Source organism: Mycobacterium sp. GA-0227b (genome assembly GCF_001499855.1).
Classification (GTDB): Bacteria; Actinomycetota; Actinomycetes; order Mycobacteriales; family Mycobacteriaceae; genus Mycobacterium.
The window spans coordinates 1-43,176 of sequence record NZ_LQIK01000011.1 but is presented as its reverse complement, the minus strand read 5'-3'; the positions used below and the strand labels follow the sequence as shown (position 1 = coordinate 43,176).

Sequence of the window (43,176 nt, the reverse complement as noted above, 5' to 3'; positions counted from 1 at the left end):
TTTCATCGTCCCTTCTGGCCCGACATCGGGCCACAGGACTCTAAAACTGGTTGGACTCATTCACTGGGAACACGCCATGCCCACGTGTCCATCGCAGCGCGGAACGCTAACGTCCCAATCGCGACCGATTCACCTTCTTGAACTGCCGTCACCCCGCGCGTTGACGCCGCGCGTCCGTCGTAGAGGCGCTCCACTGCGAAGTCGCATAACTGTCCGCCATCGGCCGGCCTGAGGAAGTGCACCGTGAGACTACTCGCGCGGAGGCTTGATGCGCTGTCAATGGCCAAGTAGAAGTCGCCGCTGGTGGCCAGGGAAAGTCCCCACTCCGTTGCGGGTAGTTGGCTAACTCGTCTTGGCGGCTCCCTTCTTGTGGTCGGCGTGGCGCATCCGGTAGGACTCGCCGGAGGTGACGACGATGGTGGCGTGGTGCAACAAGCGGTCGAGGATGCTGGCGGCGGTGGTGTGTTCGGGCAGGAAGCGTCCCCATTGCTCAAAGGGCCAATGTGAGGCGACAGCCAAAGAGCGACGCTCATAGCCGGCGGCCACGAGCCGGAACAACAGTTGGGTGCCGGTGTCATCGAGCGGGGCGAAGCCGATTTCGTCCAGTATGACGAGGTCGGCGCGGAGCAGGGTGTCGATGATTTTGCCGACGGTGTTGTCGGCCAGCCCGCGGTAGAGCACCTCGATGAGGTCAGCCGCGGTGAAGTAGCGGACTTTGAATCCGGCGTGCACGGCGGCGTGCCCGCAGCCGATGAGCAGGTGACTCTTGCCCGTCCCGGGCGGACCGACCACAGCTAGATTATGTTGCGCCCGAACCCATTCCAGACTCGACAGGTAGTCGAACGTTGCTTGGGTGACCGAGGACCCTGACACGTCGAACCCGTCGAGGGTCTTGGCGACCGGGAACGCCGCGGCCTTGAGGCGGTTGGCTGTGTTGGAGGCATCGCGGGCGGCGATCTCGGCCTCGACCAAGGTCCGCAGGATCTCTTCGGGGGTCCAGCGTTGGGTCTTGGCCACCTGCAACACCTCGGCGGCGTTGCGGCGCACGGTGGCCAACTTCAGCCGCCGCAGCGCAGCGTCGAGATCAGCGGCCAGCGGCGCCACCGAGGCCGGAGCCACCGGTTTGGTGGCGGTCACGACGCCGTTCCGTTGGTCGACGTGCCAACGATCTTGTAGGCGTCCAGGGATCGTGTCTCGGCGGTGGGCAGGTCGAGGACCAGGGCGTCGCCGGCGGGGCGGGGTTGTGGAGTGCCGGTGCCGGCGGCCAGGATGGAGCGCACGTCGGCAGCGCGGAACCGCCGAAACGCCACCGCTCGGCGCAGGGCGTCGACCAAGACTTGTTCGCCGTGGGCGGCGCCGAGTCCGAGCAGGGTGTCGATCTCGGATTTCAGTCGGGTGTTGCCGATCGCGGCGGCGCCGACGAGGAACTGCTGCGCTTCGACACCGAGAGCGCAGAACTGTTTCTCTGCTTGGGTTTTCGGGCGTGGCCCACGCGAGGGTGCGGGGCGGGGTCCGTCGTAGTGTTCATCGAGAATCGAGGTCTCGCCCGGGCTGACCAGTTCGTGCTCGGCGACGATCACCCCGGTCGCCGGTTCCAGCAGGATCAACGCGCCGTGATCCACGACGACGGCCACGGTGGTGCCGACGAGGCGTTTGGGCACCGAGTAGCGAGCTGAGCCGTAGCGGATACATGACAGGCTGTCGACCTTGCGGCGCACTGACCCGGCGCCGATCGCGGGCCGCAGCGACGGCAGAGCCGTCAGCACCGTGCGTTCCTCCACCAGCCGCACATTGGGCACTGCGCAGATCTCGGCATGCACCGCGGCGTTGACTTCGGTGCACCACGATGCGGCATGGCTGTTAAGGGCACGCAGATCAACCGTTTCGCCGGCCAGGGCGGTTTCGGTGAGCAGCGGGATGGCCAGGTCGTCTTGGGCGTAGCCGCACAGATGCTCGACGATGCCCTTCGATTGGGGATCGGCACCGTGGCAGAAGTCTGGGTCGAACCCGTAATGGGAGGCGAACCGCACGTAATCCGGGTGTCGGGACAACGACATTGGCGACCACGCCGCCTTTGAGGCAGCCCATCCGGTCGGCCAGGATCTTGGCCGGCACCCCGCCGATCGCCTCGAGGGCCTCGGCGATCATCGCCAGCGTGGTGGAGGCCTTCTCGTCAGCGGCGAAGCGCACGAACCGCCACCGTGAATACGCCAGCACCGCGCAGAACACCATCAAGCCCGGTGCGGCTTGGGCCCAGTCCATCACCAGATACTCACCCGGTGACCACACCGCCGGACGGCGCTGATGCCGGTTAGCGTTGCGCCACAACACTTTCTGCTCGGCCACCAACCGGCGAAAGTTGCGTGCCGAGCCCTGATAGCCGGCCGCCCGGGCAATCGGCAACATCCGCTTCGCCGACATCTTGCCCTTCGACTTCTCCACCCGAGTCGCGACCAGGTCGGTGAACGCATCGACATTGCGTGGTCGTGGTTCGCGCGGCGGCGGCCCGCCGGCCTCGGCCCGCTCGATGACCCGCTTGACCGTCTTATGGGTGGTGCCGCACAGCTCAGCCGCGCCGCGATACGACCCGACCTGGCGATACGCAGAAATGATGTTCATACGCTCCCTTGCAGACTTCAATAGAGCTCCCTGGGCGGTGTGGTGACAGTTGGCGCTATCACCGTCACCGCCCAGGCCCACAGCTCCCGGAAATGACACGCGAGCCCGCAAAGGAGTGGGGACTTCTACATGGCCACCAGTGGGGACTTCCTACTGGCCACAAACGGGGACTTTCTCATGGCCATGGGCATGCGCCGACGGTTTCGCGCGCCGCCGCAAGGGTCAATGCCAAGGTCGTTCCGCCGAACATCCGGCCGCGGCGCGGGTCGGTGTTTCGTGAACGCCATGAGCGTTCGGAACCGACGCGGTCGAGCTCGAATATGCCCAGTATCTGGGCGGCGAGCTGACTAGCCTTTGATATCGGGGTCAATCGCGCCGTGGCCTAACATTTTCGGGCCCGCGTATCCGCGGACTAGGCCGAGGGCTTTATATCGAGGTCGCCGTCGTATTCGACGATTGCTAACGCAATGCGCAAGTACCGGGACACGAGCATGTCTACAGTTATGTTCCCGGCTGGGCGGTACCACTCGGCGATCGCATTCAACGCGGCGATGAGCGTCCGGCGCGCGTCGTCGGGATACGGTGTCTTGAACGCGCCGGTCTTTACTCCTTGCGCAATAACCTCATCGAGCAATCCCGCGACGGCGGCCCGTCGATCCGATAGCCGCTCGGCATATTCAGGCTCGAGATTGCGGATCTCTCGAATAAACAACAGGCTGTCAACACGGCGGTTTGCGCGGTATTCGACCAAGCTCTCGATGAGAATCAAGAACCTATCGACCGGATCGTCCCCTGCCCTTTCATCGGATGCCGAATGACGAGCCAAAATGTCGTGGAAACTGTCGATCGCCTCATTCAACACGCCATAGAGCAGCTCTTGCTTACTCGCGTAGTAGTGGTATAGCACAGAAAAGCTGAGCGCAGCTTCTCTGGCGATGTCGCGGATTGAGACAGCGTGATAGCCACGCTCCACGAACTCGCGACGAGCAACATCCCGTAAGGTGCCAAGCCCAGCGGGATTGTTCTTGAGCGCTCGCGCCGTGGTACGCGAGCCTCCAAAGCCGTCGGCCGCCGCGTCGCGCTGTTTCATCGCTTTCCCTGGTCGTCGACGTGGCGAGACTGCGGCCCCTCCGCGATATGCGTCTTGTGACGAAGTTGCGCCATCGCAACATCATCTCATCCCAGAACGAACGATCGTCCTATAAATCATGAGATTACAGAGTTCACGGCGACGGTCGCCGCCGCGCTGGGCCATTCGGGTGCGCGTCGTTCGTGGAAAGCCGCCATCCCCTCGACTACGTCAGGTTCCTTCATCGTCTGCGCCTCCAACGACGCGGACAACATCACGTTGAGCACTGCGTCCCTCGCTTGAGCAGCGTTGATGGCCCGCTTGGTGTACGCAATCGCTTGGCGCGGGCCAGCCGATAGGCGCGCGGCTAGGGAGCGGGCCTCGGCAAGGACAGAGGCTGTGGGAACGACTCGATTGACCAGTCCAATTCGCTCTGCCGTCGACGCATCGACCGGATCACCCGTCAGTAGGAATTCCTTGGCCCGTGCTGGTCCGATCAGCGCAGGCCATATCGCGGTGCCGCCGTCTCCTGCAGCGATGCCCATCCGGACGTGAGGGTCGGACATAGTTGCGGTATCGGCCATGATGACGACATCGCTTAGCAATGCCAGGGTGGCACCGAGGCCGACGGCCGCACCATTGACGGCCGCGATGACCGGCTGTGGAACTTCCAGGAATTCGCGCACGATCTTGCTCACATCACCCATCGCTCGCGCTGTCGACCATGGGTCCGCATCACGGGTTTGCTGAATGAGCTCGGTGTCCCCGCCTGCGCAGAAAAAGCGGCCTGACCCGGTGATCACGACTGCACCAATGTCACGCTGTTCTGGTATCCAGCGCAAGAAGGCAAGGATTTCGTTGTGCATGGCGCTGTTGACCGCGTTCGCCCGTTCGGGTCTGTCGAAGGTGAGTGTCATCACTCCGTCGGAAGCGGTTTCCATGCTAAGTGTGCTGAACATGCGCGACATCGTCTACACCCTCACTTCTGGTCGATTGCTGCCACCGAGGCGTCTGGGCGAACGCGATCTCTTCGCTCCCGCGAGGAGGCTGCGGGCGATCGTCCGCACCTGGATTTCATCGGTCCCGCCGAAGATCTGCAGAACCTTGGCGTCACGACAGAGCTGCTCGACGTTGTTCTCGGCCATGTAACCGTTGCCCCCGAATATCTGAACCGCTTCGAGGGCGACCTCCATCGCCGCCTGCGCTGTGTGCAGCTTGATGGCGGACGCCTCTGCGAGCGTGGGGCGAATCCCCGCATCCGACATCGCGATGTACTGCAGCAGCATGTGTTCGGTATTGAGACGCGCAACTTCCATTTGGCCAACTTCAGTTGGATCAGCTGGTAGTCACCGATCGGCGTGCCGAACTGAACGCGGGTCCGCACGTACTCGGTGCACAATTCAAGGCAGCGCTCGATTATCCCCAGCGCGTTGGCAGCCATGCTTGCCCGCTCCATCGCAAAGGTTGCCTTGGGTCCGGAGTCCGATGACTCCCCGGACTTGCCGGAATGGCCATCCTTGCCCGTCCCCCGCAGCAATCTATCCAGGGTGACGAAGACGTCATTCAGCTGGAGTTCACCGGTCGGCGAGGAGTGCAATCCCATCTTGCGCAGGGGTCCGCTCTGCCAAAGCCCAGGCATCCCCTTGTCGAGCACGAACGTCATGATCTTGCGCTTAGCCGGCGGCGTCTCATCGTCGAGCTTGCAGATGAACACAATAGTGTCGACGTTCGGCGCGTTGCTGATGAATGTCTTGCTCCCACTGAGCAACCACCCGCCGTCGGTCGGTCGGGCGGTAGCGCGCATCGCACCGAACGCATCTGAGCCCGATTCCGGCTCGGTGATTGCCCAGGCGCCAACCTTAGTCAGTGTCAGTAGATCTGGAACCCAGCGGCGCTTCTGTTCGTCGTTACCTGTCCGCAGGATGGCTCCTGCCGTCAAGTCGATGCTGGCACCAAGCGCGGTCACCAGGCCGGGTGAGTGCCGGGAGAACTCCAGAAGCGGAATGAGCTTCTCGCTCGCGTTGCGCGGCGGCCTCTCACCAGCCAGCGTCGCCTCGAAGCGTTCCATCGCGCTCTCGCCAACACCGAAGTCTGCGTAGAACTTTCGGAGGATATCGAAAGGTGGAACGCCGTCGAATTCGATCGCCTCCCGCTGCGGGGCGACCACCGTTTCCACGAAGCGGCGGACCGCAGCGCGGTACATCAATTGTTCATCTGACCAACAAAGCATCGCGAGTCCCTTCTCGGCTGCGAATGATGCCTTGGTTCCGCGGCCGACTGTGCGCCGCTGCACTGCGGTCCACACGTCTCGGCGACGGCACGTGGCCCTCCTGGGCGTCCGCCGACCTGAGCACCTCCTTGATCAGAGGCGCTTGATACGAGTAGAAGTCGTCTCCGCGACCATGGGCATAGCGCACGAATTGACGCGACGCGCTCACGCCAAGCGGTGCTTTCTGTGTTCCGGCGGTCAACGGCAGCGAGCAGACCATTGCTGAGCGCAGTGTCGATCGCTTTCCGCGCGGATTGACCATCGATGGTGATCAGCAGCGTGCCGTCACTGTATTCGACCATTACCTCATCTGTCATTCTCCCTCCCCTGATTCGCGATTCATCGAGGCGGAAGACGAACGGCACCGTCGAGACGGACCACCTCGCCGTTCAGGTAGCTGTTGGTGATCAGTTCCATCGCCATGGAGGCGAACTCGTGATCGAAGCCGAGTCGTGGCGGAAAGCCAACACTTGCGCCAAGTCTGGCCTTGAATGCGTCGGCCTTCTCCCCTTGACCGTAGATGGGGGTGTCAATAAGGCCTGGCGCTATGGTGTTCACCCGAATGCCGTGTAGAGCCAGGTCACGGGCCATCGGCAGAGTCATCGCAACCACTCCACCCTTGGCGGCCGAGTACGGTGTCTGACCGATCTGTCCGTCGAATGCCGCGACCGACGCCGTGTACAAGATTACCCCCCTGGCACCGTCGTCGAGCGGTTCCGAACGCGTCATGGCGGCGGCAGCAAGGCGAGCGCAGTTGTAGCTACCGATCAGGTTGACTCGGACGACGAACTCGAACTTCTTGAGCGGAATCGGGGTCCCCTCGCGGTCCACGATTCTGGCCGCCGGACCGAGACCGGCACAGTTGACCAGCACGCATAGCGGGCCGAGTTCGACCGCTGCGTCGACTGCGGCCTGTACCTGCGCTTCATCGCTGACATCGGCGTGAGCGAAGCTTCCGCCCAACTCGGCGGCCACCTTGCGGCCTAGGTCTTCCTGTCGGTCGAGATCACGACCCTGGCGCCGTGCTCTGCGAGCGCTTTGGCGGTGGCCGCACCGAGGCCGGAGGCGCCACCGGTGACGATCGCGGCTACACCGTCGATATTCATGTCTCAGATCCGTTCGATGATCGTGGCGTTGGCGAGACCGCCGCCTTCGCACATGGTTTGCAAGCCGTAGCGACCGCCGCTGCGCTTGAGCTCGTTCAGCATGGTGGCCATCAGCTTCGCGCCCGATGCACCTAGCGGATGGCCCAGCGCGATGGCGCCGCCGTTGACGTTGACCCGATCCATGTCGGGATGCACTTCCTTCTCCCAGGCGAGCACTACTGACGCGAATGCTTCATTCACCTCGAAGACGTCGATGTCGGCAGCCGTCAAACCGGCCTTCTTCAAGGCCTTTTCGGTGGCAGGGATGGGTCCAGTCAGCATGGACACCGGATCCACACCGGCGAGAGCAAAGGTGTGGACCCGCGCCAGTGCCTCGAGGTTAAGCCGCTCCGCCGCTTCTTCGCTGGCGATGAGTACCGCCGCTGCGCCGTCACAGATTTGGCTGGATGTGCCTGCGGTGATCTTGCCGCCCTCCTTGAACGACGGCTTGAGCGTTGCCAGGGATTCAACCGTGGTTTCCGGTCGTATGCCTTCGTCGGAATCGACGACGTCACCTTCGGTCACCTCGCCGGTTTCCTTGTGGCGCCGCTTGGCCGGCAGCGGCAGGATCTCGTTGTCGAACCGTCCTTCGTCGCGCGCACGCGCCGCTCGCTGCTGACTGCGTGCCCCGTACTCGTCGAGTTGCTCACGAGAGAGATTCCACCTGTCGGCGATGATCTCCGCCGAGATTCCCTGCGGAACAAGTCCGCCGGCAGGCTTGTAGCGCTTGCGCACCGCTGGCCCGTACACATATCCCCCAGGCGTGTTCGAGGCACCCATCGGGGTCGTACTCATGACCTCCACTCCGGCGGCTACCGCGATGTCGTAAGCGCCGGCCATCACCCCTTGCGCCGCGAAGTGCACGGCCTGCTGCGACGATCCACACTGACGATCGATCGTGGTGGCTGGAATGCTCTCCGGCAGTCCTGCAGCCAGAACACTGCTGCGACCGATGTTGAAGGCCTGATGCCCTACCTGCGTTACGCAGCCCATGATGACGTCGTCAATCAGCTCCGGATCCAATCGATTCCGCACGACGAGCCCATTGAGCACCTCTGCTGCGAGGTCGACGGGATGCCAGCCCGACAGATTTCCGTGGCGCCTCCCGCCTGGCGTGCGGATCGCGTCAACGATCACCGCTGATGAACTTCTCATTGATTGCTTCCTTCCTTGGATTACCAGTCACCAGCGGTTCCGCTGCTTCGGTCCGGTGAGAAGCGGCTTCCAGTTCGCTAACCATGCGCACAGCCCACTTGTAGTCGGGCTTGCCGGTATCGCTGTGGACGATGCTGGGAACCACGTGGACAACTTTGGGAGCTTTGTAGCGGGCCAGCCGGCGACGGCAGAAGCCAATGAGCTCAGTCTCATCGATGCCATTTGGAGCCACCACGACGGCAGCGACCTCGGATCCCCATCGCTCGCTCGGTCGACCGCAGACCAGTGCGTCGACGACGTCGGGATGGTCCTTGAGCACGGCCTCGACCTCTTCGACGAAGACCTTTTCTCCACCTGTGTTGATGGTCAACGAGTCTCGCCCGAGGAGTTGAACTTGGCCGTCGGCGAGTAGTCGCGCGCGATCGCCTGGAATGGTCAATCGGATACCGTCGACGACGGGGAACGTGCGCGCGGTCTTGTCAGCGTCGCCGAGATATCCCAGCGGGATTCGACCGGAGCGTGCAAGCCACCCAACGCCCTGATGCCCCGCTTCGAGGAAGCGGGTGCGGTCTTCGGCGACCACTCTCATCGACTCGTCGGGGGTGAAGGTGACGTCCGCGGCTGAGGCGTCGTCGACACTTAGCCGACTACCGAGGATGCCGGATTCGGAGGACCCGATGTTCTCGATCACGCGAACGCCGGGCATGAGCTCGATCAGGCGCCGCTTGCAGTTTGCGTGCAGCGCAGCGCCGCCCGAGACGATTACGCGGAGCGACGACACATCGTAGTGCGTGTGCTCCAGTTCCTGCACGAGCGGCCATCCGAATGCGTCGCCCACGAACGTGATCACGCCGACGCGGTGTTTCTCTACCGTTGTCAACACGTCCGCGGCGGCGAAGTTTTGTGCGCGCTGTGGGAATACAACCGTGTTGCCTTCGCAAATGGCCTGCAGCGCCGCCCACTGCGCTGCGCCGTGCATCATCGGCGCACACGGCAATACGCGGATCGGCTCGCTACGAATCGCCTCGAGGCTTTCATTGAGATCAATCCATTCGCGCCCCGTGCGCCGGTTTCGCAATCCGAGCGTGGCGACCGCCACGTCGCCCTGGCGCCACAGCACACCCTTCGGCATTCCCGTGGTGCCTCCGGTGTAGATGACGTAAAGGTCATCGGGCGAGAGCTCGTCGTGTGCCACCGGTGACACTGATGCCAGCGCCTCTTCGTAGTCGATCGCTCCGGGCAGCAGAGGATGACCGCTTCCGTCAGCTACTTGCAGCAGCGTCTTGATACCTGTCAGGTCAGGCAGGACCTTACTCAGCGCCGGGGCGAAAGCAGCATGAAACTGAATCACGGAAGGAGATGCATCAAGCAGCAGATAACGCAACTCATCAGCCGTGTACCGATAGTTGACGTTGAACGGCGCAGCTCTTCCGAGAAATGAGCCCACCAGGCCCTCGACGAAGTGCGCTCCGTTGTGAAGATACTGCGCCAGGAGGTGTTGTCCCGCCTCGTGACCGCTCAACGCCGAGCGGTCTACGAAGTGACCGATGCCGCGCTCGTTGAGGAATGCTGCCAACCTCGAAGATCTGTCGATGAGCTTTGCGTACGTCAACGATTTGCCGCCCTGGAGCACGGCGGTTCTATCCGGAACCTTAGCTGCGACAGCCCGGATCAGTGCACCGATGTTCAGGTCATTGGTCATCGGCGCAAGATCTGGTTCGACACGATTCCGTTCATTCGGCACATCGGAACTTGTTCGGTTCGGGTGAGCCGGAATGACTTTGGTGGTTGCACAACGATCGGCGGGTGCCGGTGTGCCGAAGTCGGAGGGCAACACCGGCCACTGGTCGACGTCGCCTGGGCTTCACATGGGGACGGCTTCCAGCGGGTGGTTGATGCATGAGACGACATAGCCTGTGACGACCGGCTAATCCTGTGAATGACCGGCTAAGGCGATCATCTTGTCGTGGTCCTCGGCCGGGTAGAACTGAGCAGCCCAACGACGCATCGCCGAGTAAGCCTTGGCTTCTTCTGCAGCGAAGTGTGGGCGTTGAAGGTAGGTCATGTTCGCCCAGATAGGGAAGTCTTGCTCAATGACCGTCTGCTGCACCTTGATGAATGTGACCCCGGGCCCTTCGGGCTTCGTCCGGTCGGCGCCTTCCGGTTGCTGCGAACACTGACCGAAGTAGTAGTCGATGTACTCGCCGTCCACTGTGGTGAAGCCAGTGAACTGAATGGTCGGAATCGGCTCGGTCCAGCGGATGAGCGAGAGCCCGATGCCGTACGTGTTCATCTCGACCAAAGCCTCGACCGGACCGTCAGGCGTGAACTCCGTGCGTTCCTTGCCGGCACCGTAGACGACCGAGACGATCGATTGGAACCAATGCCCCTCGGAACGGAAGCTGACCTGCTTCGGGATCTCTCCGGCACCGTGGATGTAAGCGATGTGCGCGGGATCGACGGCGTTCTCGATCGGCATCTGAACGTGAGTCTTCGTGCGGTGCACGATGGAACTCCCGGATGCATGTCGAAGAAGTCGGCGCGCCCGTACTCCGGTATCACCGGCGGCTCCCAGGTCGGTTGCTTCTCCGGGTCCTCTGAATACCAGACGACGATCGCGCCGCAGAATTCACGCACCGGATAGGTGCGGATTTTCAGGTTCGGCTTGCATCCTTCAGCGGAATACGGGATTCGGCTGTTGTGCCCGTCGCCCCGCCATTCCCAGCCATGCCATGGGCATGCGAGATCGTCGCCGACGACCCATCCACCAACGCCGCGGTGCGCCCCGAGGTGGAGGCAGTACGCATCTTGCACGTAAGCCTGGCCACCGGCTCCACGCCAGAGCACCAGCTCACGATCGAAATAGGTTAGGCGCCTGACGTCACCTGGCGCCAGGTCGTGGCTCCATGACACGGGGAACCATCCCTCGGGAAACTTGGAACTTGGAAACCCGTTGCGGTTTCTTGCTCCTGTGCCCATCGCTTCACTTCCTTCAGTTCGTATCTTGGAGTAGGTTTCGGCGACCGCACCGACGGCCAGCAGGCCGGCCCACCAATCGCGCAAGAGAGCTGAGCGAACGTTCGATTATCTAGCTATGGTATCAGACTTCTGTCGACGGAACAGCCTTAAAGTCGGATGCCGGTCCGCATGGGTGATCCCCGCCGGACAGGCTGGCGATACGATCAGCGCCCCAAGAAGGATGGTGGCCGTTTCTCTCTAAGCGCCGCAACGCCTTCACGGAAGTCGTGGCTTCGCACCAGTCGCTTCTGGCCCGCCGTCTCGCGGTCCATGGCGCCTGCGATGTCGTCGATCGTCGCAGAGTTGATGGCGCGCTTGGTTTCTGCGTAAGCCAGCGGCGGACCGGCCGACAAACGGTCGATCAACCCGTCGACATCGGTTTGAAATGTCTCGGCTTTGCTGACGTGGCTTACCAGGCCCCATTCGGCAGCTTCCGTGGCGCCAATACGCTCCGTTAGCAAAGCCATGCGAAGGGCCCTCGCACGGCCCACTGCCGCAGGAAGTAACACCGTGGCGCCGCCATCCGGCATGAGCCCGATGTTTGTCAAGGCCAGAAGGAAGTATGCGCCTTCCGCGGCCACCCCCACGTCACATGCTGCGGCGAGTGACACGCCGACACCGGCAGCTAACCCGTTTACTGCCGCCACGACCGGCTTGGCGATCTCCCTGATCGCCAGGATGGCTCGGTTGGCAGCTGTGAGCGTGTCGCCGCCGCTGGAATCTCCCGTCCGCAGCATGTCCGCATTCGCGGAATTCAGCGCCGCGGGACGATTTAGCGTGATCCACAATGCGGCGCCGTTGCGTTCGACGAGCACGTTCGGTTCGGCTTCACCGTTTGTCATGACAATTTTCCTCACATTCGGTTGAGTCGGCCGGCCGCAGGCTGCATTGCGGGCGCTCCTGTCGATTCAAAACCGTCGAGCGCGAACGACGCCCTACCGAGGTCGAGGGCGATTCGTTCCGCCCGCCCGCCTTGAACTAGCCTGCGTCGACAGCTAGGCTAGCCGCCCGAACGTTCGATCACTATGCGCTCGTTGGTGGCTACCCGCAACGTTGTCGCCGTGATTGCGGCCCGACCGCACGCTTGTCCGCCTGCTCATAGCGCGAGGGAGTCAGTTTTGATGGATCACGTGACCGTCGAACACAGCCGGCTCGGTGCGCGTACGTAGAAAGCCATGGGCAATGACCGCTGGCCAGATTCCTGCCACTGTCGATGCCCTGCTTCGCCGTGGCGCGGCGCTTTGGCCTGATCGCGATTTCATTGTCCTGGAAGACGGCGCCCGCTGGACTTGGCAACGCTGTCTGAAGGAAGCATCCGGGGCCGCAACGGCATTCGCCGCCCGAGGTGTCGGTCGAGGAGATGTAGTGATGCTCCTCGTGCCTAATGGCGGAGCCTGGCTGCGCGCCTGGTGGGGTACGGCCCTTCTTGGCGGCATCATGGCCGCGGTTAATCCTGCCTACAAAGGCCAATTGCTCACAGACGTATGCAACACGATCAGGCCGAAGGTCATCGTAGCCGAGGCAAACGTGGCTGAACGACTTAACGACAGCGAACACGAGCTGGTGTTGGACCCCTCCGAACTGTGTGAGCTCGTGGCTTCCATCGACGAACTGGACCCCCCGGCGAAGCCGTCCGACACGCATTGCTTGCTTATGACCTCAGGCACCACCGGCCCATCCAAGGCGTCGATCACCACCCACGCTTACGTGTGCAACCTTGCTGCCTGGCTCGTCGATGGTTGCGGACTCAATTGTGACGACGTGTTCCTCGCGGACATGCCGTGGTTTCATCTGTCCGCGTTCGCACCGGCAGTACAGATGATGCGAGTTGGCGGGAAGGTCGCAGTGCGCGCTGCGCCCGCACTGACCGAATACTGGCCAACAGCGCAAGCTCTCGGCGTTACCTTCGCGATTGCGCCCGGTACGGTGGCGCAGTTCCTGCAGTCGCAACCTCGGTCGGGAGCGGAACGCGAGCATTCGATACGGTTCATGTTGTGCGCCCCACTACCGCCCGATCCTGCCTGCTTCGTTGAGCGATTCGGTCTCGACGGACTATGTACCGCCTACGGCTCCACGGAAGCCAACCTAGTGCTCGTCAGCACCTTATCGGCCCCACCGCGGCCCGGAAGCTGCGGCCAAGCCCGGCTGGGATTCGAGGTCCGCATCGTCGACGATCAGGACTGTCAAGTGCCAAGAGGCGAGGTCGGAGAGTTGATCGCACGCGCCGATGCACGGTGGGTGCAGTCCCAAGGCTACTGGGGGGATCCGGAAGCCACAATCCGAACGGCACGCAACGGCTGGATTCACACCGGCGACGCGCTGCGCGTCGATGAGGACGGCCACTACTTCTTCCATGACCGGTACAAGGACGTGCTGCGTCGGCGTGGCGAGAACATCTCGAGTTGCGAAGTTGAACGCGAGGTGCTCGCATACCCCGGCGTTTCCGAAGTGGCATGCGTAGCCCAGCCCGGCGAGTACGGCGGTGACGATGAGGTGAAGGTGTTTGTCGTTCCGGTCGGCCACACCGAGATGGACTTTGCCGCATTGCTCAAGTTCCTGACAGATCGGATGACGTACTTCATGGTGCCGCGGTTTTTCGAAGTCATCGATGAGCTACCCAAGACCCCGACCCAGCGGGTACAGAAGTACCTGCTGAGAGCTCGCGGCAACGGTCCGACGACATGGGATAGGAAAGCAGAGGGTTACCGGGTGACCCGGACCGGACTCGAGCGGACCCACCGCGATCAACCGGCGCACAGCCGCGACTGTCGCTGATGGAGGACATCGAGGGTAGGACGCTCGCGCCTAACGTCACTCAGCGGTTGCTCCGCTTCACGGGGGTGCGGCACTGGGTCTTGCATCCCGCGATGCTCGAGCGCTGGGCTGCGCACCCACGACCGCCTTACTCGGGCTGGCCGTCCAAACGGGTGCTGAAGAAAATCCATGTCGAGCGCTCGGATCTCGACGGTCGCCCGGTGTACGAGGTCAGCCCGCGCCGGGCGGAACCGGGACCGCTCAATGGTCACCTGCTGTATCTGCACGGCGGTGCCTACGTACGCGACCTGTTTCCGCATATCCACTGGCCGGCGATCGCCGACTTGGCCAACATCCTGCGCCGCACGATGACTGTGCCGATCTACCCGCTCGCGCCCGAGTACACCTACCGCGAAGTTTTCCCGTTTCTTATGCAGGTGTACCGCCGGCTGCTGGAAGACCGTGACCCGAGTTCGATTGCGTTTATGGGTGATTCGGCCGGCGGCGCGATGGCGTTGGCCCTGTGTCATGCAATTCGCGACGCCGATCTACCGCAGCCAAGTGATGCTGTGCTGCTCTGCCCGTGGATGCACATCGCACTCCCCCACCCCGACGTACCGGCGGTCGCCAAGATCGATCCGTTGCTCAACGTCGACCACCTGCGTGCCGCGGGAATTCGCTATGCCGGCGGTGATCCCCTCGACATGCCCTTGGTCAGCCCGGGTGCCGGACCGCTGACCGGACTGCCGCGGCTGACGGTGTTCACCGGGACACATGACGTGCTCAACCCCGATGCCCGGGACTTCCATAAACGCGCGATCGCCGAGGGACTCGACATCGGCTGGTACGAAACCCAGGGTGCTATGCACGTGTGGATGTTCCTGCCCGGTCGCCGCGCCGCCGAGGCGTTGGCCCAGATCCGTCAGGTGCTGAACGGGTAACCCGAGTCGTTCTACCGAGCCGGTCGGGCCAGTCGGCCCGGCCGGGCACCTGTATCGCGATCGTCTTCGCGCGTCAGCTCACCTGCCACGAAGGTAGCCACATAGCCGCTGGATGACTGCAGGTAGCGAGAGCCCCCTGCCGGAAGGTCGCGGCGCAGCACAGGCCGGTGGATTCGCAGATTGTCGAGATCGATGACGTTGACGTCGGCTCGCTTTCCCACTTCCAGTGAGCCGCGGTCGGATAAGCCGAACAGCTGCGCGGGGACACGCGTGTACTTCTCAACAACCAACTCGATCGGCAACCGCTCGCCGCGCTGCCTGTCGCGCACCCAGTGAGTGAGAGTAAATGTCGGACTCGACATGTCGCAAATGAAGTTCACGTGTGCACCCGCGTCGGACAACCCGGTGACGGTGTTGGGATCCGCCAGCATCTCCCGGCAGGCCTCAAGGTTGCCTTCGACATAGTTGGCACCCAGTAGCATCGCGACGGCCATGCCGTCGTCCTGCAGCAGAAAGTCGTAGAGGAATTCGATCGGGTCGCGGTTCTCCCGGGCCGCCAGAGCGGCCAGTGACTGGTCTAGTGGCGGTTCGTAGTCCACTGGATCGGCCATCGGGAAAGTCAGTGGCAGCAGACCCTCCCATATGCCGGTCATGATGTTGTCCATGGCACCGGCGTCTGGGTTCGGAACATCCGGCTCGGCAAGGATTGCGGCCTTGACATCGCTGCGGCGAAGCTCGTCAACAAGTTGACCGTGAGGCAGTTCTGCGAGCTTCATATAGGTGGGGCGTTGCATGAAGCGGTGGTAGCCGGTCAGTGTTGTCAGAACTGTCACCCCGCGCGGGGCGACCATCGGCGCCAGGTGGGCCCCGTTCGCGTTCGCCGTACTTACGGCCTCCAACACCTCGCGCCACCGCCCCGGGGCATCGTTGTTCTGGAGGGTCGTGAAGACAATGGGCAGCCCGTGATTTTGCGACAGCCGAGCGAAGAGTTCTATCTCTGACAACAACGACGAATGTTCGGGCTCGAGCCCCCCTCCGATTTCGCCGATTCCTCCGGCTGGAATAGCTTGCAACACTGCGCCGCCACCGGCCTGCAGCCCCGCGGCGATCGCCGAGAGTTCGTCTTCATGGGCGAATGTCCCGGGCACCGGCTCGCCGGACATGGCGCGATGTCCCATGATTCGCGATGTGGAGAACCCCGCCGCGCCGGCCCGCACAGCCTGCTCGGCAAGGCGAGCCATCTGTGCGATCTCGTCCGCGGTGGCCGCCTCGCGGGAGACCGCTCGATCACGCATGACATAAAAGCGCATTGGACCATGCGCGATCTGCGCGGTGACGTCGCTAGTCCAGCGACGGCCGTCGAGAAACTCGAGGTACTCGGGGAAGGTCTCCCATTGCCCCCATGGCATCCCCTCGAATAATGCGGTTCCGGGGATGTCCTCGACACCCTCCATCAGGTCGATGAGCGCCACTTCGCCGCCCTCGGGGACGGGGGCAAAACCGACGCCGCAATTGCCCATCACGACGGTTGTGACGCCGTTGGCGGCAGAGCCCTCGAGCGCATCGTCCCAGGTGACTTGCCCGTCGTAGTGTGTGTGGGAGTCAACCCACCCCGGTGTCACGACGGCTCCCTCGGCGTCGATCACCCGGTGTGCCGCCTCGGTGAGCTTGCCGATTTCTGCGATCCGACCGCCCTGTATACCGATGTCGGCGGTGCGTGGACGCCCTCCGCAGCCGTCGACCACTGTTCCGCCCTTGATCACGACGTCGAGCATTGTTGCTCCCTCCTAACTCAACGGCTGAGGATCGCAATACGCAGAGCCCCATGTGACAACGCTAACACATCGAACGTTCGACCAGTACCCACCCATCGGGCACTACGGGGTTTGTAGTGCCGGGCCTAGTCGGCCGAGCCGATGAATCGCAGTATCAGCTCGGCAACCGTTTCCGGCTGGTCGAGCTGCAGGAAATGACCGGCCTTCTCGAGGACGGCCACATCGCTGCCGGCCGGAAGCACTTTCTCGTTCCAGTGCGCAACAGTCGGTATGGCAGCGCCGTCGTCATGGCCGTGCAAATACAGGGTCGGTAGCTTTGGCGCCGAGGTCCAATGCCGGTGCAGCTCAGCGTAGCGTGCGGGTGGCCGCGTGTTGCGCAGCGTCGCCCGGTACGGCCCCAATGCCGCGCGCCAGTTCTCCGGCTGCCCGATCGCGGCATCGACATGGCGCAAATCCTCCTCGGCGTCAAAGTCCGGTGACCAGCGCCGCCACAGCAGCGGCACCATCCACGAGCCTGAACGATATGGCAGCCAAGGCAATTGGAAGTACATGCTGTACCACACGCGCAACAATTGACGTGGAAGGTCACGAAGCAGCCTGCCCGGGTCCGCGACGCGCCCCAGCGGACGAAACGCCGCCCGCAGCGGCACCGACATGATCACCGCCTTGGCGAATGGACTGTGCGGCATGGCGGCCAAGCCGGTTGCCGTGAACCCTCCCCAGTCGTGGCCAATCACTACATCGCGGTCGGTGCCACCGCCCGCCAGACGCGCCCGTAGCGCATCGTCCATCAGCGCCCCGACGTGATAACTGCCGTCGGAAGGAATCGATGACGGCGCGTAGCCCCGCATGAACGGCGCCACCACCCGCCAGCCCGACTGGGCCAGTCGAGGGGCAATTTTGCGCCAGCCGTAGGCGGTGTCGGGGAATCCGTGCAGGCACAACGCAATCGGGGCATCAGACGGTCCCCAGGTCAGGGCCTTAAGCTCCACCTCTGGGGCATGCACGTCGATCCAGCGGGGTTCAGTCATCGCCCGATCCTTCGCGTATCGGCGGCGCTTCATTTCATGCTGCGCCTCCGCGGGGCGAGTAGCATACAACAGCGCTCATCCACCGCAGACACGAAGCCACGCGAGTTACTTAGACTAGACTCGAGACTAGGGCGATGGATCCGGTGTCGCCAGGCAGGGAAACTGCCGCTGGTGACGCTGCCGCCGAGAGTTTGCCACCCCATCATGGGGTCAGCAAGGACGGCCTTGGCATAGGATTGCCTTGCGCGCAACGTGGCTTTCGAGTGAAGGCCGCCGGTTCGCCGTCGCTGGTAGCCATTCGCGTGGCGCGTGGATCGAGGCACATGATGGCCGATAACTCGCAGCGGAATAAACCCGATCTACTCGGTGACGTAGCCGCCGAATTCGCTGCCCTCGGCTTCGAGGAACTGGAGGAGATCGGGCGCGGCGGTTTTGGGGTGGTCTACCGCTGTCTGCAGCCCTCATTGGAGCGGACCGTCGCGGTGAAGGTGTTGAGCGCCGACTTAGATGAGGAAGCCCTCGATCGTTTCCTGCGTGAACAACGTGCATGGGCAGGCTGTCAGGTCATTCGAACGTCGTCAACATCATGCAGGTCGGCACCATCGCCGCCGGGCGGCCATTTATCGTGATGCAGTTTCATCGGTACGGCTCGCTCGACATGAGAATTCGCACCCATGGTCCTCTCAGTTGGAGAGAATCACTTCGCGTGGGCGTGAAGGTTGCGGGGGCGCTGGAGACGGCCCATCGGTCCGACGTTGTGCACCGCGACGTCAAGCCAGCAAACATCCTGCTCACCGAATACGGCGAACCTGCCCTTACCGACTTCGGTATCGCCCGTATCGCGGGAGCCTTTCAGACCGACACGGGGAATGTCATCGGAACGCCCGCTTTCACAGCCCCTGAGATCCTTGCAGGCCAGAGTCCGACCGTAGCCTCCGACCTGTACGGACTAGGGGCGACGTTTTTTGTGCGCTGACCGGTCACACGGCGTTCGAGCGCCAAAGCGGTGAGCAGGTCGTCGCTCAATTTCTTAGGATCACCCGCGAACCAGTGCCGGACCTTCGTCGAGTCGGCATTCCCGATGGTTTCGCCCGGGCGATCGAGTGGGCAATGTCGGGTGATCCCGCGGATCGACCCAATACTGGCGCCGGACGGTCCTCGCATCGTGGGTGGCTTATCTGCCGCCGCCGGTGGCTCCGGCGCCATTTCGCTGGCTGTCAAATCGCGAGGCGCAGAGCAAGTTGATGAACGTGGCTATCTCGAATGTGCCCGGGCCCCGCGAGCGCAGCCACCTGGGCGGCGCAACGATCAGCGAAATCTATTCGGTCGGGCCGCCGTTGGCCGGGGTGGGGATGAACATCACGGTGTGGAGCTACGTCGATCAACTGAACATCTCGGTGATCACCGACGACCGCACCGTCGACGAACCCCATGAAGTAGCCGACGCGATGATCCGGGCATTCAGCGAAATCTGCGCTGCTGCTGGGCTTTCCGACCAGTTAACCAGGGTCCACACCGCAATGGCCCCAGCCACAGTCGCCAGCTAGCGCACGCTGGCGCCCTTTCCTAACCCGGGCCCGCAGCTCGTTGCGCAGAATCTTACCGGTGCTGCTGCGGGGGAGTTCGTCGAGCACCTCGATCATGCGCGGCACCTTGTAGTTGGCCAGGCCTTGTCGGACATGCTGTTTGAGCGCTTCCGGGGTGCCGATGCGCGGGGTTGCAACACGACGAAGGCGGCCAGCCGCTGACCGTACTGCTCGTCGTCCACGCCGATCACCGACGCTTCGGCAGCCTCGGGATGAGCCAAAAGCGCCACCTCCACGTCGATCGGATAGACGTTTTCGCCTCCGGAGACGATCATTTCGTCGTCGCGGCCGACCACGAACAGCCGGCCGGCTTCGTCGAGATAGCCCATGTCGCCCGAGGCCATGAACCCGTCGTGAAAGTTCTTGCTCTTGCCTGAGGTATAGCCTTCGAATTGAGAGCCACTGCGTACATAGATTTGGCCCACTTCACCAGGGGGCAACTCCGTGAAGTTCTCGTTCAGGATGCGAATTTCGGTTCCCTCGGCGGGTTTGCCTGCGGTGTCGGGAGCCGCGCGCAGATCGCCGGGCGTAGCGGTCGCGATCATGCCCGCCTCGGTCGCGTTGTAGTTGTTGTAGACCACATCGCCGAACTGGTCCATGAACTTCGTCAGGACGTCGCGCCGCATCCGCGACCCGGATGCCGCGGCAAACCGTAACGATCTGCAGCTGTAGCGCTTTCGCACATCGTCGGGCAAGTCCATGATCCGGTCGAACATCACCGGAACGACGCAAAGTCCGGTCGCGCGGTGCCGATCAATCAGCTGGAGCGTCGCTTCCGGGTCGAATTTGCGGCGGGTCACGATCGTGCACGCCATCATCGTCGCGAAGATCAGCTGCGAAAACCCCCAGGCGTGAAACATGGGTGCGACGACGACCGTGGTTTCCTCGGCTCGCCACGGCGTCCGGTCAAGGATGTTCTTCACGACGCTCGGGTCACCGCCGGCCAGCTTCGCGCCCTTCGGTATGCCGGTGGTGCCCGAGGTGAGCAGTATCGTTCTGCCCTTCTGCTTGGCGCGCTTGGGAAGTCGGCCAGCGTGCGTGTCGATCATTTTGTCGACGGTTAGATCGTGCGCCGGCGGTTCGTCGGTCCACGCGACGATCCTTATTGCGTCCGACTTCTCGGCCAGGGCACGGTCTACCGTCTCGGTGAACTCCTCGTCGTAGACCACCGCGTCGGCACATTCGCGGTCCATGACTTCCGCCAGCGCTGGGCCAGCGAACGAGGTGTTCAGCAGCAGCGCGTCGGAACCGATGCGGTTGGCCGCGACCAGCGCGTCGACGAATCCGCGATGGTTACGGCACATGATGCCAATGGTTTTCGGCTGCCCCCCGGGCAGTGCCTGCAGGGCCGCGCCGAATGCGTCGGCGCGCTCGTCGAGCTGCTGCCACGTACGTGCCGAGTTCGTCGACGAGCCCGGACCGGTCCGGACAGCGCTGGGTGGACGACGCGAAACCGGAGGTGGCCGCCAGGTTTTCGCGACGCATTGCCGCCGCGATCCGCAGGTATTTGTCGGGTCACATCGGCGCGATCACCCGCGGCGGCGCATGGTGGCCATCACGCCGGCCATGTTCTCTAGACGGCTGCGCAGTCCCATGGTTCAGCCCAGGACCGGCAGCCGGCGCTTGCGCGCCAGCCCGTTGAGTGTTTTTTGCATCACTTCGCGCACATGTGCGTCGACCACCGCGACATCAGGGTTCTCGCCGAATCGCGCAGCGATGTCGATGGGCTCCAGCACCTCAGTGACGATCTTGGTGGGCAGCGGAAGGTTGGGCGGCAAGACGCCAAAAAGGCTGACTCCGAACGGGAATCCGATAGTGACCGCACGACTTTCATGCGGGCCGCACGTGTGATGAACCGAGCCGCTTCGCCAGTCCGGCTCCGCGAACCAGGAAGAACTGGCTTTGCTGCCCGCCGATCGACACCGCCGGCACGATCGGCACCCCTGCCTCGATCGCGGTCCTGACGTAGCCCTTCCGGCCATCGAAGTCGATCATGTTCTCCGACACCGTAGGCCGCATCGCGTCGTAGTCACCGCCGGGGAACACCACCACCAGGTGACCGGAGCGCAGCGCTTCAACCGCGTTCTCGGGATTGACCCGGATGTAGCCAGTGCGCAGCAGCAAGTTCGCCAGCGGCCCCACGAAGAGTATGTCGTGACTGAGGTGTGGATCGGCCGGCCATAGCCAAACGTCTCGTAGAAGTCGACAGCGAGGATCGGGACGTCCATCGGAAGCATCCCACCGGAGTGGTTGGAGACCACAAGTGCGCCGCCCGCGGGCGAGATGTTGTCCAGGCCGTACACCTCCGACCGGTAATACAGCTTGACGAACCGTCGCAAAACCCCGATCACGCGTTCAGTGAATTCGGGATCCCACTTCGCGATTTCCCCCGGATCGATCTCGGCGTCGCTCAAAGTTGTCCCGTGCGCGCAGTCCCTAAATCGGACACATTGACCAGCCGAAGCCAACAGCGCCTTCCCGAGTCCACGGGCAGCCCCTTACGTGATAGGTGCGAGCCCGCCAATGCCGCCAGAATGACTTCACCGGCGGACCCTACCTGGCGCATAGACACCAGGGCTACGGTACCATATGATTAAGCGTACGTTCGATAAGTATTCCGGCCGGTACGTCGGTCTGTGAGGAGCGAACCAATGAGGACGGGCTTGACCGACCTGCCATCCCGAGTGGGTAGTAGGGGTAGCAGAGCCGTGAGCGCACACTGTGGATTGGCTGACGTGGAGGCGCTGACCCTGCGGACCGGGCGCGGTGTGCACGTGGGCGGACGGAGGTGACCGTGATGAGGCCCGACTACCACACCGTCGTTGTCGGTGCCGGATTCTCCGGCATCGGCACGGCGATCAAACTCGAGGAGGCCGGCTTCGGTGACTATCTGGTGATCGAGGCCGGCGACGGTGTCGGGGGGACTTGGCACTGGAATAACTATCCCGGGATCGCCGTGGACATTCCGTCGTTTTCCTACCAGTTCTCCTTTGAGCAGCGCCCGGACTGGTCGCGGACCTATGCACCGGGCAACGAGCTGAAGGCCTATGCCGATCATTGCGTGGACAAGTACGGCATCCGCTCCAAGATCCGGTTCAACACCAAGGTGTTGGCCGCCGCGTTTGACGACGAGCACGCGCTGTGGCGGGTGCAGACCGATCCGGGCGGGGAGATCACCGCGCGGTTTCTGGTGAACGCCAGCGGGGTGCTGACGGTGCCCAAGTTGCCTGACATCGACGGTGTCGACTCGTTCGGCGGCATCACCATGCATACCGCGCGCTGGGACCACACCCAAGACCTCACTGGCAAGCGGGTCGGCGTCATCGGCACCGGCGCGTCCGCCATCCAGGTGATTCCCGAGATCGCGCCGATCGTCAAGGAGCTCACCGTCTTTCAGCGCAGAGCGATCTGGTGTTTCCCCAAACCCGATGTGCCGATGCCGGCGTTGGCGCGCTGGTTGATGCGCCTGCCGGGCGGCAAGGCAATTCAACGGTGGGTCAGCCAGGCTTACGTCGAGGCGACCTTTGCGATTCCGGCGCACTATTTCACGGTGTTGCCGCTAGCGAGGTGGATGGAGCGGGTCGCGCGGGCCTATCTGCGCTGGCAGGTCAAGGACCCGGTGGTGCGCGAAAAGCTCACGCCGCGTTATGCGATGGGCTGTAAACGGCCGGGCATGCACAACGGCTATCTGTCGACGTTCAACCGCGACAATGTGCGGTTGGTGATCGAGCCGATCGACAAGATCACGTCCTCGGCGGTGGCCACTACCGATGGTGCGAACCACGAGATCGACGTGCTGGTGCTGGCGACCGGCTTTAATGTATTGGACCTTGACAACAGCATGCCCACATTTGCGGTCACCGGGAGTGGTGGCCGGTCGCTGAGCCGGTTCTGGAGCGAGCATCGGCTGCAGGCTTATGAGGGTGCCAGCGTTCCGGGCTTTCCGAACCTGTTTCACGTGTTCGGCCCGTATAGCTATGTCGGGTCGTCGTATTTCGCGTTGATCGAGGCCCAGAGTCGCCACATCGTGCGCTGCCTGAAGCGGGCCCGCCGCGACGGCGCAACCCGCGTCGAGGTCACCGAGGAGGCCAACGACCGCTACTTCGCCGAAATGATGCGTAAGCGGCACCGCCAGGCATTCTGGCAGGATAGCTGCCAGCTGGCCAACAGCTACTACTTCGACAAGAACGGCGACGTGCCGATACGGCCCTCCACCACGCTCGAGGCTTACTGGCGCAGCAGGCATTTCAATCTCGACGACTACCGGTTCACTGCCTAGATACCGTCAAAGCTCATGATCTCTACGGCAACGGCCCAGCGTCGTGAGAGGTGCAATGGAGCCCAACGGCCAACACTCGGTCCGGCCTGCGCGAACAACATTGAATCTCAACCTACTGGAGTGGGAGAAAGGACCGACGATGGGCAGGTTGAACGGCAAGGTGGCGTTGATCAGCGGAGCGGCGCGCGGTATGGGGCGCTCCCATGCGCGGATGCTTGCCGCCGAAGGCGCCGACATCATCGCAGTGGATCTGTGCGCCGACATCGAAACCAACGAGTACCCGCTTGCCCGGACTGAGGATCTCGACGAGACCGCGCGGCTCGTCGAAAAAGAGGGCCAGCGTGTGCTGGCTGAGATCGCCGACGTCCGCGACCGGCCAGCCCTGTCCGCAGCGATCGACAGGGGTGTCGCTGAATTCGGCCATCTCGACATCCTGGTCGCCAATGCGGGGATCGCACCAATGACGACGGGCCTACCACCGCAGGCCTTCGCCGACGCCGTCGACGTGAACTTAGTCGGCGTGATCAACCTGGTACACGCGAGCCTCAAACATCTAAAAGCCGGCGCGTCGATCATCGCAACGGGATCGTTAGCAGGGTTCCTGGCGTCGATGAACAGTGGCGGTTTCAACGCCGGTCCGGGTGGTGCCGGATACGCCTTCGCCAAGCAGCTTGTCGCGCACTACGTCAACGACTTCGCTCTACAGCTTGCGCCCAAGTCAATTCGGATGAATGCGATCCACCCGACGAATTGCAATACCGACATGCTGCACAGCCCGCCGATGTATCGAGCGTTTCGGCCCGATCTGCAGCAACCGACCCGCGAGGACGCAGAAGCGGCGTTCTCGGTTATTCAGGCGATGCCAATTCCGTATATCGAACCCGAGGACATCAGCGAGGCCGTGGTTTTTCTTGCCAGCGACGCCTCCCGCTATATAACCGGCCAACAGCTTCTGGTCGACGCCGGTGGTTTCCTCAAGATGAAACCCTGGTCGGGCGTATGAGGTTCGACCCACCGAGCTGCGAAGCCCACCCTGATGATCGCGATTTGAGCGCCGAAATGACCGAAACGAGCATTGCCGACACGAAGCCGCAGTGGCGGGAACCTCGCGTCGTGATTATCGGCGCCGGTATGGCCGGCATCACCGTGGCTCACGCGCTAAAGGAGGCAGGCTTCGATGACTTCCTGATTCTGGAAAAGGGTTCCGACGTCGGTGGGGTCTGGTTTTGGAACCACTATCCCGGTCTGAGATGTGACTTCGTATCGCACGCCTATCAATTCGCCTTCGCGCCGAAGCCCGACTGGAGCAGCCTTTTTCCCACTGGTCAGGAGATCCAGCGGTATCACCGCGACGTCGTCGAACGTCTCCGGCTCGGTACGCACTTGAGGCTGGGATGTGAGGCCACCTCCGCGGCATTCGTCGACAACCGATGGCGAGTGTCCACGGCCGACGGCGACGAATTCGACGCCGACTTCCTCGTCGCAGCCACCGGTGTGCTGCACCACCCCTTCGTCCCCGACATTCCCGGCCTGGAATCGTTCGCCGGGCCCGTGGTGCATACCGCACGCTGGACCCCCATCGACACAGCCGGCAAAAGGCTAGGGGTGATCGGCACCGGATCGACCGGCGTTCAGGTCTTTTCGGCGCTGCAACCCGACGCGGCGCACATCACGCATTTCACCCGCACGCCGCAGTGGGTGATGTGGATGCCGATGGGAGTGCGGCAGCCACGCGTCATCAGCCGGCTGCTGCGGTCGCTGCCTGGACTCGAGCGGATGGTGGACGCGATGCAACGCGTCGGTTCCGACTTCGCCGTCGACCTAGTGACCCGACCGACCTGGCGGCGACGGCTAATTCAGGGGGGCGTCCGGTCGTGCCTGCGAATGCAGGTACGAGACAAGGATCTTCGCGACCGACTCACACCCGACTACGAACCGCTCTGCAAACGACAGGTAATTTCCTCCAGCTACTACCGCGCGATCAGCAAGCCGAACGCCGGTTTAGTTACCGAGGCCATCACCGCGGTAACCCCGACCGGAATACGCACTGCTGACGGCGCCCATCATGATCTCGACGCGATAGTGCTGGCCACCGGCTTTCAGCCGCACAACTACATGCGCCCGATGAAGCTGCGTGGACGCGATGGCATCTCAATCGACGACGCCTGGGCGAAGGGTCCCCGGGCCTGGGCGACGACCTTAATCCCCGGATTTCCCAATCTGTTCACCGTTCTCGGCCCCAACTCCCCTTACGGATCGATGTCACTGCAACACGTCGCCGAACTGACCGCCCGCTACATCACCGCATGGCTGCGACGATTCCGCGACCGCGAGGTCACGACCGTCGAGATCACCGAGGAAGCCACCTGCCGCTTCGCCGACGATGTCGCCGAGGCAATGGGTCCGACGGTGTGGAACACCGGCTGCAACTCGTGGTATTTCGGCGAGGATAACCACATCGATCTGTGGCCATTCGACCGCAAACGGCTGACCAGCATGCTGACCGAGCCACACGACCGCGACTACATCCTGACGGGGTGACCCACTGAGGATGAAGCAGCCGTACGAATCCGTCGAACTCGACATACGGGATCACGTCGCGCAGGTCACGCTGATAGGACCCGGCAAGGGCAACACCATGGGCCCGGAGTTCTGGTTGGAGATGCCCACGGTATTCGGCGCACTGGGAGCCGATCGCGATGTGCGGGCGATCGTGCTCACCGGATCGGGCGCCAACTTCAGCTACGGGCTGGATGTGTCGACGATGGCTGCGATCATCGGCCCGGTCATGGCCGACGGTGCGCTGGCTCGACCGCGTGCCGATTTTCGGGCCGAGGTGCTGCGCTGGCAAAAGGCCATCAATGCCGTCGCCGACTGCCCCACCCCCACCATCGCGTCGGTGCACGGCTGGTGCATCGGCGGCGGTGTTGACCTGATCTCGGCGGTGGATATCCGCTATGCCAGCGCTGACGCCAAGTTCTCCATCCGCGAGGTGAAGCTGGCGGCGGTCGCCGACGTCGGCAGCCTGGCCCGGCTGCCTCTCATTTTGAATGACGGACACTTGCGGGAGCTGGCTCTGACCGGCAAGGACATTGATGCCGCGCGTGCGGAGAAAATCGGCCTGGTCAACGACGTGTTCGAGGACGCCGAAGCCTCGCTGGCCGCCGCCCATGCCACCGCCGCCGAGATCGCCGCCAATCCGCCGCTGATCGTTCAAGGCATCAAGGATGTGCTTGACCAGCAAAGGATTTCGGCCATATCGGCGAGCCTGCGCTATGTGGCCGTGTGGAATGCGGCGTTCCTGCCGTCTCGCGATCTCGGCGAAGCTGTTTCGGCGAGATTGGCGAAGCGCCCGCCGCAGTTCACCGGCGAATAGGCCCGCCGTAGTCTGTCGTGCGCCTGGCCTTCACCGATGCGCCACCTGCCGGAGTTCGCGCTTGAGAACCTTTCCTGCGGCGTTGCGGGGCAAAGGTTCCTCACGCAGAATCCACGCCGAAGGCACCTTGAAGGCCGCCAACTGCCGTGCGGCGAATTGCTGAAGTTCTTCAACGGTTGTCTGGGAGTCCTTCAGCACCACGACGGCAGCCACCTCCTCGCCGAGATCTTGATGCGGCAAACCGATCACGGCGACGTCTTCCACGCCAGGGCAGCTTTGGAGCACCGACTCGACCTCGATGCCATAGACGTTCTCACCGCCGCGAATGACAACATCCTTTAGCCGGTCGACGATCGTCATCCGGCCCTGCTCATCGATGCGCGCCAGATCGCCGCTGTGGAACCACCGGTTCGAGAAGGCTTGGGCGGTCGCCTCCGGATCGCGCCAGTAACCACTGGCCACATTGGACCCGCGGACCCACAATTCACCGATGTGCCCCTGGTCGAGCGGGTTACCTTCTTGGTCTACGACGCAAACGTCGACAATAGGAAAGGGCGCGCCGACGCACTGTGGTTGTGCGAAGTAGTCCTCACCGGCGTTCGCGCTGATCCCTCCAGTCGTTTCGGTTACGCCAAAGCCATTTGCCCCGATGACACGGCCACCGAACTTCTGCTGCAACCGGGCTGCCAGACTTGGCGGCAAGGGTGCAGCGCCCGAGGTCACGGCACCCAAACTTGATAGTTTGTACTTTTCGAGTTCAGGTGCCTCGAGGATGCGGTGAAGCAGGGTTGGAACCGAAGCCAGAGTTGTCACATGCTCTTGTTCACACAGACGGAGAGCTTCCTCTGTATCCCAGCGAGGCATCAGGATCAGCTTCGATCCAGTTGCCGCGGCCGTATAGGACAACAGCAGCCCACCGATATGAAAGAGCGGAAAAGGATTCAGGGACACCGCCTGCTCGGTCGGTTGCAGGCCCAAGTCCGCTTTTGTCCTCGATAGCGCCCCGAAATACATCATATTCATCAGGGCCATGCAGTGGTTTCGATTGGTCGACACAACGCCTTTGGGTCGACCGGTGCTGCCGGCCGTGAAGAGAATCGTTGCGGGATCAGTTGGTGTGACGTCAACGGTGGGTAGCTGCGGATCCTCTGGCGCCGAGGCCAACAGAACCTCCCAGCGGTGCGCGGTGTCAGGCAGGGGGCCATCAGGTCGGACCACGACCCAGTGGGCAACCGGAAGCTTTTGCCACACATCCGACAGACGTTGCCAGCGCTCACCGTCGACGATGACGACCTTGGGTTCGCAGCTTCGAATTGCGTTTTCGAGTTCCTCTGTGGTCCACCATGCGTTGAGAGGAACGCTGACGGCGCCGAGGACTTGAGTGGACCAGAACGAGAAGATGAACTCCGGACCGTTGCGAGATGCGAGCGCAACCCGATCCCCCGGACGCACTCCTAACTGACCTGTCAGCACGTGCGAGAACCGGGCGACTATTCGTCGTTGATCGGCATAGGTGTAGCACTCACCCTCGCACAGCACCGCATCCCTTTCGGCGTACTGGTCCATCGACTCGAACACGGCCCGCATCGTGGGCGGTGCGTTGCGGTATGCGCGCATCGTTTGGCCTGCGACGTCGATGTTCTCCATCTCGAACGGAGCGCCTGGCGCGGTCAGGATGGCCGTGGCCTCTGCATCGTTGACCATGTCGGTCCCTTTCCAAGCTCAGCGCGCGCCGCTGGCCCATCATCCACAGTGCGGCCGCAGATCGCGCGATCTACTTATCGAACGTACGCTTAATATAGTCGCAGAGCAGCGCCGGTGTCTACGACGCGTCAGAGCAAAACTCTCAGCGACCGCCCATTCCGCGGCCCCGGCCCGCCGACCGCACCACCCATGTCAGCGTCAAATTCGCTGGCCTACTCATCCCGACATGTCTCGATCATCACGCGGATGTGGACACCGGCCGTGCTGCGATGCCATCATAGTAAGCGTACGTTCGATAAGTAGGCGGACGTCTTCGAGTGATCGACCGGTACGTCGGTCTGTGAGGAGCGAACGGATGGGGACGGGCTTGACCGACCTGCCATCCCGAGTGGGTGAAGGGAGCAGGGCCATGAGCGCACACTGGGGTCGCGGCGAACAGAGCCAATCATGAGGCCCGACTACCACACCGTCGTTGTCGGTGCCGGATTCTCCGGCATCGGCACGGCGATCAAACTCGAGGAGGCCGGCTTCGGTGACTATCTGGTGATCGAGGCCGGCGACGGTGTCGGGGGGACTTGGCACTGGAATAACTATCCCGGGATCGCCGTGGACATTCCGTCGTTTTCCTACCAGTTCTCCTTTGAGCAGCGCCCGGACTGGTCGCGGACCTATGCACCGGGCAACGAGCTGAAGGCCTATGCCGATCATTGCGTGGACAAGTACGGCATCCGCTCCAAGATCCGGTTCAACACCAAGGTGTTGGCCGCCGCGTTTGACGACGAGCACGCGCTGTGGCGGGTGCAGACCGATCCGGGCGGGGAGATCACCGCGCGGTTTCTGGTGAACGCCAGCGGGGTGCTGACGGTGCCCAAGTTGCCTGACATCGACGGTGTCGACTCGTTCGGCGGCATCACCATGCATACCGCGCGCTGGGACCACACCCAAGACCTCACTGGCAAGCGGGTCGGCGTCATCGGCACCGGCGCGTCCGCCATCCAGGTGATTCCCGAGATCGCGCCGATCGTCAAGGAGCTCACCGTCTTTCAGCGCACGGCGATCTGGTGTTTCCCCAAGTTCGATGTGATGCTGCCGAGATGGTCGCATTGGTTGATGCGCCTGCCGGGCGGCAAGGCAATTCAACGGTGGGTCAGCCAGGCCTTCGTCGAGGCGACCACCGCGATTCCGGTGCACTATTTCACGGTGTTCCCACTGCCGAGGTGGATGGAGCGGGCTGGGCGAGCCTATCTGCGTCGGCAGGTCAAAGACCCTGTGCTGCGCGAAAAGCTCACGCCGCGGTATGCGATCGGCTGTAAACGGCTGGGCCTGCACAACGACTATCTATCGACATTCAACCGCGACAATGTGCGGTTGGTGATCGAGCCGATCGACAAGATCACGTCCTCGGCGGTGGCCACCACCGACGGTGAGAACCACGAGATCGACGTGCTGGTGCTGGCGACCGGCTTTAACGTGTTGGACATCGACGTGCCCACATTTGCGATCACGGGCAGCGGGGGGCGTTCGCTGAGCCGGTTTTGGGGCGAGCACAGGTTTCAGGCTTATGAGGGCGTGACCGTTCCGGGCTTTCCGAACCTGTTTCACGTGTTCGGCCCGTACGGCTATGTCGGGTCGTCGTATTTTGCGTTGATCGAGGCCCAGGGGCACCACATCGTGCGGTGTCTCAAGGAGGCCGATCGACGCGTCGCGTCCCGGGTGGAGGTCACCAGGGAGGCCAACGACCGCTATTTCGACAAGGTAATGCGGCGCCGACACCGCCAAGTGTTCTGGCAGGACAGTTGCCGGGTGGCCCACAGCTACTACTTCGACAAGAACGGCGACGTGCCGTTTCTGCGGCCGACCACCACCGTCGAGGCCTACTGGCGCAGCCGGCGTTTCGATCTCGACGACTACCGGTTCACTGCCTAGCTGTCCCGGCCGAGATATCGCGGGTTGGCGATTGTAAGCCTGTGCATCACGATCGTTTGTAAGAGGGTGCGGAGCTCTTCCGCGCGCTCGTCGAGTTCACCCCTGCGGATAGCGGCTGCGAGCAGACTCTCGTCTGGATATCCGAAATCACGCAGGGCTTGGGCGGTCGACTCGCAGCGTTCACATTGCAGCTCGCGTCCGACGATGTGCAGAACGTTGGCAGCGACCCGCCGATGAAACTTGAACTGGCCGGTTGTCGTGGGTTCAGCGTCGTTCTCAAGGAACTCCGCCACGGCATCTAGCAGCTCGGCGGCGGTGGGCGTGCCATGCTGGCGTGAATTCATTGCAGTGGTGCCCTATTGGAATTGAATAGCTCGAGGATGTCCCATTCGGCCTCACATGCTCGTCGTCCGATAGCGGCGAGCTCGACCGACCGGTTCTGTCCGGACAGGTGTCTGTGGGCTTGAAGGCGGCAGATGACGCCCCAACGTAGCGCCGCCATGACCGACCACCACAGAAATCTCGCTGGACCGATAACCGGCCCGCCGGCATTCTCATACGCTTCGAGGAAGTCCCTGATGCTGCCCAGGCCGCCAGCGGCGCGGCTAGCCGGGGCTCCGAATCGCCACGCAGGTGCGCAGAACCAGGCCACATCCTCCGCTGGCTCGCCGATGCGCGCGCCCTCCCAATCGAGAACGGCGGCAAGCTGAGCATCGTCGACGATCAGATTGCCCATGCGGAAGTCGCCGTGCACCAGCCGGCGGTGCGCCTGAGGTGGTCGATGTAGCGCAAGCCAGCGCAGTGCCCACTCGAAAACAGCTGTGGTGTCGCCGATTTCGTTGAGCCAATCGCGTGTTTCGACCAATGGGTCGATCGCTTCGAGCCGCGACTGACTGCTCGAGGCCTGGGAGGGTTCGGATCGGTGGATTGCGGCTAGCGACCGAGCACAGTCCACCAGCACTCGGGACCGACCCTCCTGGTCGAGGCCACGCAAGATCTTGCGCCCGATGGTCTCACCGCCGACGGCTTCGGTAACCAGGAACGGATCCCCCAGCAGATCGGAGCTGTCCGCGGCAATCAGGACCTGCGGCACAGGCGCGCCTGCTGACCGTGCCAGGGCCTGAACATGCGCTTCGCGTTCCATGCTGGCAGGCGGGCCGCCGCGTCTGGCGATCTGGAGGATCAGCGACCGCACCCTCGAACTGGTCTCCGCCTCGAATGCCCACGTTGTGCGACTAGCACCGCCGGTGAGGATATGCAGACCACGGACAACGACCCGCTCGCCGAGAACCTCTGCGAGGACAGCGGCAAGAGCGTCGCGCAGCCCATCGCCATCTCTGTCACCCATAAATGTCCATGTCAGCAGTCCTTGTCTGTAGACACCAGCGCTACGATACCGTACCGTGAAGCGTACGTTCGATAAGTTACATCTTCGATTGGCGCCGGCATGAGGTCGAGTGAGGGGCGAACCAAATGAGGACGGATTTGACCTACCTTCCACCCGAGAGTCAGAGGTGATGGGCACATGAGTGCAGCCGGTAGGACAGACGACCTGCGGGCGCTGGGCGCGTCGCTTAGCAACTGGGGTCGCTGGGGTGACGATGACGAACGCGGCACCACCAACCTAATCACGCCGGACAAATTGGTCGCGGCGGCCAAGCTGATCAAGACGGGGCACATCTTCGATCTCGGCATCCCCTTCGACGAGAAGGGCCCGCAGCCCGGTGGGGTGCGGCTCAATCCGGTACGGTTGATGTCGGAAACTGGCGCCCTGCAGGTGTTTCCGGGCGGAATGAAGTACGCCGATGACTACGTGTTCATGCCGCTACAAGCTGCGTCGCAGTGGGATGCACTCGCGCACGTCTACTATGACGATCAGCTCTACAACGGATTCCCGGCCGGGGACGTGACCGTCAAGGGCGCTACTCACAACGCAATCGACAAGCAATCCAAGGGGATTGCTGGTCGCGGCGTGTTGTTGGACATTGCGGGGCTGCGGGGCGTCGACTGGTTGCAGCCTGGCGATGTCATCGGGCCCGAGGACCTGGAAGCCGCGATGGAGCGCCAAGGGGGCGTTGCCGTGGGCAGCGGCGACATCTTGCTATTCCGGACTGGGTGGCGGAAGAAATTCCTGACCGACGGGGATGCGGCGTCATTCATGGCCGGTGAACCCGGTCTGGGCCAAGCGTGTTGTGCCTGGCTGCGCGAACGGGATGTTGCCGTAGTGGCCTCCGACAACTGGGCGATTGAGGCGTTGCCGGGCGAGAATCCAGACTACGTGTTGAACGTTCATATGGTGTTGATCCGCGATATGGGAATGACTCTCGGTGAGATTCTCGATTTCGAGGAGCTGACGGCCGATTGCAATGCCGACGGTATCTGGGAGTTCTTCTTCTGCGCACCCCCGCTGAAGTTCTCAGGAGGGATGGGATCTCCGATCAATCCATTGGCGATTAAGTAGCAAGGAGTGACCATGGAAGGGTTTGCCGGAAAGGTCGCCGTCGTCACAGGCGCAGGATCCGGGATTGGCCAAGCGCTGGCCGTCGAGTTAGCCCGCTCAGGCGCCAAACTGGCCATCAGCGACGTCGATTCCAAAGGACTGGCGCAGACCGAGAAGTGGCTCAAGGTCATCGGCGCGCCGGTCAAGGCCGATCGCCTCGACGTCACCGAACGCGAGGACTTCATGGCCTACGCAGATGCGGTCAATGAGCATTTCGGCACGGTGAATCAGATCTACAACAACGCCGGAATCGCGTTCATGGGCGACGTCGAGGTCAGCCAGTTCAAGGACATGGAACGGGTGATGGACGTCGACTATTGGGGCGTGGTGAACGGCACCAAGGCATTTCTGCCGTACCTGATCGCCTCCGGCGACGGGCACATCATCAACCTCTCCAGCGTCTACGGGATGTTCGCGCTGCCGGGGCAGGCCAGCTACAACGCCGCCAAGTTCGCCGTCCGCGGCTTTACCGAAGCGCTGCGCCAGGAGATGGTGCTGGCCGGCCACCCGGTGCGGGTGACCGCCGTGCATCCCGGCGGCATCAAGACCGCGATTGCCCAGCACGCCACCGCGGCCGAGGGAGTCGACATGGACGAGCTCGCCCGATTCTTCGAAAAACGGCTCGCCATCACCAGCGCGGAACGGGCCGCGCGAATCATTCTGGGAGCCGTGCGCAAGAACAAGGCTCGGGTGCTGGTCGGCCCCGACGCCAAGGTGCAGGACCTGATCGTGCGGCTAACCGGTTCCGGCTATCAACGGCTGTTCACGGCGGTGGCGGGCCGCCTCCTGCCCTCCACGGCTAAGTCGTCGTGAACCATTGATTAAGTTGCACTAGCTAATTGGCGACAGTTGTGGTTGTGCGGCGGGTATGGGGCGACCGTCGACTATCTGGTCCAGAGCTTCGACAAAGCCTGTGCCGAAGCGGCCGTCGCACCGGAAAACAAAAGGAGCGTAAGCGATTCGGGTGACGGACTCGGATCCGTCGGCATCCTGTCTACGGTGCCGCAGCGGTATCCATTGACCGTCATTGGACTCGCCGGTGACGGTCAGCGTCCCCAGCGGCGATTCGAGGGACATCGCCACCGCGCGCTGATAGTAGTCCAGAGTCCAGTCAACGATGAGCGAGGACAATTGCGCCTCGGTGGTCTGTCCACCGGAGAGCACTAGGCCCTTCGCGTGAGTAGTACCGCCGCGGTTACCGAGCTGCATACCCATGACCGCCGAGCCGTCATCGAAAGCCGCTGTGATCCAGCGGTAGTACAGCGGACCAGCCCAGTCGCGGGGCCCCCACGAATGATCCCGCAGGCCGGCGCCCGAGATCTGCCAACTTTCGTCGCCGAGACTGAGTGACCCTTCCACGCGGATGAATTGCTGGTAATGGCCTAGTGCCATCGTAAGATCCGTGGCCTTGGACTGGTCTGAGCCGTCGTGTCCGAGCGCTGCCCCGCGCCCAACGACTTGCAGGTTGACGGTGCACGGCGAACTCGGTGCGCTGCTGAACGCACGTTTGGGATTGACCATCGCCCGTCCGTCGGAGAGTACAGAGACGGGCCCGCGATAGTACGTTGTCTGTTCCTCATGCGGTGTCACGATGGAGATTGACAGGGGGCCGGCGCAGAACTCGTCTGGTGCGGGCGCAGCCCCGCGGGAGTAAGCGAACGCGATCCGTCCGTCAGGTAGGAACAGACAGATCGTTGCCTGCGCCGTGTTCTGATTGGCTTGGATGCCAACCCTGAGCCATCCGCTGACGGCGCCGGCCGTCTGGCACGAGAAATTGTAGTATGTGCTCTCGTTGTAGGCGGGATCAGCGTCCGCGGTATGTCGTAGGTCGTGGACTGGGTCGATCGCACTGTCAAACATCGCAGTACCCGATCGGTATTTCAGTAGCGCTTAATCAGCCGCGGGTTCATTAACGCTCAGCTCGATGGAGCCATAACCCTGCCGATCGCCCCACTTACACAGTGAATATGCGTCGTTCCATTGACGATCCGCGTTGAAGCTTGGGAATGTCGAGCACAGGTGGTGGCGCGTCGCGTAGTCGAGCCTCACCGGTTCGCGGCCCTCCGGCTCATACTCGACGCTGACGGCGGTATAGCTCCCCGGACTCACTTGTCCGCCCTTCACGTTCACGTCGACCTTGCCGGCGGCGGAGACTCCATGTTCGTCTGCGACGAGCCCGTACCCGAGGACGCTATCGCCAACTTCGACCGCCACGCCCCCGGCATACGCACCCCCGTTGTCGATGCATGTAGGCCACCACCAAGAAGTGCCAAATAGATCGTATTCGCGTGCGCCCCAGGTGTGGTCGCGCCAGAAGACGCCGTCGAAGTCGACGAGACCACCGTCAATGTGCACCGACCCGATAAGTCGTCCCACCGCCTCGTAGTGGTCGTGTTCGACACCCGGCAGCCCCAAGCTGATCATCGCCGCCGCGTGGTCTATGGCGGCAATCTCCGATCGAAGTTCGAGATTGAATCCGATCTGTTGGCCTGACCAGTCGAGCCGTAAATGCTCGTAGGGCGTTACGATCTCTGGCCACACATCGTCGTTGCTATCCACCCAGTTAATCGCATCTCCGCGTCCTGCGGCCGCTTTGATCTCCACCCGATCGATCAGCCGGGCCACATGGAAATAGATGCTGACGTCTCGATCTGCGTCATAACCCATGAGGGTGCAGTTCTCTTGCCAGTTGTCCGGAGCGCCGTCCGGACGCAGATGAACCGATTCGGCCTCTGCGCTCAGCGTGTTCATATGCCCTCCTCGGGTTGTGAGATCAACTACCGGATGTCGTTACCGATGAGCTCAACTGCCGCAGACCGTGCACGATGTGATCGCGGCATTCGGTGAGTCATCCGAACCTCAGCGTTGGGGCGGATCGGCAACGCCGTAGCGCTCGGAGGCGGCGGCGAGCAGGCTCATGACGCCCGACGGCGGCGGCAGCAAAGCGGGATCATGGTGAGGCTTCAGCCCCCGTACGACAAGGCGTGGCATCACGAAGCTGAAGAGGCGAAAGAGTGCCTTGACCTCCCGGACCCGGCTGAGCCACGTGTTGGGCAGGCGGCCGCTGTTGCGATCGGTACGGATGAGTTGAAACGCAACCCGCATCACCCAGCCCAAAAAGTGAACGCAGAAGGCGTATAGGGCTCTAATTCGGGTGAAGTAGTCGTCGTAGAGTTCCCTATACAGGTAGTTGCACACGGTGCGGTGCTCGTACTCCTCGGCCATGTGCCAGAGCCACAAATAGACTGTCGGCTCGTCCCACGGCGTGAACAGGTCCCTGCCCTTGTCGAAGCAGAAGCTCGCGGCCAAAGGCCCGAAGGTTTCGAACGCCTCAGAATAGGCCAGGGCGAACTTGTGTCCTCGGCGGACGCGAATATCCTCAAGATGGTCGTGAAGCTCCTTCTGTAGTTTGTGCAGCCAGGTGTAGCCTTCCTTGATCAATGTGTCGTTGAACTGGCGGTGCAGTCGCGAGTGACGTCCCTCTTGCCCGACGAACAGGGCGGCGTCGCGAGCCAGTTCAACGTCGTGCTCCGAAAGTTTTTCCCGTGCCGCGTTGACTACCTTGCATAGGAACGGCTCCAGCTCCGGAAGACTTGCCGACGCCGCATTCATGATCTGCGAAAACTCCGGCTGCCCAGGGCTCCAGTACACCTTTGCATCGGTGAAATCAATCATCATCTTGCGGACGACCATGTCCCTGGTACTGCGGTCGGTAGTCGCCATGTGACTCCATCCCTTATCGAACGTACGCTTAATGGTACGGTATCGCGGCACGGGTGTCCATGACCGGACGGTCGCTAAACGGTCCGGTCCAGCCGCCGACGGTCAAAGGTTTGGTTGCATGGCCGATGTCGCCATTGTCAGTGCGCGCCGCAGTTGCAGTCGGGCGCCGCGGTGGATCGTTGGCGGCGATGCATCCCACCACCCTGCTAGGCACGGTGATGCTCGATGCGCTGGACCAAGCTGGCGTCAATCCCGGATCCGTCGGCCAGGTGATCGGTGGCTGCATCGATCAGGTCGGGACTCAAGCCGCCAACGTCACCCGCATGGCGTGGTTGGCGGTCGGTGGCCCCATTCACACGCCGGCGAGCACGATGCACAGCGCGTGCGGAAATCATCCCAGCAGGCCTTCAACCTCGCCGCGTCTCTCATCACTGCTTAAACCGAAGACGTCGTCGTGGCATGCGGTGTCGAGCTGATGAGTCTCATCCCGCTTGGGTCCGCCATTCTCGATGGAGCGGCTGCCGGACACGGACTCCCGCAGTCAGGAGGTTACGACTAGCGTCACGGCCAATTGGACCAGTTCGCCGCCGCTCAGGCGCTGGCCGCTAAGTACGGTGTGAGCGGGCGGAAACCGATTATTTCGGTCTGGAATCCCAGAGACGGGCGCTCGCCGCGATTGAGCAACAATATTTCGCCGGCCAGATCGTGCCTATCGCGGTCGAGTAGCAGACCACGACGTTGTTCGACACCGACGAGGCCCCGAGGACAACCGACCTCGCCACCTTGTCGGCGCTCAAGCCGGTGGTCACCGGTGGAATTCACACGGCCGGAACGAGCTCGAAGATCGCCGATGCGGCAGCAGCCGTTGTCCTGATGAACGCCGATCGCGTTGCGGCCGAAGGGTTGACGCCTTTGGCGCTGGTGCGCGCGACCAGCTTCGTGGGATGTGATCCGCGGATCATGCTGGAAGGCCCGATACCCGTCACTGCAGACCTCCTCAAAAAGGGCGGTATGACGATCGACGACATCGATATTTTCGAGGTAAACGAGGCGTTCGCCGCGGTTGTGCTCGGCTGGCAACAAGTGACCGGCGCGGATTCGGCACGCACCATTCCAGACGGCGGTGCAATTGTGCTCGGACATGCGCTCGGGTCTACCGGATGCGTCTTGATCACCAAGGCCGCCCACGAGATGTCGCGAACGGGCAGTGAAACCGCGCTTGTCACGATGTGCTGCGGTGGAGGCATCGGCACTGGCACACTGTTAGCGGCATGACCGCTGCAACCGAGCGTCCGCACGGCGATGCGATCGTCGAGCGCACCGATGACCACCTCCTCCTACTACGGCTCAATCGGCCGAGGCTGCGCAACGCAATTGGTGGCACGATCCCGATAGCGCTTCACCGGGCACTCGACGACGCCCAGCACGTCGACGACATCCATGCTGTGGTGCTGGGCGCAACGGGCGATCACTTCTGCGCCGGCGCCGACCTGACCGGTGTGGATCCCCAGCAGCCCGTCGACATCAATGACCTCGTGCATTCCGGTGTGCTAGGGGGTGATCACGAACTCGGCGACTCCTCGCCCAACGAGCGGCGTCTGGACGGCTCGGACCGAGTCGGCTTGCTCTGCGGTTTTTGTCCCTCGACAAGCCAATCGTCGCCGCCCTGCACGGCGCAGTCGTCGGCGGCGGACTCACTCTTGCGTTGTTGGCCGACGTGCGCGTCGCAGCCGATGACAGTCGGTTTCGAGCCGGGTACATCGACGCGGGGCTCGGCCCTAGAACTTGGTCTCAGCTGGCTGCTCCCCCGTGTCGCGGGTCACGGCGCCGCACTGGACCTTCTCATCGGGGAAAGACCATTGATGCAGCCGAGGCGTACCGTCTTCGCATCGCTGACCGGCTCGTGGGAGCGGGCCAAGCGTGGGAAGCAGCCCTTGAAATCGCGCGTGAGTATGCGGCCCAGCCCACCCTGGCCGCTCAGCTGACAAAGCGGGCCCTGCGTACCGCCTGGATAACCTCAGCCGAAGCTCATATGGCGCTCGAATGGACCAACCAAAGGTTCCTGTTTACTACCGAGGGTTCAATTCCCGCCTCACCGCATTCCAAAAACGCCATCGGGGTGGGCTCAACAAGAGCGATTAGTGTCCTCGCCGGGAAGCCGCTGAACGACAAGCTGCAATGGTGCGCGATGGCTAAATCGTCGCGGGCGTCGGCGCAGCGCTAGCGGACTGAGTTGAGTTGCGCGGCAGGCTAATCCAGCAGCGACGTTGCCGACGAGAGTAGGTACATGATCGCGCGGACCACTACCGCATTGACGAGATGATGATCCATCCAGCTGGCCCCGGCGCGAGATGGCACCAGTACGCAACATCGCCCGGCCGCGAAGTTATGCTGGACCTGCTCGTGCTCGCCAAGGAGCTGTTCTGGGCGGTCGCGGCGGCGGAGCGCCGCCGCGGCTCTAGGAGTCTGCTGAATTAGGGGTATTTGGGGTGGGGCGTCTCAAGCGCTCGTGGCGCGTGTGTGTAGTCAGACCCGGAGGTCGACGGCTGTGAGATCGCCCCGCCGGTATTGAGCGTGACATTGGCGTGGGGCACGGCAAGACCACAGATCGCTAGTGTCAGGTGGTGCCGGTGTGGGTGAGTCCCATCGCGATGAGACGGCGCAGGTTCTATCCGGCGCTGCGGTGATGCAGCCAGTGATCATTTTTCAAGATGCCGCGGTAGCGGACCTTGCGGTTGCCGCGGGTCAGCCAGGCGATGGAGCGTTCCACCATGGGTCGGTGTCGGCGGTATTCGGCCTGCCATTCGGGTGCGCGCGCCGCCGCCCGGGCGGCACGTAGCAGTGGTTCGTGTTCGCTCAGGGTGAGTTTGCGTCCCCGTTTGGCTGTCGTGCACTGTGTCGCTAAAGGACATGAGCGGCAGTATTTTTCGAACATCGCGCCGCCGCTGGGTGTAATCCTGACGGTGTGGTTGGCGGGGCAGGTCACCGTGTGGGAATCGAAGTCGACCGTGAAGTCGTCGCTGGTGAAACCGCCGGGCACCCATGTGCGCAGCGGGATCGGTTTGATCACTGCGCCGTGCTTCATCTCGACCAGTGCTGCCCGGATGGCCCCGGTGCCGTAGGCCGAATCGCCGAGCACCCGCACCGGGCCGGGCTCGCCCTCGAGGAGGGCCAACCCCACGATGGCTTCGTGGTTGTCTGATCCGCTGGCCTGAGTCAGGGCGCAGTCGGTGATGATTCCGGTATCGGGTTCGCCGCGATATGGGCTTTGAAGCCGTCCTGGCGGCGGTGCACCGTCTTATGGGCATGGCGGGCTTCGGGATCCACCGTGGAGATCACCCGCTCCGGGGCCGCCAGCCGGCGCCGCCAGTAGGTCAACGTTGTGGAGTGAAACGCCGGCGCGGTGATGGGCAACCCGCAGGCGGCCTTCCAGCGCAGATCGAATGTCACCGCGTCCACGGTCTCGTTATCGGACAAGCCGTGCAGAGCCTGCAGTGTGATCACGCTGGTCATCACCTCAGCCGGGACACTGGGCCGGCACCGCCGCGACGGAAACAAATCGGCGAACATCTCCTCGGGAAACAACTGGCTGCGACGAGTCGCCAGGAACGCAAACATGCTGTCGGACTTCAGAAGATGCCCGGCAACCGATTCGGCATCCAACAATTCACGCTGATCATCAGATCGACCCTGCACCCGCCAATCATCCCGAAAACCCCAGGACAACCACCCTCGCCACGCGGGATTAATTCAGCAGACTCCTAGTGCGTCGCCTTCAGTTCGAAGATTGGTATCGGCCGCGCCGTTCTGCGCTGATAGGCGTTGTATCGATTGCCGTTGTTCTTGTTGACGAGCCGCCACATCCGCTCGTAGTCGGAGTCGTCAGATGTCACCAGCCGCGTTGTGATGCCGAATCGCTTTGAGCCAACGTTGATTTCGGCATTCGGATGGGCGCACAGGTTGTAGTACCACCCAGGGTTACGATTGGAGCCTCCGTTGGACGCGACAATAAGGTAGCCATCGCCATCGCGCGCATACGTCAACGAATTAGTCCGCGGCCGGCCGGTCTTGGCCCCGGTGGTGTGCAACAGCAGGCTGGGCGGGACACCGGGAATTCTGTGTCCGATCCGGTCCTGGGTCTTCTGATACACGGTGTGGTGCAACCGCAGTAACGGTCCACCGACGTTCTTCTCAACCCAGCGGGAAACGTTCATGACTCCCGCCTTGGGGGCCGATTCGTGCCCAGGAGCGCGGCGCGCAGGATGCGGCCGGTCCCTTGCGGGTCCGGGTCGCAGCGCCACACCGTGCCTTTCGCGAATGACAGCTTGTCGCCGTCGTCCCGGACAGCACCTGCAAATGGATGCCGAACACGGATTGCCCGGCCCCCCGTCCGGCGGGGATCACGACACGGTCCTGGCCTGCGTGCACCTCGGATGCGCGTCGCACGACCAATACGTTTTCCCTATCGCGACCATGTCGGCAAGGGCCTGCGGTGGTGTGTCTGTCAGGCCGACCGACAGTGTGCTCTTGGGATCCCAACATCTGTCCGCGCGTAAAGGCCTGACGTCGAGCATCGGCAGGTGCTCAGCGTCTTCGTAGACCCCGCATGACATGCGGCCACCTCAGACTACGACTCGTGATCGCCGCTCACCCAGCGAAGCCGCGCCGAAGCCACCGAAGATCTGGACCGACCGGGATTTATCACACGTGTTCGGTGCAAAGAACGCGAGCAGTGCGTCAGTTGCGCGGGCCTGCCTGGTCAACCATCTGCTGCCAGCCAAGCAAGTTTTGTACGAGGCCACATCCTGACCGTTTGTCTGGCGTCCGAAAAACGCCAAGCCATCGCGACGGCGAAGCCAGCCATCGACATCGCCGCTGCCTAAGACACCGTGCCCAACGTCGGGGCGGCAGCCGCGACTAGGGCACAAACCTCAACGGGCTCCTGCCGAAGGCATCTGCATTTGGGGGCATCGCCCTCCGGTGTGGCCCAGCGCACTGGAGTACATTGACAACTACGGACGCCGATTGAAACGCACAATGAGTTCATGACACGACATGGTCAGCCACAACGATCGAAAGTGGCGGCGCCGAAAGCGCCGTCACGCCTACGCCGCAGCGCAAATCGCGGCGCGACCGCTCGTCGCGACCAGACGGCGAAGCCAAAACCCATCGACGGTTCGCGGACAGGGTCGCGCACGACCAAGGCCACCCCGGCCGGGCTGGCCACACTGCGAGAGGTAGCCCGGCACGAATTCGCGGCACGGGGTTACCATGCGGTGTCGATCCGCGATATGGCGACGGAAGCCGGCCTTAGCTTGTCTGTCCTTTACCACTATTTCGCCACCAAGCAAGAACTCCTCTTCGACATCCTCAACGAAGCGATCGACGATTTCCATGCCGTTCTAGCACGCCACGCGTGGGAGAACGCCTCCTCCGATCCCCTTGAGCGGTTTCTTATTCTGGTGGCAAGTATGGTCGAGTATCGAGCGCGGTCTCCAATCGACAGCATCCTGTTCATTCGGGAGGTTCGAAACCTCGATCCTCAGTACGCCAAGCAAATCGGCGTCCGACGTTCGGCAGCCCAAGATCTCTTCGAGCAGGTCATCGGCGACGGCATCGATAGCGGCGTATTCAAGACCCCCTACCCTGATGATGCCCACCGCGCCATCATCGCGATGCTGAACGCGATACCCGAATGGTACCGCCCATCGGGCAAGCTGAAAGTCGAGAACTTGGTCGCCAGGTACTCACGCCTTGGACTTGCCATTGTGGAATACGTCGGCGATCTGGATACGCTGCCGGAGAATTAACCAGGCTGGTTTTTCATCGCCATTCGGCTCTGGCGTCGCGGCCACACGTGCCGCGGCCCGCCAACCGCGCGTCACTTTGGCGCTCAACCTGACGTCTACTAATCCCAATCCCGTCGGCGTTGGCTTGGCACTGGAAGAGCGTGTTGCCGGCGCCCATTGGCGCACTGGCGATTTCGGCCGACGTGCTGTTAGCCGCCCCCTCCCCCGGTATAGGTGCCGCCTAACCGGCGATTGGCGGTGCCGGCACGCCCGAGCGTGGACCCGCCAAGATCATGCCGGGCGGTTAGACCGTAGTGCAGCCAGTTGTCGGTGGTAAGGAAATGACGTTGGCGACGACGTTCTGGTCGAAGCTAACTGCACGCGTGCGCTCGTGTTCCAGGGGTCGTCGATTACCAGGACATGCATACCGCTCAGGTCTACTGGCGAGTCCCCGATACTGAGTCCACCCGGTTCTCGAGTCGGGGTTAGTTTGATCCGTTCTCAGTTAATGCTGCAG

31 protein-coding genes and 9 pseudogenes are annotated in these 43,176 nt (G+C 62.7%); 15 read left to right on the top strand and 25 right to left on the bottom strand.

Features of this window, described 5'->3' with window-relative positions:
• Positions 1–56: 56 nt before the first annotated feature.
• The 12 genes and pseudogenes from AU185_RS25790 to AU185_RS10380 all read right to left on the bottom strand — a co-directional run bounded on the left by AU185_RS25790 (position 57) and on the right by AU185_RS10380 (position 12,117).
• Positions 57–287 (bottom strand): acyl-CoA thioesterase domain-containing protein, encoded by a 231-nt coding sequence (locus AU185_RS25790; protein ID WP_353612196.1) that lies wholly within the window; start codon positions 285–287, stop codon positions 57–59.
• 55 nt (positions 288–342) lie between these two features.
• Positions 343–1,137: an IS21-like element IS1612/ISMav1 family helper ATPase IstB gene (istB, locus tag AU185_RS10425; protein WP_059099539.1), complete on the bottom strand. Its 795-nt coding sequence runs from the start codon at positions 1,135–1,137 to the stop codon at positions 343–345.
• Positions 1,134–2,640: pseudogene (istA, locus tag AU185_RS10420) on the bottom strand (IS21 family transposase). Before istA ends, istB begins: the two are co-directional and overlap by 4 nt.
• 391 nt (positions 2,641–3,031) lie before the next feature.
• Positions 3,032–3,709 (bottom strand): TetR/AcrR family transcriptional regulator, encoded by a 678-nt coding sequence (locus tag AU185_RS10415; protein WP_059099538.1) that lies wholly within the window; start codon positions 3,707–3,709, stop codon positions 3,032–3,034.
• Positions 3,710–3,825: 116 nt separating this feature from the next.
• The gene (locus tag AU185_RS10410; protein ID WP_082683831.1) at positions 3,826–4,656 is read right to left on the bottom strand and encodes an enoyl-CoA hydratase/isomerase family protein; all 831 of its coding nucleotides are present in this window, start codon (positions 4,654–4,656) and stop codon (positions 3,826–3,828) included.
• A gap of 3 nt (positions 4,657–4,659) precedes the next feature.
• Positions 4,660–5,891 (bottom strand): annotated as a pseudogene (locus tag AU185_RS10405) (acyl-CoA dehydrogenase family protein).
• 405 nt (positions 5,892–6,296) lie between these two features.
• Positions 6,297–7,063: pseudogene (locus AU185_RS10400) on the bottom strand (SDR family NAD(P)-dependent oxidoreductase).
• A gap of 3 nt (positions 7,064–7,066) precedes the next feature.
• Positions 7,067–8,257 carry a thiolase family protein gene (locus AU185_RS10395; RefSeq protein WP_059099536.1) on the bottom strand — a complete coding sequence of 397 codons (1,191 nt, stop codon included), beginning with the start codon at positions 8,255–8,257 and terminating at the stop codon, positions 7,067–7,069.
• Positions 8,229–9,959: an AMP-binding protein gene (locus AU185_RS10390; protein ID WP_082683830.1), complete on the bottom strand. Its 1,731-nt coding sequence runs from the start codon at positions 9,957–9,959 to the stop codon at positions 8,229–8,231. The genes AU185_RS10395 and AU185_RS10390 overlap by 29 nt, the downstream gene beginning before the upstream one ends.
• A gap of 225 nt (positions 9,960–10,184) precedes the next feature.
• Positions 10,185–10,763 carry a hypothetical protein gene (locus AU185_RS25585; protein WP_059099535.1) on the bottom strand — a complete coding sequence of 193 codons (579 nt, stop codon included), beginning with the start codon at positions 10,761–10,763 and terminating at the stop codon, positions 10,185–10,187.
• A gap of 149 nt (positions 10,764–10,912) precedes the next feature.
• Positions 10,913–11,236, bottom strand: a pseudogene (locus AU185_RS25785) (Rieske 2Fe-2S domain-containing protein); the annotation flags it as partial.
• A 203-nt stretch (positions 11,237–11,439) separates the two neighbouring features.
• Entirely contained in the window at positions 11,440–12,117 is a 678-nt protein-coding gene (locus AU185_RS10380) for an enoyl-CoA hydratase-related protein (protein ID WP_082683827.1), read from the bottom strand.
• A 340-nt stretch (positions 12,118–12,457) separates the two neighbouring features.
• On the opposite strand from AU185_RS10380, the gene AU185_RS10375 reads away from it, so the two are divergent.
• Together AU185_RS10375 and AU185_RS10370 are read left to right on the top strand one after the other, a co-directional pair.
• Positions 12,458–14,050: an AMP-binding protein gene (locus tag AU185_RS10375; protein ID WP_082683826.1), complete on the top strand. Its 1,593-nt coding sequence runs from the start codon at positions 12,458–12,460 to the stop codon at positions 14,048–14,050.
• On the top strand, positions 14,050–14,970 hold the full coding sequence (locus AU185_RS10370; RefSeq protein WP_059099532.1) for an alpha/beta hydrolase fold domain-containing protein: 921 nt from the start codon (positions 14,050–14,052) through the stop codon (positions 14,968–14,970). Before AU185_RS10375 ends, AU185_RS10370 begins: the two co-directional genes overlap by 1 nt.
• 11 nt (positions 14,971–14,981) lie before the next feature.
• Here AU185_RS10370 and AU185_RS10365 read toward each other — a convergent pair whose 3' ends face one another.
• Positions 14,982–16,745 (bottom strand): N-acyl-D-amino-acid deacylase family protein, encoded by a 1,764-nt coding sequence (locus AU185_RS10365; RefSeq protein WP_059099531.1) that lies wholly within the window; start codon positions 16,743–16,745, stop codon positions 14,982–14,984.
• A 125-nt stretch (positions 16,746–16,870) separates the two neighbouring features.
• Positions 16,871–17,776, bottom strand: coding sequence for an alpha/beta fold hydrolase (locus AU185_RS10360; RefSeq protein WP_059099544.1), 906 nt, complete (start codon positions 17,774–17,776; stop codon positions 16,871–16,873).
• 326 nt (positions 17,777–18,102) lie between these two features.
• On the opposite strand from AU185_RS10360, the pseudogene AU185_RS24620 reads away from it, so the two are divergent.
• A pseudogene (locus tag AU185_RS24620) lies at positions 18,103–18,925 on the top strand (serine/threonine-protein kinase); the annotation flags it as partial.
• 5 nt (positions 18,926–18,930) lie between these two features.
• Positions 18,931–19,323 (top strand): annotated as a pseudogene (locus AU185_RS10350) (WS/DGAT domain-containing protein); the annotation flags it as partial.
• Positions 19,324–19,344: 21 nt separating this feature from the next.
• Here AU185_RS10350 and fadD12 read toward each other — a convergent pair.
• A pseudogene (gene fadD12 / locus AU185_RS10345) lies at positions 19,345–20,957 on the bottom strand (acyl-CoA ligase FadD12); the annotation flags it as partial.
• Positions 20,958–20,960: 3 nt separating this feature from the next.
• Positions 20,961–21,776 (bottom strand): annotated as a pseudogene (locus tag AU185_RS10340) (lysophospholipid acyltransferase family protein).
• 383 nt (positions 21,777–22,159) lie between these two features.
• Between AU185_RS10340 and AU185_RS10335 the strand changes: the two are divergent.
• The 4 genes from AU185_RS10335 to AU185_RS10320 all read left to right on the top strand — a co-directional run bounded on the left by AU185_RS10335 (position 22,160) and on the right by AU185_RS10320 (position 27,017).
• Positions 22,160–23,641, top strand: a complete 1,482-nt coding sequence (locus AU185_RS10335; RefSeq protein ID WP_059099543.1) for a flavin-containing monooxygenase — start codon at positions 22,160–22,162, stop codon at positions 23,639–23,641.
• Between the two features lie 139 nt (positions 23,642–23,780).
• Positions 23,781–24,644, top strand: coding sequence for a mycofactocin-coupled SDR family oxidoreductase (locus AU185_RS10330; protein WP_059099528.1), 864 nt, complete (start codon positions 23,781–23,783; stop codon positions 24,642–24,644).
• Between the two features lie 56 nt (positions 24,645–24,700).
• Positions 24,701–26,182, top strand: coding sequence for a flavin-containing monooxygenase (locus tag AU185_RS10325; protein ID WP_502687757.1), 1,482 nt, complete (start codon positions 24,701–24,703; stop codon positions 26,180–26,182).
• Between the two features lie 10 nt (positions 26,183–26,192).
• Positions 26,193–27,017, top strand: coding sequence for a crotonase/enoyl-CoA hydratase family protein (locus AU185_RS10320; RefSeq protein ID WP_059099527.1), 825 nt, complete (start codon positions 26,193–26,195; stop codon positions 27,015–27,017).
• Between the two features lie 30 nt (positions 27,018–27,047).
• Here the strand turns inward: AU185_RS10320 and AU185_RS10315 are convergent, their stop codons facing one another.
• Positions 27,048–28,721, bottom strand: coding sequence for a class I adenylate-forming enzyme family protein (locus tag AU185_RS10315; RefSeq protein WP_059099526.1), 1,674 nt, complete (start codon positions 28,719–28,721; stop codon positions 27,048–27,050).
• 447 nt (positions 28,722–29,168) lie between these two features.
• On the opposite strand from AU185_RS10315, the gene AU185_RS10310 reads away from it, so the two are divergent.
• On the top strand, positions 29,169–30,647 hold the full coding sequence (locus tag AU185_RS10310) for a flavin-containing monooxygenase (RefSeq protein WP_059099525.1): 1,479 nt from the start codon (positions 29,169–29,171) through the stop codon (positions 30,645–30,647).
• Here the strand turns inward: AU185_RS10310 and AU185_RS25325 are convergent.
• Both AU185_RS25325 and AU185_RS10300 read right to left on the bottom strand, forming a co-directional pair.
• Positions 30,644–30,991 (bottom strand): DUF6285 domain-containing protein, encoded by a 348-nt coding sequence (locus AU185_RS25325; protein WP_059099524.1) that lies wholly within the window; start codon positions 30,989–30,991, stop codon positions 30,644–30,646. The two genes, AU185_RS10310 and AU185_RS25325, sit on opposite strands and share 4 nt — an antisense overlap.
• Positions 30,988–31,995: a phosphotransferase family protein gene (locus AU185_RS10300; protein WP_082683825.1), complete on the bottom strand. Its 1,008-nt coding sequence runs from the start codon at positions 31,993–31,995 to the stop codon at positions 30,988–30,990. The genes AU185_RS25325 and AU185_RS10300 overlap by 4 nt, the downstream gene beginning before the upstream one ends.
• Before the next feature lie 177 nt (positions 31,996–32,172).
• On the opposite strand from AU185_RS10300, the gene AU185_RS10295 reads away from it, so the two are divergent.
• Positions 32,173–33,108: a cyclase family protein gene (locus tag AU185_RS10295; protein ID WP_059099523.1), complete on the top strand. Its 936-nt coding sequence runs from the start codon at positions 32,173–32,175 to the stop codon at positions 33,106–33,108.
• A gap of 12 nt (positions 33,109–33,120) precedes the next feature.
• Positions 33,121–33,960, top strand: coding sequence for an SDR family NAD(P)-dependent oxidoreductase (locus AU185_RS10290; protein ID WP_059099522.1), 840 nt, complete (start codon positions 33,121–33,123; stop codon positions 33,958–33,960).
• Between the two features lie 18 nt (positions 33,961–33,978).
• Here AU185_RS10290 and AU185_RS10285 read toward each other — a convergent pair whose 3' ends face one another.
• From AU185_RS10285 to AU185_RS10275, 3 genes are all read right to left on the bottom strand, one after another.
• Entirely contained in the window at positions 33,979–35,007 is a 1,029-nt protein-coding gene (locus AU185_RS10285) for a DUF7064 domain-containing protein (protein WP_059099521.1), read from the bottom strand.
• Between the two features lie 30 nt (positions 35,008–35,037).
• Complete coding sequence (locus tag AU185_RS10280; protein ID WP_059099520.1) at positions 35,038–35,898, bottom strand: DUF7064 domain-containing protein; 861 nt, start codon at positions 35,896–35,898, stop codon at positions 35,038–35,040.
• A 108-nt stretch (positions 35,899–36,006) separates the two neighbouring features.
• Positions 36,007–36,870 carry a metal-dependent hydrolase gene (locus tag AU185_RS10275; protein ID WP_059099519.1) on the bottom strand — a complete coding sequence of 288 codons (864 nt, stop codon included), beginning with the start codon at positions 36,868–36,870 and terminating at the stop codon, positions 36,007–36,009.
• 59 nt (positions 36,871–36,929) lie between these two features.
• On the opposite strand from AU185_RS10275, the gene AU185_RS10270 reads away from it, so the two are divergent.
• Entirely contained in the window at positions 36,930–37,346 is a 417-nt protein-coding gene (locus AU185_RS10270) for a thiolase family protein (protein ID WP_502687756.1), read from the top strand.
• A 262-nt stretch (positions 37,347–37,608) separates the two neighbouring features.
• A complete protein-coding gene (locus AU185_RS10265; protein WP_059099517.1) occupies positions 37,609–38,145 on the top strand; it encodes a thiolase family protein in 537 nt (178 codons plus the stop codon).
• Positions 38,146–38,210: 65 nt separating this feature from the next.
• Here the strand turns inward: AU185_RS10265 and AU185_RS24615 are convergent, their stop codons facing one another.
• Positions 38,211–38,411: a hypothetical protein gene (locus AU185_RS24615; protein ID WP_059099516.1), complete on the bottom strand. Its 201-nt coding sequence runs from the start codon at positions 38,409–38,411 to the stop codon at positions 38,211–38,213.
• Positions 38,412–38,497: 86 nt separating this feature from the next.
• Here AU185_RS24615 and AU185_RS25780 point away from each other — a divergent pair, with 86 nt between their 5' ends.
• Entirely contained in the window at positions 38,498–39,094 is a 597-nt protein-coding gene (locus AU185_RS25780; RefSeq protein WP_082683824.1) for an enoyl-CoA hydratase/isomerase family protein, read from the top strand.
• A gap of 447 nt (positions 39,095–39,541) precedes the next feature.
• Here the strand turns inward: AU185_RS25780 and AU185_RS24605 are convergent.
• Both AU185_RS24605 and AU185_RS10245 read right to left on the bottom strand, forming a co-directional pair.
• Positions 39,542–40,566 (bottom strand): annotated as a pseudogene (locus AU185_RS24605) (transposase); the annotation flags it as partial.
• Between the two features lie 65 nt (positions 40,567–40,631).
• Entirely contained in the window at positions 40,632–41,084 is a 453-nt protein-coding gene (locus tag AU185_RS10245; protein WP_059099514.1) for a nitroreductase family deazaflavin-dependent oxidoreductase, read from the bottom strand.
• Between the two features lie 831 nt (positions 41,085–41,915).
• Here AU185_RS10245 and AU185_RS10240 point away from each other — a divergent pair.
• Positions 41,916–42,680: a TetR/AcrR family transcriptional regulator gene (locus AU185_RS10240; RefSeq protein ID WP_082683823.1), complete on the top strand. Its 765-nt coding sequence runs from the start codon at positions 41,916–41,918 to the stop codon at positions 42,678–42,680.
• Positions 42,681–43,176 lie beyond the last annotated feature (496 nt).

Bases quoted from the DNA above. Each gene is read 5' to 3' on its own strand.
- AU185_RS10415 (WP_059099538.1), bottom strand. From the start codon at position 3,709: ATGAAACAGCGCGACGCGGCGGCCGACGGCTTTGGAGGCTCGCGTACC.
- AU185_RS10410 (WP_082683831.1), bottom strand. From the start codon at position 4,656: ATGTCGCGCATGTTCAGCACACTTAGCATGGAAACCGCTTCCGACGGA.
- AU185_RS10395 (WP_059099536.1), bottom strand. From the start codon at position 8,257: ATGAGAAGTTCATCAGCGGTGATCGTTGACGCGATCCGCACGCCAGGC.
- AU185_RS10390 (WP_082683830.1), bottom strand. From the start codon at position 9,959: ATGACCAATGACCTGAACATCGGTGCACTGATCCGGGCTGTCGCAGCT.
- AU185_RS10380 (WP_082683827.1), bottom strand. From the start codon at position 12,117: ATGACAAACGGTGAAGCCGAACCGAACGTGCTCGTCGAACGCAACGGC.
- AU185_RS10375 (WP_082683826.1), top strand. From the start codon at position 12,458: ATGACCGCTGGCCAGATTCCTGCCACTGTCGATGCCCTGCTTCGCCGT.
- AU185_RS10370 (WP_059099532.1), top strand. From the start codon at position 14,050: ATGGAGGACATCGAGGGTAGGACGCTCGCGCCTAACGTCACTCAGCGG.
- AU185_RS10365 (WP_059099531.1), bottom strand. From the start codon at position 16,745: ATGCTCGACGTCGTGATCAAGGGCGGAACAGTGGTCGACGGCTGCGGA.
- AU185_RS10360 (WP_059099544.1), bottom strand. From the start codon at position 17,776: ATGACTGAACCCCGCTGGATCGACGTGCATGCCCCAGAGGTGGAGCTT.
- AU185_RS10335 (WP_059099543.1), top strand. From the start codon at position 22,160: ATGAGGCCCGACTACCACACCGTCGTTGTCGGTGCCGGATTCTCCGGC.
- AU185_RS10330 (WP_059099528.1), top strand. From the start codon at position 23,781: ATGGGCAGGTTGAACGGCAAGGTGGCGTTGATCAGCGGAGCGGCGCGC.
- AU185_RS10325 (WP_502687757.1), top strand. From the start codon at position 24,701: ATGACCGAAACGAGCATTGCCGACACGAAGCCGCAGTGGCGGGAACCT.
- AU185_RS10320 (WP_059099527.1), top strand. From the start codon at position 26,193: ATGAAGCAGCCGTACGAATCCGTCGAACTCGACATACGGGATCACGTC.
- AU185_RS10315 (WP_059099526.1), bottom strand. From the start codon at position 28,721: ATGGTCAACGATGCAGAGGCCACGGCCATCCTGACCGCGCCAGGCGCT.
- AU185_RS10310 (WP_059099525.1), top strand. From the start codon at position 29,169: ATGAGGCCCGACTACCACACCGTCGTTGTCGGTGCCGGATTCTCCGGC.
- AU185_RS25325 (WP_059099524.1), bottom strand. From the start codon at position 30,991: ATGAATTCACGCCAGCATGGCACGCCCACCGCCGCCGAGCTGCTAGAT.
- AU185_RS10300 (WP_082683825.1), bottom strand. From the start codon at position 31,995: ATGGGTGACAGAGATGGCGATGGGCTGCGCGACGCTCTTGCCGCTGTC.
- AU185_RS10295 (WP_059099523.1), top strand. From the start codon at position 32,173: ATGAGTGCAGCCGGTAGGACAGACGACCTGCGGGCGCTGGGCGCGTCG.
- AU185_RS10290 (WP_059099522.1), top strand. From the start codon at position 33,121: ATGGAAGGGTTTGCCGGAAAGGTCGCCGTCGTCACAGGCGCAGGATCC.
- AU185_RS10285 (WP_059099521.1), bottom strand. From the start codon at position 35,007: ATGTTTGACAGTGCGATCGACCCAGTCCACGACCTACGACATACCGCG.
- AU185_RS10280 (WP_059099520.1), bottom strand. From the start codon at position 35,898: ATGAACACGCTGAGCGCAGAGGCCGAATCGGTTCATCTGCGTCCGGAC.
- AU185_RS10275 (WP_059099519.1), bottom strand. From the start codon at position 36,870: ATGGCGACTACCGACCGCAGTACCAGGGACATGGTCGTCCGCAAGATG.
- AU185_RS10270 (WP_502687756.1), top strand. From the start codon at position 36,930: ATGACCGGACGGTCGCTAAACGGTCCGGTCCAGCCGCCGACGGTCAAA.
- AU185_RS24615 (WP_059099516.1), bottom strand. From the start codon at position 38,411: ATGCACGAGGTCATTGATGTCGACGGGCTGCTGGGGATCCACACCGGT.
- AU185_RS10245 (WP_059099514.1), bottom strand. From the start codon at position 41,084: ATGAACGTTTCCCGCTGGGTTGAGAAGAACGTCGGTGGACCGTTACTG.
- AU185_RS10240 (WP_082683823.1), top strand. From the start codon at position 41,916: ATGACACGACATGGTCAGCCACAACGATCGAAAGTGGCGGCGCCGAAA.